This is a genomic window from Flavobacterium tructae, from assembly GCF_002217475.1.
GTDB lineage: Bacteria > Bacteroidota > Bacteroidia > Flavobacteriales > Flavobacteriaceae > Flavobacterium > Flavobacterium tructae.
Window position 1 is genome coordinate 1 of sequence record NZ_MUHH01000014.1, and the last position, 40,514, is coordinate 40,514.

Consider the following 40,514-nt stretch of genomic DNA (forward strand, 5'->3'; position numbering starts at 1 on the left):
GTTGTTGTTGAAAATCTTTTAAAAAAGCAACCGATTCTGTGACGGCTACCGTCTTTAGATTGTCTTCATTCTTGTTCTCTGACACCTTTTCAGTGTATACGTTTTCATCATGATTACAGGAGTAAAATAATACTAATGTAAAAAATACGGGCATTAAAAGTAACTTTTTCATAATGGCTTAAATTAAAAGTAAGAATAATACTCTAAATTTAATGAAAATAAATTTTCTAAAAAACATAAAAACTAAGAAAATTCCTAACTTTAACATTTCGCTCCAGATTCATAAAGAACAACTCAGATTAAAATGCTGTTCTTACAAAAAATAACTCAGATTGCTTTAAAAAACGAAACCCGACAGGCTTTAAAAACCTGTCGGGTTTGTCATTCTGAGTATATTGAATTAGTAAGAATTCTGTTTTTAATCCTTCTCGATGATTACATCAAAACCTCCGTTTTTATCAAAAACCACATCATAGAATTTGGCGTTTTTTTGTATTCCGACCTCGTAAGTGGTTTTGTTTTTATCGTCTACCACTACTGCCGATTCTTTAATGGCACTGGCAGGGTAATTTTTCTTCAGATAGGCTTGTGCTTTTTGTGGCAGCTGATTGAATGGAATTTGCAACTCAAAAGCTTTCAGGGTTCCCAAATTATCATAAACCGCCAATGCATTAGTATTTTTATCTGTTTTGAACTTGGCTTCATACCGAATTTCATCGTCGTCATCTCCCACATACTTCAAGGTCCAGACCGGAACTTTACCGGGATATTCTTTCTGAAAAGTAAAAACTACTTTTTCAGGAGGTGTGACAACTTTATCGGGAGAAACTCCACTCTGCCCTATTAAAAAGCTGCTATACAAAAAGGTTATCATCAGGAATATTTTTTTCATGTGCCAAATTTTAAATTAACATCTCTTAAATAACGTATTAAAATTACTACTTTATTCCGAAGAAAAAATGATATTATAAAAAAATGTTAAAATAAACGGTAACAATGTTCTGTGTCAGACGTCTTACGAAAAACCAAAACCTAAAAAATGAAATCTAACCTGAAAAATTTTGAATCTTCACCGCAGCTTTATGCACGCATAGCCGGGATATTATATTTGGTCATTATCGTCATGGGATTCTTCGCAGAAACATTTGTCAGAAACAAATTGTTTGTGTCCGGAGATGCCACTGCCACCGCTCAAAATATTATGCATTCGCAGTTTTTATGGAAAATTGGCATTACAGCGGATCTTATTATGCAAATTTGCGATCTGCCGGTCATGATTATTCTCTATTATCTTTTAAAACCGGTAAATCGAAAGCTTGCTCTTTTAAATTTATCGTTTAATTTGATCCAGACTGCCGTATTAGTAGCCAATAAACTGAATCTTTTAGCAGCATTGTTCTTTCTGGGTGATGCCGAATATTTAAAATCTTTCAGCCCCGATCAGTTGCACACTTTGTCTTATCTTTCGATTAAATTGCATGATTTTGGTTTCGGAATCGGATTGATCTTTTTTGGATTTGTTTGTTTACTCGAAGGCTATCTGATCTTTAAATCAGGCTATTTACCTAAAGCAATTGGAATTTTAATGAGCCTGGCGGGAGTTTGTTATCTTACCAATAGTTTCTTCTTAATTCTGATCCCGAAACTTTCAAGTATAATTCTATTGATGCCTTGTTTGATTGCCGAATTGTCTCTTAGTTTATGGCTTGTTTTTAAAGGGGTAAAACTGCCTGTCTGGAAGGAGCGGTTGGTATAATCAACCTTAATAATGCAATTAATTTAAACACAAAGATTCTAAGTGTTGAAAAAATAATAGCCACAGATTTAAAGGATTAAATCGATTAAAAAATCTGCCAGATCTGCGGGAATTTGTTTTTTTTCACACGCAGATCTGGCAGATTTTGCAGATTTTTTTTAATCCTTTTTAGTAGAAGCTATTACTTTGAAAATCATTCAACCTGTGTAATTACCAAAACTGAAATACAATCAAAAAAGCCTGCGGGAAATTACTCCTGAGCAGGCTTTTTCTTTGAAATAATTGAATTAGTAAGCTTCCTTCATTTCTGTTTTTATATCAATTTTACTTCTATTTCAGTCCAATTTTACATCTGTATTATTTCTTCAGTCGATCTGATAATTCTCTTTTATAGGTAATACCAATCGGCAATTTTTCGTTTTTAATGACCACAAAATCTTTGTCGGTGGCTTCAATTTTATCAAGAGCCACGATGTAGGACTTGTGAATGCGCATGAAATTCTTCTCGGGCAAACATTTCTCCAATTCACTGGTGGTGATAGAGGCCAGATACGTTCTTTTTATGGTATGTAACTTCACATAATTACCAAAACTCTGTGCAAACAAAAGCTGATCTAATTCTATCTCAATAAAGTAACCGTCAACCTTCACTGTAACGGAATTAATTACTGCTTCTTCAGTTTTCGCTTTACCATTTTCCGTGGCAAAAAAACGATCGATGGCTTTGAGGAATCTTGGAAAATAAATAGGCTTGAGAAGATAATCTATAACACCGTAATCGTAACTTTCAAGGGCATACTCAGAATAAGCGGTGGTTAATATTGTACTGGGATGCGTTGGAATAATCTTCAGTAATTCCATCCCTGATATCTCCGGCATATTGATATCCAAAAACATCAAATCAACGGGATGTTCTCTTAAATAATCCATTGCTTCAATACCGTTAAAGCCCTGAAAAACCAATTCTAATTGTGGATTTTGCTTGATATAATTCGCCAGCACATAATGCGCTGCCGGTTCATCATCGACAATTATACATTTTTTAGGTTCTCTCATTCAACAAACTTTTTCAATTGCACTTTCAAATCTACAATATAGGTATTTTTATCGTCCTGAATGTCCAATTTATAGGCTTTCCCATAAATCAGATTCAATCGCTCTATGGTATTTTTTAAACCAATCTTAGTCGAAATAACATCCGTTTTTTTCTTTGGAATGGAGTTTACCACATGCAAATGAAGCAACCCGTTCTCGACCGTAATAATGATTCTCACAAAACATTTTTCTATCGCACAGGTTCCGTGTTTAAACGCATTTTCGATAAATGCAATCAATAGCATTGGCGATACTTTATAGGCATTTTCATTGTCGATTTTACAGTCGTACGTAATCTCACAGCGATACCCTACCCTTTCTTTTTCCAACTGAACATAACTGTTTATAAACTCGAGTTCGTCTTCCAAAGACACGCATTGTTTGTTATTGCTTTCGAGCTGATAACGCATCAGCTGTGATACTTTCATGATTAAATCAGATGTCCGGTCCGGAAACTCGAGACTAATTCCGTAAAGCGTATTAAAGGTATTAAATAAAAAGTGCGGATTCAATTGTCCTTTTAATGAATTCAATTGCATCTGATTGAACAAAAGAGTCTCATCCGTCTGTCTCTTGTGGATTCTGTAAAACTTAAAAACAATTATCGGGCTCAATATACAAACCAAAGTCCCTAAAACGCTGGCCAGTTGATACACATAACTACGCTGATGAGAGTTTTGGTACAAACGGCAGTTACTAAACATTTCCAGACTGGTAACCTCATATAAAACAACCGAAAAGAGTAATACTCCCGCCAGTGTCAGAAAAATATAAGTCACGGGGCGCTGTTTTTTAAAAAGTATGGGAAGCAAAAAGAAACGGTTGAACTGGGCGTGCAGGTATAAAATTAAATAGAAAAAAATGCCCATCAATATGGAGGTAAACGAACTGAACAACATCCAGTCGTTTTTTAAGGTATAAATAGTAAATGAAAAAGCAACAACGGCAATTTCCTGCCACCATTTGTGATCCAATATGTTTTCCAGTTCTTTATTCATTCTTAAAACTTAAATAGTTTACAAATTAACCACATTTTTTTAGTTTTTATTTCCAATAAATGACCAATTCAATTGGTCATTTATAATCGCATTACATCATTTAAGAAAGCTTTTATCCGTGCAAGTGAAATAATTTTGAGAGATCAAATTCACACCACTAATTTATATGTACTTCAAAAAAATTACTTTATTAGTTTTCTTGATTTTTGCCTGTGGTAGCTATGCTCAAACCCTGTCTTTAAAAGAAGCCATAAAAACAGGTTTGGAAAACTACGGTTCCATCAAGGCAAAAAACAATTACACCAATGCATCACGCGAAAGTCTTAAGCAGTCTAAACGTGATTACCTGCCCAACCTAAACTTATCGGCGCAACAGGATTACGGAACTGTAAACGGTCAGAATGGTCCTCTTTATGGTTTTGGGGGTCTTGGAGTAGCTTCGTCCGGACTTCCTTTACCGGAACAAAACTGGAATTCGGCATTTGGCGCACTTTATCTGGTCAACATGAACTGGGATTTTTTCACTTTCGGAAAAACACAGGAAAAAATCAATTTATCTAAAATTGATGTTCAAGCCAAAGAAAAGGATCTGAAACAGGAAAAATTCCAACAGGAAATCAAAATTTCTGCTGCTTATCTGAATTTACTCGCAAGTCAGAGATTGTTAATTTCACAGCAAAAAAATCTGGATCGCGCTCAGATTTTCAAAAAAACAGCCGTAGCAAGAGTTAAAAACGGATTATTAGCCGGAGTCGATTCTACTTTAGCCACTGCCGAAGTATCAAAAGCTAAAATTGCGCTGAATCTGGCCAAAAACTTTGTCAAAGAACAAAACAACAAATTGGTCGATCTAATGGGCGTTGCTCCTCAGGATTTTGTAACCGATTCACTTTTTGTCACTCAAATTCCAAAAGAACTTCTTAAGGAAAATACTGCAACAGACAGTCTTCATCCTTTATTACAATTGTATAAAACAAAAATCGATTACAGCAATCAGCAGGTCAAATTGTACAAAAGATTCTATTATCCAACCATGACTGCTTTTGGTGTTTTGCAAACCAGAGCTTCAGGATTTGACAGTAGTTATGCCACGAATCAACATGCCTTTACCCGAAATTACTGGGATGGTGTCAATCCGGATCGTACCAATTATTTAGTTGGAATTGGAATTACATGGAATTTAACGACTCCTTTTCGTTCAAACAAGCAAGTCACTGCTCAGAAATTTATTTCTCAAGGACTACAGGAAGAATACAACCAAGCCGACCGTGAGCTGAAATCGCAGTTGAATTTTGCCGAAGATAAAATCAAAATCACTTTAGAGAATTATGCCGAAGCACCCATTCAGGTAGATGCTGCCAAAAGAGCCTATCTTCAGAAATCGACTTTATACAAAAACGGCTTAACCGATCTGACTGATTTAACACAGACGATGTACGTTTTAAATCGTGCCGAAATCGATCGTGATATTGTCAATAATAATGTATGGCAGTCGTACTTACTAAAAGTCGCTGCAACAGGAAATTTTGACCTATTTATAAATGAATTTTAATTATAAAGCCCAATGAATTTAATACGTTTTGCACTCCGCAAGCCCATCTCCATTCTCGTATTGGTTGCGGGTCTCTTTTTCTTCGGAATTGGTGCCATCAGAGACATTAAGGTAGATATTTTACCGAAAATGAATTTGCCGGTTATCTATATTGCGCATCCGTTTGGAGGTTATACACCCGACCAGATGGAAGCTTATTTTGCCAAAAACTACGTAAACGTTTTACCTTTTTCGAATGGTATCAAATCGGTAGAAACCAAAAATATTCAGGGGTTAATGATTATGAAATTAACCTATTATGAAGGAACCAATATGGCACAGGCCGCTGCCGAATTGAGCGCACTATCCAACAGAATCCAGGCGGTTTTTCCTCCGGGAACACAACCTCCTTTTATCATACGTTTTGATGCTTCATCATTGCCAATCGGACAGTTGGTTTTGAGTTCAAAAATCAGATCCAACAACGAATTACAGGATTTAGCCAACGTTTATGTTCGTGCTTCTTTTACTTCGATTCCCGGTTTATTGTCTCCGGCTCCTTTTGGCGGAAGCCCAAGAACTATCGAGGTTAACGTAGACCCGGATCTATTGCGTTCGCACAATATGACACCCGATCAAATTGTCGAAGCCATCCGTTTAAACAATCAGACGGCCCCTTCCGGAAACGTGAGAATGGGCGACAAAAATTATATTACGCCTACCAATAATACCATTAAAGAAGTTAAAGATTTTGAACAGATTCCGTTATTCAAAGGCGGTGTTCAAAACTTAAAATTAGGCGATGTGGCGAGCGTAAAAGACGGTGCCGATATTACAGCGGGTTACGCTTTGGTAAACGGAAAACGATCGGTTTATATCAGTATTGCAAAAGCGGGAGATGCTTCGACCTGGGATGTGGTTCAGAAATTAAAAAAAGAGCTTCCTAAAATTCAGAGTACACTTCCCGAAGACGTTAATTTATCTTACGAATTTGACCAGTCGGTTTATGTAATCAACTCCGTTAAAAGTTTGATTACCGAAGGAATTATCGGTGCGGTTTTAACCGGATTAATGGTAATGCTTTTCCTGGGCGACCGTCGTGCTGCTTTAATCGTAATTATGACCATTCCTATTTCGATTATTTCCGGAGTTTTATTCCTGAAATTATTCGGACAAACGATCAACTTAATGTCTTTGAGCGGACTAGCGCTTGCCATTGGAATTCTGGTAGACGAAAGTACGGTAACCATCGAAAACATTCACCAGCATCTCGACATGGGAAAACCCAAGGCACTCGCCATTTGGGATGCCTGTCAGGAAATTGCTTTGCCTAAATTACTGATCTTACTGTGTATTTTGGCCGTATTTGCGCCCGCATTTACCATGGTGGGGATTCCCGGAGCATTATTTCTTCCTTTAGCCTTAGCAATTGGTTTCTCGATGGTCATTTCGTTTTTATTGTCTCAAACCTTTGTGCCGGTAATGGCGAACTGGATGATGAAAGGACACGAAAAACATCCGCATGGCCCTGAAATTACCGACGACGAAGCCGAATTTAATGACTGCGGTTTAACTCCCGAATCTGAACAAAATCTGATCACTCAGAAAAAAAGTTATGTAGAAAGAGAAGACACCAATAACAACGGAAAAATAAGTCCTTTTGAGCGTTTCAGAATTCGTTTCATGCGAACTTTAGACCGTTTGTTTGTTCACAAAAAAATAACGACCGTTGTTTATTTAGTTTCAGCTACTGTTTTGGCCATTGTTTTAATTGGTTTTATCGGAAAAGATGTTTTTCCAAAAACAAATTCAAGTCAGTTTCAATTAAGAATGCGTGCTGTTGACGGAACACGATTGGAAAGAACCGAAGAACAAGCCCGAATTGTACTGAAAGAATTGGAAAAAATGGTCGGCAAAGAGCATATCGGAATTTCTTCTGTTTATGTGGGGCAACACCCTTCCCTGTTCTCGATCAACCCCATTTATCTCTTTATGGCGGGTTCGCATGAAGCTGTGTTTCAGGTAAGTTTAAAAGAGTATCATGTGGATATGGATGAGTTTAAAGATGAGTTAAGAGCAAGACTGAAAAAAGTTTTACCGGACACTAAACTTTCTTTTGAACCTATCGAATTGACCGATAAAGTATTGAGTCAGGGGTCTCCTACTCCAATTGAAATTCGAATTGCCGGAAAAGACAAAAAACGAAATGAATTATATGCCACTCAGATTGTAAACAAATTAAACGCGATCTCTTATTTCAGAGACGTACAAATTGGTCAGCCGATACACTATCCGGCGATGAACATTAATATTGACAGAACACGTGCCGCCGAATTGGGCGTTGACATGAATGATATTTCACGTTCTCTTATCGCATCGACTTCATCGTCACGTTATACTGAAAAAAACAACTGGGTCGACGAAAAAGCAGGATTATCCTATTCTGTACAAGTTCAGGTTCCGTTGAATAAAATGAAAAGCAAAACCGATATTGGAGAGATTCCGGTATTGAAAAACTCGCTTCGTCCGGTTTTAAGTGACGTTGCCAAAATTACACCCGGCTTTGTAAGTGGTGAAAATGACAATTTAGGGGCCATGCCATACATTACCGTTACGGCCAACATCAACCAGACCGATTTGGGGACGGCCACAAAAGATGTTGCATCGACCATTAGTTCACTAGGCGAATTGCCTCGTGGTTTATTTATTACTCCAATTGGACTAAGCACGGTATTGAGCGAGACATTAAGCAGTTTACAGACCGGATTATTGGTTGCCGTTTTTGTAATCTTCTTAATGTTGGCCGCTAATTTTCAGTCGTTCAAAGTTTCGCTGGTGATCTTAACCACAGTTCCGGCGGTTGTTTTAGGCGCTTTATTAATGCTGACCTTTACAGGTTCAACGCTTAATTTACAATCTTATATGGGAATCATCATGTCTGTCGGAGTTTCTATTGCCAATGCTGTTTTATTGGTGACCAATGCCGAACAGCTTCGAAAAATAAACGGTAATGCCTTAGAATCTGCGAGGGAAGCCGCTGCATTACGTCTTCGTCCGATTATCATGACTTCTGTTGCGATGATTGCGGGAATGCTCCCAATGGCGATTGGTCACGGCGAAGGAGGCGATCAGGTTTCTCCGTTAGGAAGAGCGGTTATTGGCGGATTATTATTTTCTACTTTTGCCGTATTGTTGATCCTTCCGCAGATATTTGCATGGGCACAGGAGAAAACATCGACACAATCAGTTTCTTTAGATCCCGAAGACGAAGAAAGTATCCATTATATCTCATCCTTAAGTAAGTCTAAAGTTAGAAAGTCATAAAGTCATAAAGTCATAAAGTCGAAAGTTACAATCGTCGCGAAAACACTTCGATAAACTTTTATACTTTCTGAATACTTATAAAAACATATATAAAACCAAAAAATGAAAAATAACATTATAAAATCTACAGCGATACTATTTACAGCTTTAGTTGTACTAAGCTGTGAAAAGAAAAAAGAAGAAACTGCGAAAGCGGAAATCGAACCTAAAGTTGAAACTTTTCTTTTGGCCAAAGAAAAACTGACTACAGAATTGCGTTTACCGGCAGAATTAACCGGTTTTCAACAAGTCGATTTGTATGCCAAAGTGAGCAGTTTTGTAAAATTGCTGAAAGTAGATATTGGCTCGAAAGTAAAAAAAGGACAATTGTTAATTGTTCTCGAAGCACCGGAGATCAGTTCGCAATTGGCTGCTGCCGAATCCAGATTAAAATCGATGGAAGCCATATATGCCACCAGCAAAAGTACCTACAACCGTTTGTACGAAACGAGCAAAGTCGAAGGAACCATTTCTAAAAACGACTTAGAAATGGCCAGCGGAAAGAAAAACTCCGACTACGCACAATATCAGGCAGCCATCGCGGCACACAAAGAAATCTCGATTATGAGAGGGTACTTAGAAATCCGTGCCCCATTTGACGGAGTGGTAGCTGCCAGAAATGTCAATTTAGGAACCTTTGTAGGTCCTGCAGGAAAAGGTTCCGATTTGCCTTTGTTGACCATTCAGCAACAGGACAAATTGCGTTTAGCCGTTTCGGTACCGGAATTGTACACCGGATACTTGCACAATGGCGACGAAATGAGTTTTAATGTAAAATCGCTTCCGGACACTTTTACCGCTAAAATTACCCGAATGTCCGGCGCATTAGATTTAAAACTGCGTTCTGAAAGAGTTGAAATGGACGTTCACAACACCCAAACCAATCTATTACCCGGAATGGTAGCCGAAGTTTTATTACCGCTTAACGCGAAAGACAGCACGTTTGTAATTCCGAAATCGGCATTGGTAAATTCAGCCGAAGGTTTGTTTGTCATCAAAGTCCTGAACCACAAAGCCACCCGCGTTGACGTTAAAAAAGGTAGAGAAATCGACGACAAAGTGGAAGTTTTCGGAGATTTAAACCTAAAAGATAAACTGGTAAAAATCGCCAGCGAAGAAACTAAGGATGGGGATGTTATAAACGAGTAACCTGCGTTTTGTCTTCTTTTTAGTGGATTACCAATTACTGTACGCATTTTTAGGAATGCAAAATTAAAATTTGCATTAGGACAGCTCTCATTGATTTGGGGGCTGTTTTTTTTTATTCCTATTAATCTCTCTTTATAATTACAATATTTTTCTCAAAAAATAAATCAGGTATTAATACTCGCTTTTTTCGTTCAATTAATTATTAAACTTGTTCCGAATGAATTATAGACTAAATATGGTTTTCCGTAAAAAGTATATATCTGGAGTATTTACATTTGTATCAATCATTACATAAACACTTAAAAATCATTGAATTATTGACAAATATGAAAAAAGTAACAATAAAAGAACTAATTGAGTTTCGAGAAAAAAATGATAGAACCAAAATCACTTTTGTTAAAAATCTTCATAAAGAGAAAATAAAATCTGAAGGAAATTCTGGCGGTGATTACTGGATAAGTTGCCTAAGTGCCATTAGAAATACTTTTAAGAGTGATAATATAGATTTACTAGACGAAAAAATCAAACTATTACAAGACAAAATTAGAATAGAAGAACATGATAAGAATAAAAATCAGTTTCAAAAAAATCTTGATATTGTAAATAATTTTAAAGACTATGATTTTCAACACTTAAAGCCTAATGTTGATTTGAATTATTTAACTCAACCAAAAGATCAAGCAATAATCACTATTAAAAAATTTCCGATTGAAGCTAAACCTTGTCATATTTATACATTTTCAAACAATGGTAGTGAGGAAATTGCAGGGATTTGGTTCATAGCCCAAAAAGAAGGATTCAAAAAAAGTGAATTAGGAATGTTTACTGACATGATTTATCGATATCTTGATAAGTATTATTCAAAGGAATTTTATATAAATCCTGATTATTGCATTGCGGTCGACTTATTTAATGGACATGAAGTAAACTATTCTCAAATAAAAAGTGGTAAAATTCCAATTTTGATTGAATCGACATTGGATGATTTGAAGAAATTTGATAATTGATCTTGAGAACTAATATTATACCTGAGTTAATATAAATTCAATGCGGATAACAAAAAAAATAATTCAAAAAAAAGTAATTTACTTATTTCTAATATTTTCTCTTCTCCAAAGTAATTCAATATTTGCTGGACGATGCTCAGGCTCCTCAAATTGCAACGCGTGTTCAAGCTGTAATTATTGTGGTCATTGTAATAGTGGAGGCAGTTGTGGAGTCTGTGGCGGAGGTAGTTCTTCAAGTTTTGGAAAATGGATGTTAATAGGATTCGGAATTTTTATAGCAATTGGATTTTTTAGTGATAATAATAAAAAGAAATAAATGATTAAAGAAATAGATTCAGAAATAACAAAACAACTTTATTTAATTAAGGCATTTAGCAATGAACTTCATTTTAAAGAGATATGTCAATTTGAATTAAATGAAAAATTAGACAATATTCCATGGGATATTCTAAATCATCCCGGTATTTATCTAATAGAAGTAAGAAATAATGAAAAATTTAAAATATATGAAGAATGGGTTAATGATTTTAAATTTAGATGGGAAAACGAAGATTATGTCAAAAAGTTTACTCCAAATTTTAAATTGAAAAGAATCAAAGCTCACAATGAATTAAAAGAATGGATTCCATTGTATATTGGGAAGTCTAAAAACATTAAATCGAGATTGCATGGTCATATTTATAAGGAACTGAGCAAAACAACTTTTGCTATGAAACTTTTAGCAAGAGAAAATATGAAAAAAGAAATTTTTAGAATTAGTATAATAAATCTTGAGTTAACAAATTATGACGCTATAGTTCCAGTTATCGAAAATCAATTAAGAAATAGAATAAATCCACTAATTGGTAAACAATAAATACAAAACCTCGACCTTAAAAAGCCGAGGTTTTTCATTTTATAAACTCTACTCCTCACACAAATAAGGATTCAAAATCTCCGCCAGTTCATTGAGCCAGTAAAAGCTGTTTTCCAGACTGGTTCTTTCTTTTTCAAGAATTTCCTGTTCTCTGATGACTCCTAAAGCAAGTATGTGATTGGCTTGTCTTATGGCTTTTGCCATTTCGGTGGGATCGATGGTGTGATTAAAAAAATCAATAAGCCTTGTTTCGGCTTCTTTGGAAAAGGTGTTTGTTTTCATAATTTGAAGAATTTAAGAAAAAACCCTCATGCCTTAGTAGTCTTACGCTTCTTCACGGCGTCAAAGCTCTTTCGAAACTTTACTACATAGCACAAGGGCAAATTTTATTTTATCTTAATTGTGAAGATTTAAGAGCTTCAAATATAAGAAAAATCATCTAAAAAAGAAAGATTTTTCTTTCAATAAATTACATTCTTTTATCAAATATAAGAAATCTATATTTCGGTAAGCATTTATCGCATTTTTGTCATTTGTCAGGTCCTGAAAAAAATTACATCTATTTCTCATGAAGTCCCAACGGGGCGAAATATTTATAAAAAAAAATCACCCCATTTCAAAAAAAAACTGCGGGGTGAAATCTTATTTAGCAAATGTCGCTCCGCCGGAGCTTTTGGTACGGCACGTTTTATGAATCTAGAAATATTTCATTCCTACGGAATTTTTTCGCAATGTTGTCATTTCGGAAACTTGAAACCTGAAACCTGAAACTTGAAACTTGAAACATTAAAACAAACACCTAAAACACTACGATTCTGCCACTTAAAGAACCATTTCTTTAAAATTTCTCAAAAATAATTCACTAGAAAATTGCGAAACCGAATAGTTGCACGTATATTTGCAACCAATTGGTTTCTTAATTAAAATCAGAATAGTATGAGACGCGACATTTTCCAAGCCATAGCCGACCCGACAAGAAGGTCAATTCTAACGCTGATCGCTGTACAGGCAATGACACCAAATGCCATTGCGGAGAACTTCAACGCCTCCCGACAATCGGTATCGAAGCACCTTCGCATACTGGTAGAATGTGATTTGCTTAAACAGGAACAACAAGGCCGGGAAATTTATTATTCACTTGAAATTGAAAAAATGAAAGAGATTGATCAATGGTTAGAGCAATTCAGAGCCATTTGGGAAACCAAATTCAATCAGCTTGACGAACTATTAGTAACGCTTAAAAAACAGAACAAATGAAAAACGATTTGCAATTTGATTTTACCGTAGACAAAGCCACCAAAACGGTAATCATAAACCGAGAATTTAATGCAGAACTTCCACTGGTTTGGGATGCTTTTACAAAACCGGAACTTCTCGATCAATGGGTAGCTCCAAAACCCTGGTCGTCTAAAACCAAACACATGACATTTGAAGTTGGCGGACGCAGATTTTATGCTATGGTAAGCCCAGAAGGTCTGGAACGCTGGGCGGTTCAGGAATACACTTCGATTACTCCAAAGACCAATTTTAAGATGTTCAATACTTTTGCAGACCAAAATGAAAATCGCGAACTGCCGGGCTCCAACTGGGATCATAGCTTCAGTGAGCAAAACGGCATTACCAAAGTGAGTATCAACATTTTCAATGAATCTTTGGAACGTCTGGAAAAAATGATCGAAATGGGCTTCGAACAAGGTTTCAAAATGAGTATCGACAACCTGGAACAATTGCTGAAAACTTTATCAGAATAATAATAAAGAGACGCTGATTGCACGGATTCGTTTCACGAAAACGCGGATCAACGCGGATTTTTACGGTAGTAATATTTTGAAGACATCAATTAACTTCTACCTAATAATATAAAAAAATCTGTGTTGATCCGCGTTTTCGCAGAGCGAATCAGTACCATCCGTGTGCTTTGTGCGTTCCAACTACACAGAACAAAAATTCACGCACAGTACCCCAAAATGTAATAACAGAACAAATCTGTATAGCCTCTCTGATCAACTTCATGAAATAAATCTTACTTTTGATCCAACACTATCCTCAATATGGTTTCGATAAAAACATTTGATCAGGCAACAGATTTAGAACAGCCCAGACGCGTTTTAAAATATATACTTGTGTATTGCACTTCGGGTTCGACTGTTATTTCTGTAGATGAAAATGAATTTACCTTAACCCAAAATGCTGTAATCACCATTACTTCCGGTCAGATTCATTATTTTAAAAACATCGGGAATGCAACGGGATTTGTTTTAGAATTTACCTATAATTTTTTCTGCAAAGACGATACGGATATGGAATTGATTTTCCATAACGGACTGTTTTGCCACTTTGCTATGAATGAAATGATTGTGGTGGACAATGGCCCGTTTGTTGTTCAGGAATTAGAAACGATAGGCAAAGAATTACTACAAATGCCTTATCAATACCTCACCTCTATTCACAGCCGAATTGAATTGATATTGATCGAAATCAACCGAACCAAAATTAATCGCGGGGATGAAATCTACAAACCCGATGCACTGTTTCTTCATTTTCTGGAAGCGATTTTACAAAACTTCGACAAAAACCTTTCTGTAAACGAAATCGCTGTTCTGATAGGTACAACAGAATCGAAACTAAACGAACTTTCGAAACTGCATACTAATAAAACGGCTCAAAATGTAATTTTTGGATTGATCATTTCCGAAGCCAAACGCCTTTTTACCTATGAGAAACTATCGGTAAAAGAAGTCGCTTATGCTTTAGGATTTAATGATCCATTTTACTTCTCTAATTTCTTCAAAAAACACACCAACACTTCCCCAAAAGCCTATAAAGAAAATACTGCGCATTCTTAATTTCCCCAATTCATCGTTTTTAATGTTTGCTTTTTCAATTGATTACATGCTTTTTCGAGGATTCTCTATTCTTTAGCAATACTGCCTTCCGCATCTTTGTATTGTAATAATTAAGCAATCAAAAAGATGAAAAAAAATCAGAAATATGCCGTTTTGCTTTTGCGAGTTGCCTTAGCAGCAGGTTTTTTATCCGCCGTTTCAAGTCGGTTAGGATTGTGGGGCACACAATCTTCGGGTTGGGAAAACTTTCTGGTTTATACGGAACAAGTAAATTCTTTTCTTCCTAAAAACTACATTCCCACAATTGCCATTACATCGACTATTTTGGAAACACTATTGGCTCTACTCCTGCTCATTGGCTATCAAACTAAATTTGCGGCTGTTGGCGCTGCCTTATTAACTTTTGGCTTTGCACTTGCCATGACTTATTCTTTTGGAGTAAAAGAGCCTTTAGATTATTCTGTATTTACCTTTTCTATGGCAGCTTTTCTTTTGTCAACTGTAGAAAAATACCACTGGAGTTTAGACAAAATCCTTTCAAAAAATCAAACAAACTAAAAAATTACTATAATGGAGAAACAAATCACAAGAAGCAGCGAAAAAGACTGGAAAGTTCTAATTGAAGAAGGTGTAAAAACGGATGGTATTTTTGCCAAGTCTTTATACTTTGACCCCACTACAAACAGACCCACTGTTTTTTTACTAAAATTTGAAGCGGGTGCTTCGTATCCTAACCATGTTCATCCTGCCGGAGAAGAAATTTATGTTCTTGAAGGCGAAGTCCGCTCCGGAAAAGACGAACTAAAAACAGGAGATTATATGTACATGCCACCTGGAAGCAGTCACTCTGTGTTTTCTAAAACCGGTTGTGTCTTACTGTTCAAAGTCCCCGAGGAAGTTGTAATACTTAAATAAACAGATCTCACATCTCACATTTTCACATCTTACATAAAAAACCTTCTTGCAGGATCAGATTTTAATTCGGTCCTGCAAATTGCTTTTAGCCAATAACAAAAGTCAAAAAAGACAAATAAATCTTAAAATTTACTTTTCCTTTTTGAATATATGTAGTCAACTACGTAAATTTGCATATAAATTATTTTTTATGGTATTAGAGCAATCAAAGTCGTTGGTATTGGGGAATCTTTTGCAGCGTTTGAATGAGAACCTGAGGAAAGAAGCACAGTTATTCTACAAAAGTCAAAACATCGATTTTGAACCCAAATGGTTTCCGGTGGTGTATGTGCTTTCGCAGAAAAAAGCCATTAGTGTTGTCGAACTCTCACAGGAAATTGGCTACTCCCATCCTACTACTATTTCGTTACTTAAAGAACTAGAGAAAAAAGAACTGATTGGTTCTGCCAAAGACGCCAAAGATGAAAGAAAACGCCTGATCACGCTCACAGACAAAGCCAACGAGATGATCCATCAATTACAGCCTTTATGGCAAATCATGACCGAAGCACTGATTGAACTTACTGATACCGAAAACAATTTATTTAAAGCCATACACGAAGTAACCCAGAATTTAAAAACTAAAAATCTTTTTGACCGAATGACCACAATTAAAGAAATGAAGAGCGAATCTGCTCAAAAATCAACAGGAAATACTGTAAAAGTCGAAAAGATTGAGGACAGCAAATTAATAGAAATTGCTTTTGCTATTCGTCGTCAAGTATTTGTTGAAGAACAAAATGTATCGCAGGAACGCGAATCTATGGATGATGAAGAGGCTGTTCACTATCTCGCTACTGTTAATGGTTTACCAGCCGGAGCGGCTCGCTACCGCCAAATGGAAAAGGGTTTTAAAATTGAAAGAATTGCCGTTTTGAATACTTATCGCGGGAAACGAATTGGAGAGGCGATTCTGCAAAAAATCTTAGCGGATTTAAAAGATGAGGAAAAGATCTATTTGTACGCACAAGTCAATGCAAGTCGTTTTTACATCAAAAATGGATTTAAACAAACCGATAATTTTTTCCTGGATGCAGGAATCGAGCATGTCGAAATGGATTATGTGAAAAAGTGAGATGTGAAGATGTGAGATGTAAAAATGTGAAATGACAACGAGTCCTTATTAATAGTTTTACAACTCCGTCTTTCTATTCTAAAAAATCTATACAGCTGCCGCTCGTGAATAAAAAATGGCAAATTTTAAATCATACTCACGAGCGAAATGCAGGAGCAAAAAGCAATCTTTCTTTTTCTTTTCCAAAAACGAAATAATATGGGGCTTATAATTCTAAAGCCAAAAGCTCTTTTCCTAAATTATGGAGTGCCGTTTCTATTTTGATTCGTTGCGCTAATCTTGGATTTCGATGACCGGACGTATAATGCTGAATCTGTTTTTGATTTATACCTGTAATTCTTTCCAGAGCTGAATTTGTAAAAATTCCTTTGTAATAATTCAGTAAACTGGCAGTGTCAAATTTATAAACTAATTCATACTCCTTTTCAAGAAAAGAGGGTTGGTTATTGGCATCCAAATCTTTTAAAGTTGCTATACAATCGAGTATATCCTGTTTGCATTTCTGAACAGTATCACCGCCACCAACAATTGCTTTTTCATTCTCTGCATATCCCCAAAAACCGTCTTCGTTTCTTTCGATAATAATTCTAATCGTTTTCATAGTTTTCAATCCTTTTTTGAAAAAGTTAAAGTCCCATTTCCTTATGGTCGTTTTGACTTCACAACAAAGATAAAAATCTAATTAAAAAATTAAGACAAAACCTACATAAATAATCGAGCTATTAAATTATCAGAACTCAGTTCATCTTATAAAAATAATAGCTCCTTTCATAGCCCTGATTGCAGCGATATCCTTTTTCTGGTCTCGTTTCTTTAACGAGACCAGAAAAAGATTTAGCGAAAAGCAGGACAAATGGTTTTAAAAGCGCCAAAATGTTCTGCTTCTAAAAAAAACTACACTTCAAAATATTCAATAAAATAAAGGCTTCACAAGGTTTTTATTGATTACCTATGACACGATAAGAAAATATTATGATAAAATTATTTCATAATCAGAAAAACCGTCCTACATTTGCCTAACGGTGTTAAACAATTTAATACTCAAATAAAATGGCTAGTAAAGATCGAATTTTAAGACAAAAAGAAGAGACAAGAAATAACATTCTTGGGGCTGCTTATGATATCGTAAAAGAAGAAGGCTGGAATGGTTTGAGTATGCGTAAAATTGCCGACAGAATTGAGTATACTGCTCCAATTATTTACGAATACTTTTCGAATAAAGAAGCGATACTTGAAGAACTAACCGGCAAAGGTTTTTTGAAACTGGCCAAAGAGTTGCAAACTGCAAAAGATAAGTTTGAAAAACCCGAAGATCAGTTAGAAGCCATGTGGATGACCTACTGGGATTTCGCTTTTAGTAATACTGAAATGTACCAATTAATGTTTGGTGTTCAAATGACCTGCTGTGCACAACGATGTTCGGCTCAGGAAGCACCTTACAAATTGTTTACCTCAGTAATTGCTGAAGTTATGAAGGACAGTAATCCAAGTGAAGATATTATCAAACAAAAATATTTTACTTTCTTTTCTGTTATTCATGGTCTGATCGCCATTAACATCATTAACAAAAGTGACATCCTGGAAACCATTAACGCTCAAATCCTGAAAGATGCGATTGGTGGTATCATAAAATCAATACAATAAAAAAATTTAATTTTCACTTAACAGTGGTAAATGATTTAATAGAGTAATTTTGATTCTCTTTTACCCATTACTTAACAGTGATAAATAATTTAACCAAGTAATAAGTAGCTTATTTTGCTGCTTTACTTAACACTGATAAATAATTTAATACCCATTATGAAATAGAGTTGGAAGCGGAATTCTATGACCTTTTAGGTTTTACAACTTAACGATGTTAGATAATTTAATATAATTAAACATGAATGCCAGAATACCACATCAATTAATCCAAAAGAATGTTCAACAATTTAAAACCAATAATAAAATGAAAAATGTTATCATAACCAGTTTTATTCTGGCACTCGTACTAAGCAGTTGTGCAGATAAATCGCAAGCCCCGGCAGCTCCTGCTGCACCATTATTACCTGTTGCTGCTATTACAAGCGAAAACACTACTACCGATGCCGAATATCCTGCCTCTATACAAGGTACTGTTGATGTTGAAATTCGTCCTCAGGTAAGCGGAAACCTGGAAAGAGTTTTTGTAGACGAAGGTGCTTATGTCAATAAAGGTCAGACTTTATTCAAAATAAACGAACGTCCATTCCGTGAACAATTAAACAATGCGCTGGCAAACCTTCACGCTGCTGAAGCGGCTTTAATCAACGCGCAATTGGAAGTAGATAAATTGACTCCATTAGTTCAAAACAAAGTAGTTTCGGATTATCAGTTAAAAACGGCTAAAGCTTCTCAAAAAATTGCTGCTGCCAATATCGAACAGGCCAAAGCAATGGTAGGATCGGCCAAAATTAATCTTGGATATACTAATGTTACAGCTCCTGTAAGCGGCTATATTGGAAGATTACCTAAAAAACAAGGAAGTTTAGTTTCGGCAACGGATGTTGAACCTTTAACCAACTTATCTGATGTGCATGAAGTTTTTGCTTATTTCTCGTTGGGAGAAACCGATTTTATCAACTTTAAAGCACAATATGCCGGCAGCAGCCTAGGCGATAAAATCAAAAAGTTGCCTCCTGTAACTTTAATTTTAGCCGATAATAATGCGTATCCTCAAACTGGAAAAATCGATATGGTAGACGGTCAGTTTGATAAAACCACCGGAGCTATTACGTTAAGAGCTACTTTTCCAAATGCTGGCGGGACTTTACGTTCAGGAAACACCGGGAAAATTCGATTAGGACTTCACCATGACGATGCTCTTTTGGTACCACAATCGGCTACTGTTGAAATGCAGGACAAAGTTTTTGTTTTCACCGTTAATAAAGAAAATAAGGTCAACAAAATGCCGATCACGGTTATTGGTAAAAGCGGTACAAACTATTTGATTAAAGATGGTATCAAATCAGGTGATCAGATTGTACTAAGCGGTATCGATAAACTTCAGGAAGGTCAAGTCATTCAGCCTGAAAAACCGGCTACAAAAGTTGCCCAAGTAATCACTAAAAAATAATTTACACGCAAATGTTCAAAATATTTATACAAAGACCTGTACTGGCAACCGTAATCTCCATTTTATTGGTGATTCTGGGGGTACTTGGACTTACGAAATTGCCTTTACAACAGTTTCCTGATATTGCACCGCCATCGGTTTTGGTAACGGCGGTTTATCCGGGAGCTAATGCCGAAACGGTTTTACGTTCGGTAGCGCCCTCTTTAGAAGAATCTATCAACGGAGTGGAAAACATGACTTACATGAGTTCTACCGCCAGTAACGACGGATCGTTAGCCATTACTGTTTTCTTTAAATTAGGTACCGATGCCGATCAGGCAGCCGTAAACGTACAAAACAGGGTGGCTCAGGCGACCAGTCAATTGCCTGCCGAAGTAGTACAGCAAGGGGTAATCACTGCGAAACAACAAAACAGTTTCATTATGGCCATCGGTATGTACACCGAGGATGAATCGAAATACGATCAGACGTTTGTAGCCAATTATGCCCAAATCAATATTATTCCTGAAATCAAACGTATTCCGGGAGTAGGATCGGCCAGTATTTTTGGAGGTGTAAAAGATTACTCGATGCGTGTTTGGCTGAATCCGACACAAATGTCAACTTACAAAGTGACGCCAAACGAAATCATGAGTGCCATTCAGGACAAAAGTTTGGAAGCTGCTCCAGGTAAATTTGGGGAAAGAAGTACAGAAGTTTTCGAATACGTAATCAAATACAAAGGAAAACTAACCAAACCGGAAGAATATGAAAATATTGCTATCCGCTCTAATGCAGACGGTTCGGTACTTCGCTTAAAAGACGTTGCCCGAGTTGAACTTGGTGCTTATTCGTACAACAGTTTAACGCGTTTGAATGGTAAAAAAGGAGTTGTAATCGGTATTATTCAATTGGCAGGTTCAAACTCCAATGATATTCAGATCGCGATTAACAAACTGATGGAAAAAGCATCGAAAGATTTTCCAAAAGGGATCAAACAAAATATTTTCTATAGTACCAAAGTATCATTGGATCAATCTATTGAACAGGTAGAACATACTTTAATCGAAGCATTTATATTAGTATTCATTGTAGTATTTATATTCCTGCAAGATTTTAGATCAACATTAATCCCGGCTATTGCTGTACCTGTAGCAATTTTAGGAACGTTCTTCTTCATGCAGTTATTCGGATTTTCGATCAATCTTCTAACACTTTTCGCTTTAATTCTGGCGATTGGTATTGTGGTAGATGATGCAATTGTAGTCGTCGAAGCCGTGCATGCCAAAATGGAGCACAAACATTTGTCTCCAAAAGTAGCCACACATGAAGCAATGCACGAAATAACGGGTGCTATTATCTCGATTACGCTGGTAATGGCTGCTGTATTCCTGCCGGTTGGTTTTATGGAAGGCTCTACGGGAGTTTTCTATCGTCAGTTTGCTTTTACTATGGCGATTGCAATTGTAATTTCGGCTGTGAATGCTTTGACTTTAAGTCCTGCGCTTGCTGCATTGTTCCTGAAAGACAATCACGGTGCACAAGGAAACGAAAATGAAGTTTTTGCTAAAAAAGGATTTAAAGAAAAATTCTTTACGGCATTCAACAGCAGCTTCGAATCTTTGACGAATCGTTACGTGGGCGGAATTAAATTTTTAATTCGCCGCAAATGGTTAAGCTTAGGTGGTCTGGCCTTAATTACAGCAGCAACCATTCTGTTAGTAAAAACGACTCCAACAGGATTTATTCCAACAGAAGATCAGGGATTTATTGCCATTGCGGTAAATACTCCTTCAGGAACTTCTCTTGACGGAACACAAAAAGTAATGACTCAGGCAGAAAATTTACTAAGAGCCGACGAATCATCACGATTTGTAACAGCGATTTCAGGATTCAATTTATTAACGAATTCTACGAGTCCATCAGCAGCCGTTATTTTTGTCTTGCTTAAACCGGATGAAGAGCGTGGAAAAATCAAAGGAATCGACGAAATAATGGCCGATGTGCAAGGAAAATTAGGGACTATTACAGGCGGAAGTTTCTTCGTCTTTAGTTTCCCAACTGTTCCCGGATTTAGTAATGTTGAAGCTTTAGATTTGGTGCTACAGGATAAAACCGGAGGCAAACTGGATAAGTTTAGCGGTGTCTCTCAAAGCTTTATCGGAGAATTAATGAAACGTCCGGAGATTGCTATGGCATTTACGAGTTTCAAAGCCGATTATCCACAGTTGCAACTGGATATTAATGACGAAAAAGCCAATCAGCTGGGGGTAAATGTAAAAGACATTTTACAAACGATGCAGACTTATTTTGGTAGCGCACAAGCTTCTGACTTTAACCGATTTGGTAAATATTACAGAGTAGTTGTTCAGGCCGATATTGCCGACAGAGCTGATCCATCTTCTATTGACCGTGTTTTTGTAAAAAACAAAACCGGAGAAATGGTTCCTATAAATACTTTGGTGAAACTAAGCCGTATTTATGGTTCTGAAACGGCCTCTAGATATAATTTGTTTAATTCGATTTCGATAAATGCCATTCCGAAACCTGGATTTAGTTCGGGAGATGCCATTAAAGCCATAGAAGAAGTTGCTGCACAACATTTACCTGCAGGTTATAGTTTTGAATTTTCGGGACAAACCCGTGAAGAGATTTCTTCGGGAGGACAATCCGCAACGATATTCTTACTGTGTTTGATATTCATCTATTTCTTACTTGCTGCACAGTATGAAAGTTACATTTTGCCTTTGGCGGTAATCTTTTCTATCCCTGCAGGTATTTTTGGAGTATTTGTGGCTATTGGTTTCACCGGAATTCAAAACAACATTTATGTACAGGTTGCTCTGGTAATGTTAATCGGACTGCTCGCTAAAAATGCCATTCTGATTGTGGAGTTTGCGGTTCAGAAAAGAAAATCCGGTCAGGCATTGGTGATGGCCTCAATCGATGCGGCAAAACTGCGTTTACGACCAATTATCATGACATCGCTTGCTTTTGTTGTGGGATTAATTCCAATGATGAGTGCCAAAGGACCATCAGCACAAGGTAACCATTCGATTAGTATTGGTGCCGCAGGAGGTATGATTTCAGGGGTAATTCTAGGATTGTTTATCATCCCGGTATTATTCATCATCTTCCAATATTTACAAGAAAAGGTTTCCGGAAAACCGGTAGCCGTAATTCATAACGAAGAAAAATAAAAATGGAAAACTATATCACAACCGTACTCGTAGCCATTATCATTGGCATCGGATACATCTCTTATAAAATTTCAAGGGATCTTGAAAGCAGAAAAGATACTTGTACAGAAATTTAATGACAGCACCTAAAATGAAAAATTATATAACCAAAATTGTGATGATCGCTATTTTGATCACCACAGTAATATCCTGTAAGGTTTCGAAGGATATTGAAACTCCAAAAGATGCATTTCCTGAAAATTTCAGGAGTGCATCGGTTTCAAAAGATACGACCAGTATTGGTGATACGGAGTGGAAAAATTTCTTTACCGAAAAAGATGTTATTCAGTTAATAGACAGTGCGGTTGCCCGAAACAACGACCTGCAAATTGCTACTAAAAATATCGAGATTGCACATTACAGATTCACACAGTCCAAATGGGGAAATGTCCCTGAAGTCAATTTATCGGTAGCGGCAAGCACCAGCAATCCGTCAGACAATAGTTTTACCGGAAAGAATTTAGGTCAGGCACTGGGTCAGAATCATATTAATGACTTCACAGCCGGAGCGACACTTTCATGGGAAGCCGATATTTGGGGGAAAATAAAGAACCAGAAAAAAGAAGCTTTTGCGGGTTATCTGCAATCAGAAGAAGTTAAAAAAGCTTTGCAGACTACTATCGTTGCCAATGTTTCTAAGGGGTATTACAATCTTTTAATGCTGGACGCACAGTTGGATATTGCCCGACAAAATCTAAAATTAAATGATAGTACCACCACTATTATCAAATTAAAATACAATGCGGGTCAGGTCACTTCATTGGCGATTCAACAATCGGAAGCACAAAAATTAAACGCCGCGCAATTGATTCCGTTATTGGAACAAAACATTGCGATTCAGGAAAATGCTTTGAGTGTTTTAACAGGATCTTTTCCGGATTCCAAACAAAGAAGTATTCGTTTGAGTGCTTTAGAAGTTAAAAACAATACCGCCATCGGAATTCCGTCTTCGTTAGTAAGCCGCAGACCGGATGTAAAAAGTGCCGAACTTGCTCTTAAAGCCGCAAATGCAAGTGTAGGAATTACAAAAGCCAATTTGTATCCGGCACTCAGAATTACAGCTCAGGGTGGTGTAAACTCCTTCGAAGCCAGCAATTGGTTCAATATTCCGGCCTCTTTGTTCGGAACTCTTGCAGGAGGATTGACACAGCCTTTGCTGAACAATAAAAAAGTAAAAACACAATACCATATCGCCGTTGCCGAAAGGGAAAAAGCGGTTCTGAATTTCAGACAATCGGTTTTAGTAGCGGTTAGTGAGGTTTCTGATGCTTTGGTAAAAGTAGAGAAATTGCAGCAACAGGAATCCTTTTTACAACAACGTGTAAAAACGCTGCAGCAAGCCATAAAAAATGCCAATTTGTTATTCAAAAATGGTATGGCGGAATATCTTGAAGTGCTTACTGCGCAATCTAATTTATTACAAAGTGAGCTAGAATTGGCTAACATAAAAAGAGAACAGTTATCTGCCAATACCGAGTTGTATCGCGCTTTAGGTGGTGGCTGGAAATAATACCCGTTAATTATTTATTTTTTTGAGAGGAGAACGCTGTGAGACTTATAGTTTCATGGCGTTTTTTTTATGGCACGCGGATGAGGCGGATCCGCTTTGCGGAGGCGCGGATTGGTACGGATTTTTTTTTTCTCATTTTTGTCATTTCGACCGAAGGGAGACTTGAGCGATAACGAATAGGCGAAGCAAATCACACGTGGGATTCGACAAAGATTGACGATATTCTGTACGGAGTTACTTGTGTGATCCTTCCTTCGTCAGGACGACAAGATTGCGCATAAAAAATGGCGAGAATAAAAAAAACCGTGTCAATCCGTGTCTTCGCGATAGCGAATCCGTATCATCCGGGTACCCTATAATCCACAATGTTTTCTTACTTTTGATATTGTCAAGCCTTCGAAAAATGACTCCAAAGAATGAATATCGTATCGAATATTAATAAAACAATCCTCTTAATCAATACATTAAATCCCATGAAAAGAATCGCATGCATTGCAATTTTAGCATTACTATTTACAAACTGTAAAGAAAACAATTCAGAAAAAGAAGTAAAAGCGGTAAAAGAACCAGTAAAAACAAGCCCTGCTGTAAAAAAAGAGGCAGAGAAAAAAGAAGATTGTAAGGATGTTGAAGTAGAAATGGGTTCCGGAAGAGAATGTATCTTAAAAGGCACTGATCTTGCCCAGGTCTATCAAAATATTATCCAAAATAAAGAGGTTGAAGAATCCGAATACTATTTAAGTGCAATTCCAAACGAAAGTAAATCTGTACCCGTAAATAAAAACGGATTGATCTCAATTGATTACGAAATCATCAAAGATAAAGTCCTTATTAGTATGAATTATGAAGGCGGTGTGACTGAAGTAACACTTGAAAAAATAAAAGATACCATTAAAAAAAGCATTTATCATTACGCCGATTAAATTCTAAAATAAAGGGATTTACATCAAACCAGTAAAAAAATTTCCCAAATAAACCGCTAAATAACTTTTACGTTTTTAGCGGTTTTTTTTCTCGTTCTCCAAAATGACAAAATGAGAGAAAAAAATCAGCGTCAATCCCTGTCGCGTCATCCGCGTATCCTAAAATCCACAATATTTCCTTATTTTTGATAGGTAAAACTTCAATCAAAATGTCGATCAATCACAATAAGTACCTCAACGATTTAAAGATAAAATTCGAAAGCTACGCTCCTATTTCAGAATCTTCCTGGGAATTAATTGAAGGTATTGCTGAAATTCAATCTATTAAAAAAGGAGATATTTTACTTCAGAACGGACAAATTGCAAAGGAAATATATTTTATAATCAAAGGCGCTTTACGAGCTTATATCACCGATGCGGCAGGTAACCTCTATAATAAAAACATTTTTCTTGAAGGCGATTTTGCCGGTTCAAAGGCTTCTTTACTGCAGCAAACCGCTTCTCACTTCACCATAGAAGCACTCGAGGATTCTACCTTGATTCAACTTAACTACAAAAAATACAGAGCGCTCATTGATCAGAACAACGATCTCAAAAATTATTACATCGCCTATTTGGAAAAAAACTGGGTAATCGAAAAAGAACAACGCGAAATTGCTTTAGTCATGCAAAATGCTACCGAGAGATACCTACAACTTTTATCCAAACATCAGGATATTGCAGACCGTATTCCGTTACTTCACATCGCCTCCCATTTAGGAATTACCCCTACCCAGCTAAGCCGTATCCGAAAAAATCTCGAAAAAGATTTGTAAATCAACATATGTAAAGGTTTCTCCTAAAAGCCCGGGGTATCTTTGTCTTGTATTCTTATAATCACTATTCAAATGAAAAATATAAACTTAATCGAAGACAACTTAAATAATCTTACCGGAATGTGGAAAACGGTTAGTTCCTCTTTCCTATCCTACCATACAACTCCTCTTTTTGAATATAGCAAAGTCGAAAATTCAGGCTGGCCTAATAAATTGTGGTTTCGAAAAGATATCACTAAAAATGACATCGGCGAAATTACTAAAACCATGCAGGCCAATTCAGAATTAGCTTTCGCTTATTGGGATATCTACGAAACAAAATCGTACGAAATACTGGATGCCTATAGTTTCTCATTAAAAAGTGAACAGGTGGCGATGGCTTTAAAATTAGATCAGAAATTTGCACTTCAAAATAATCTGAGTTTTAAAAGAGTTTCCACTGAACAGGACGCTAAAATATGGGCCGATCTGTATCCTCATGCTTTTGGTTATGTGATTAGCAAAGAAATCCTGATTCAGAATTACGACAACGTTCATTTCTATTTGGTTTCCTTAGACGCTCAGCCCATCGGAACATTTATGCTGTTTCAAACTCAAAATACAATTGGAATTCATGGTTTGGGAGTAATTCCGGAAATGCGCAGAAAAGGTTTTGCTGAGGAAATCATGAAATATGCTTTAAATCTATCCATCGATTTAAATGCGGATTACGCGCAGTTACAAGCTTCTGCCATGGGAAAAGACATCTACACCCGATTGGGTTTTGAAGATTTGTTTGTGATTAAGAATTATGTTCTGGGAGCAAATTCCAAATCTTAAATTCCAAACTTCAGGTTTCAGGTTTCAAGTTTCAGGTTTCAAGTTTCAAGTTTCAAGAAGAAAGAGCCAAGAGTCAAGAGCCAAGAGTCAAGAGTCAAGTTTCAAAATCTATTCTCTTTATTCTATATTCTATATTCTATATTCTTGACTCTTGACTCTAAAATCTAAAATCTTCCACTCTGTCCCAAATGCCCCTAAAATAGTCGTAAATGTGTAGTCCGTTCAAAAGATAAGAATTGTAAGTTTGTAATGAATTAATTAACAACCTTTTAAAAACTATCCCATGAAAAAAGCAAAAATTATCTTTTGGATCACTACTACTATTATCTTTTTATTCGAAGGTGTAATGCCGGCCTTAACTTCTCAGACAGAATTAGCAAAAGAAGGAATCAGACATTTGGGCTATCCTGAGTATTTCGGAAATGCCTTAGTCGTTTTTAAAATTCTTGGTGTTTTAGCTCTGGTGATTCCTTCCATTCCAAAAAACATAAAAGAATGGGCGTATGCCGGATTTGGTTTCGACTTTATTTTTGCTTCCATCAGTCACGCTGCAGTAGACGGCATCAATTTCCAGGCCTTCTTTCCTTTAATCTTTTTAGTAATTCTGGTGATCTCTTACGTTTATTATCATAAAATAGAGCGTTATAAAAACATCGCTTTATAACCTCATGAAATGATGATAGAAGTTTATAAAACAAATGTTCAGGAAGTCGAGCAATCTCTACTGATTGTGGGGAAACTTCTTGAACATTTTCCAAACAGTCATATTAATTTTGATTTAGAAGACTGTGATAGAATTTTACGCGTCCATGCATCGTCAATTTCAAATCAAAGAATAATAGAACTTCTTGATTCCTATGGCTATCATTGTGAAGTTCTTTTGTGAGTCAAAAAAAACAACAAAGATCTGATTTATAAAGTTTTATTGATAAAATTTGTAAATTTGAAACACTATCAACCTTCAAATCTAACCAAATGAACTTACCCTCCGGACATCAGACCATAATGCCCTATTTGATTTTAAATGGTGCGTCACAATTTATAGCATTTACTCAAAAAGTGTTCGACGCAAACAATTCTCCCAGCGATAATGTACTGCGCGAAGACGAAACGGTTATGCACGCCGAAATTACCATAACCGGAAGTACTATCATGGTTACAGACGTGATTGAAGACTGGTCAAGACAAACCGCTAACCTATTTGTATATGTACCAAATGTGGACGAAACCTATAAAAAAGCATTAGAAAATGGTGCTACGAGTATAATGGGAGTCAGCGATAAAGAGTATGGCAGGACTTGCGGCGTTACCGATCCGTTTGGGAATGTCTGGTGGATCACTTCTATAATAGAGTAAAAACAAAAAATTATGAAAACAGAATTAAAACAAGATATCGAGACTACTTTCGGACAATTTTCCAGCACTGTTTCTCTTTTTACGCAAAGCGAAGTCAATCAAATACCGTTTGAAGGTAGCTGGACAGCCGGACAGGTTGCCCGTCATATTATAAAAGCGACATCAGGACTGCGTCAGGTTTGCGAGGCTAATACCCAAAAACTAGCGGCAAACTATGATGAAAAAATTCCTGCGCTTCAAGGGATATTCCTCGATTTCAGTACCAAATACGACTCTCCTGATTTTATATATCCCGAGGACCGCGAATATGATAAAACCGAGTTGCTTTCGAGTCTTCAAAGAATTGAAAAGGAAATGCAGGATATTGCTGAAAATTATGATTTAACACTCACCTGTATGGATTTTGAAATACCGGGTATTGGAAATTTAACAATCTACGAATTATTATTTTTTTGTAACGTGCACGCCAAAAGACATTTAAATCAATTGAAGAACATTTATAATGTTGTAAAAAACTAAATATGAGATCCAAAACCAAAACCATTTTAACCGCCTGGCTCGTTGCCGGGACATTAGACCTGACGGCAGCCATTACAGTTTATGCTTTTATACTCCAAAAAACCACTGCCATAAAATTGCTGCAATCCATTGCAAGCGGCGTTTTTAAAAAGGAAGCCTACACTGGAGGCTCGCTAATGGCACTCTTCGGTATTGGATTCCATTACTTAATTGCACTAAGTTTCGCCTGGTTTTATTTTATCATTTATCCTTATCTGCCTTTTCTCAAAAAAAGCGCAGTTGTTTCCGGATTCCTCTATGGAATTTTCGTCTGGATCATTATGAATTTAATTGTACTGCCTATTACCTTTCCTGTGCTTCCCGAAAAACACTTAGATTTCCCGTTATTCCTTTCCATGTTGATTCTGATGTTCTGCATCGGACTTCCTATTGCACTTATAACGCGAAAATATTATAGTTTTCAGACGCAATCCTAATGGTAAACCTGAAATACAAAACGTCAAAAATCCCTTTTCACACAAAGGGATTTTTTATTTTATCCCCCTAACGTAACTTTTCTGTTTTTATTTCCCTCATACTATGTTAATTATATAAACATCCAAAAAAGTTATGTAAGATTTATACCTCAGTAATCTGCTAACTTTAATCTTTGATCTTAAAAAGGAAATCAACCTTTTAAAATTCGCATCAGCTAATTTTTTGATTTAATTCTTAAAACACAAGATTTTGATTCTCTCTCTAAAAAATACTTTCACCGAAATAGGAAATGCAACTTTGTTTGCAAAGCAGTTTTTTAAGGAAGTTTTTGTTCCTCCTTATGAGGCCAAAGAGTTTATAAAACAATGTTATGTAATTGGATATAAATCATTGCCTTTAGTAGCCATAACCGGTTTTATTATGGGATTGGTACTCACCCTTCAATCTCGTCCTACACTGGTCAATTTTGGAGCGGAATCCTGGTTGCCCGGAATGGTCGCCCTTTCCTTAATAAGAGAAATTGCTCCCGTAATTACGGCTTTAATTTGTGCCGGAAAAATCTCCTCGGGAATTGGTGCCGAATTGGGATCGATGAAAGTAACCGAACAAATTGACGCGATGGAAGTTTCGGCAATTAATCCTTACAACTATTTGGTCGTAACCAGAATTTTAGCCTGTACTTTAATGGTTCCCATTTTAGTCATTTTTGCAGATGCTGTGGGCATTATTGGTGGTTTCGTTGGAATTAATATCCACGGTGATGTTAATTTCTATCGCTATCTGACTCAAATTTTACAATCGCTGGAATATCTGGATCTGATTCCTGCAACCATTAAAACGTTCTTCTTCGGATTCTCTATCGGAATGATTGGATGTTTTAAAGGATTTAATGCCTCTAATGGAACTGAAAGTGTGGGAAAAGCAGCAAATTCAGCAGTTGTAACGGCTTCACTTACCATTTTTATTCTCGATATGATTGCCGTTCAAATAACCGATTTATTCTTTTAAAGATGATTAAGGAAAAAGAAAATACAGCACTTAAAACTAAAGCAAAAAGCAAAACTCCAATCATTGAGATCAGGGATTTGCACAAGACTTTTGGTACAAACAATACTGTTCTGCAAGGTGTAAATCTAACGGTGAATAAAGGAGAAGATTTAGTAATTCTTGGACGTTCCGGTTCGGGAAAATCGGTCACCATAAAATGTATTGTGGGTTTAATAACTCCCGATCAGGGCGAAATAAAAGTGTTTAACGAAAATGTATTAAACCTGAAGAAATCTGAGCTAAATCAGATTAGGGTTCGAATTGGATTTTTATTTCAAAGTGGTGCGCTGTATGACTCCATGTCGGTACGCGAAAATCTGGCTTTCACTTTACAAAAACACAAACAGAACTTAACGCCGGAAGAAGTTGAAACTGAAGTCATGGAAGCTTTAGATAATGTTGGTTTGGCGGATGCCATCGATAAAATGCCGTCTGAACTATCAGGCGGAATGCAAAAAAGAATTGGTCTGGCCAGAACATTAATCTTAAAACCGGAGATTATATTATACGATGAACCCACAACAGGTTTAGACACCATAACCTCGCGTGAGATCAGCGAATTAATTCTCGATATCAAACACAAGCGTAAAACAACTTCAATCATTATTACTCACGATATGGCTTGCGCAAAACTCACAGCCGATCGAATTATGGTTTTAAAAGATGGAGTAATACATGCCGAAGGGACATATGAAGAACTGGAAAAAAACGAAGACGAATGGGTGCGCTCATTCTTTGAATAACGCAAAATAAATAGTAGAAATCATGGATAAACAATCTGGATATACCTGGAAATTAGGAATGTTTGTAGCAATTGGATTGTTACTTTTTATAATGGCCATTTATTTTATAGGGAAACAAAAAAACCTCTTTGGTTCCACCTTTCACATTAGCTCCCGATTTAAAACTGTGAGCGGTTTGGAAGTGGGCAACAATGTACGCTTTTCGGGAATTAATATTGGTACTGTCGAAGAAATCAGATTGATAAATGACTCTTCTGTCGTAGTTTTAATGGTGATTAAAGACGATGTTAGAAAATTCATCAAAACAGACGCTCGCGCCAGCATTGGTTCTGACGGATTGATGGGTGACAAGGTTCTCACTATTTCTCCCGGTATAAAATCACAAAAAATAATCGAAAACAACGGTGCCATTGCTTCGATTGACGGAATAGAAATGCAGGACATCATGAAAAGTGTCAAAAAAAGCGTTGATAATGTTGGAGTCATTTCTGATGAACTTGCCACTTTTAGTCATAGTATGAATAACGGAAACGGAGCTTTGGCCAGACTGGTTCGCGATGATAAAATGGCCAATAGCGTTTCGAATACCCTTTCAAATCTGGAAAGCGGTACCAAAGGTTTTAGTGATAATATGGAAGCTGCCAAAAATAACTTTCTGTTGAGAGGGTACTTTAGAAAAAAAGAGAAAGAAAAGGAAAAACAGAAAGAGGAAGCTAAAGAGAAAAAAGAAGAACAACAGGAAAAAATCAATAAAGAAAAAGAGGAAAAAGCCAAAGAAGAGAAACAAAAACAGGAGAAACAAAAAGAAGAAGACGCTAAAAAGACACCTTCCGGAAAAGAAAAATCATAGATAAAACTCCAATGAAAACGAAAAAACAAAATAAAAGCAGTGCCTTTGAAAAATTTGCTACCTATGTTTCTAAAGCTTCAGGAAGTACTCCTGCCTTTATAGGTGCTTTTTTAATTGTAGTAGTCTGGGCAATTTCAGGACCTTTTTTTGATTATTCCGAGACCTGGCAATTGGTCATTAATACCGGAACGACCATTATTACTTTTTTAATGGTTTTTTTAATTCAGAAGGCACAAAATAAAGATTCGCTGGCCATTCAGCTAAAACTAAACGAGCTAGTCGCTTCCAATGAATATTCAAGCAACAGCCTGGTAGACATTGAAAGTATGACCGAAGAGGAAATGATTATTGTTCAAAAATATTATCAACATCTTAGCGAACTCTCCAAAAAAGACGAAAGCATCAGAATCTCGCATTCGATTGCAGAAGCGCACGAACAACACCAACGCAAAGGCAAGACCAGAACAAAAACCCGTACATCAAATAGTGCTAAAAAATGAAACTACGATCGACCGAAACTTTCTGGCTTCTAAGGAATGCCATGAAAAAAAGCTACCCTTCTATCGATTCCGATAAAAACACAGCCATTTTGATTATTGGTGGCGGAATAACAGGTGCTTTGATCGCTTACAAGTTAATTACTGAAGGCAAAAAAATAATATTGGTCGACCGTCGTGATATTTGCAACGGAAGCACCGCTGCGAGTACCGCTTTACTACAATATGAAATTGACATTTCATTACACGAACTAATCAAAATGAGAGGATTAAACTGTGCCCTTGACAGTTACAGGAACGGTAAAAAAGCAATTTTTGACCTCCGAAACATCATCGATACTATAAAAAGCGATTGTCAGTTCGAATTCAAAAAAAGTATTTATTTCTGTTCTTTAATAAAAGATCTCCAATTCCTGAAAGACGAATTTAAAATCCGAAAGGAAAATGGCTTTGACGTGAACTGGCTGGAAAAATGGGATCTTGAAAAATTGGGGCTCAATGCTCTGGCGGCAATCGAATCAAAAACTGCAGCAGTTATGGATCCTTTTAAGTTAGCCAATGATTTACTGATCTATTGCCAAAAAAAAGGAATGGAAATTCTGGACCGAACCAACATTACCTCTATTCAAAATCAAAAAGATAAACTAATTGCCGTTACTGAAAATAAATGTAGTATTACCGCAGATCACATTATACATTGCAGCGGTTACGAAAGTACCGAAACGCTAAAAGAAAAGGTTGTAGATTTGAAAAGCACCTATGTCATTGCTTCTGAAAGTCTCCCTACTCTTCCTGTGGCTTTCAGAAATGCAATTTTTTGGGATACCTCCTCTCCTTATCTCTATTTTAGAGCTACTTCAGACAATCGTGTTATTATGGGCGGTGGAGATGTAGCCTTTAAAGATCCTGTAAAACGCGATAAATTATTACCCAAAAAAGAGCAATTCTTATTGAAGAAGTTCCAACGAAAATTTCCGGATATTGATTTCAAAATTGATTATTCCTGGGCGGGAACTTTTGGAGAAACAAAAGATGGATTGCCCTATTTTGGAAAACCTGATCCCAATAAAAACGAACATTATGTCCTGGGTTTTGGTGGAAACGGAATTACTTTTAGTGTCATAGGCATGAACTCAATTTTGGACTCTCTTAATAATAAAAAAAATCCGGATTTAGACTATTACAGGTTTGGGAGATAACTTTTATAGAAGTGCAGAGAAGCAAAGGTGCAAAGTTTTTTGTTGCATTCTGAAAGCTGGTTATTGAAGTTGAACTGCAAATAAAGCAAATGTTATTTTCTTCTCAAAGTTTTAATGAAACTCTTTAAAAGTAACTTTTAAAATCTTTACCTTACTGCTTTACAAAAACAGTGCTTCATGAAAAGTTTTTCTTTCCCGCCCATATCCAACAAAGATGCTGTTATTCTGATTTTGGGCACCATGCCCGGAACCAAATCATTGGAACTGAATCAATATTACGGTCACAATCAGAATAATTTCTGGAAATTTATGTTTGTTATTTTGAAAGAGGATCTCTCTACTGATTATGAAACCCGAAAAACTTTGCTGCAAAAAAACAACATTGCGGTGTGGGATGTGTTACAGCATTGTGACAGAATAGGGAGTTTGGACAGTGCTATTAAAAATGAAACACCTAACGATTTTGAAACCTTTTTAGAACAACATCCCAATATCACAACCATTCTTTTTAACGGACAAAAAGCAGCAGCGTTCTTTAAAAAATATGTCCAGCTGAAGAAAAACTATCACTTGATCACACTACCCTCGACAAGTCCTGCAAATGCAGGTAAAAGTTATGAATCTAAACTTCAGGAGTGGAAAATTTCTGTTGATCCACATCATAATAATGCATCGACACCTCACACAGATTAATTTTTTTTAATACATTTAAGTTGTAAAAAACATTGATTGCGTTATTTTTTCTTTGAATAAGCTATTCTCTTCCGGAGTAGCCTTGTTACTTAATCGGAAACCAAAACGATATCATTATGAAAATTCAAACTTACTACAATCATGTTCGGTTTTATACCCCGCATCATTTTGTTTATTATCCGGTTTTAGCACTATTCTTAGGCTGCAGTATTTACTTCGCCTGTACGACCGAAAACACACTTATTTGGTCCTTTATAAGTGTTTGTTTTCTATTGCTGTTTTTTCTTGCCTATATGCTGCGCCAACATTACGCCCTGACGCTTCAGAACCGAATCGTGAGGCTGGAACTTCGTTATCGCTATTTGAGCCTTACCGGAAAAAGGCTTGAAGAATTCGAGTACAAACTAACCGACGATCAGATTTTTGCTTTGAGATTTGCTCCTGACAACGAAATCCTGCCGCTTTTGGAAGATGCTCTTAAAAATAACCTCACCGGAGATGCTATAAAAAAAGCCATCGTGCACTGGAGAGCAGATTACAACAGGGTGTAAAACCAATGGAAAGGATAAACTTTCCCTAACCTCTGCTTCTGCGATTAAACAAAACATATACTAAAAAAAGAATCAGCCAAACGGTTACAATCACGCCAAAATACATCCCAATAATTGAAGGATGCAAATAATTAGGTTCGTAAAAAAGCTTATCAAAAGTGGTAAATTTCTCCATTAGTGCTTTTCGGTCAAAGCTGTTTCGAATTGTATTGAGTACTTCATCACGATGTTCTCTAAAATAAAATGCATCTGCGGCCAGTTCTTTAGGAACAATATTACTTTCAATTTTATACTTTTTTAAAAGAGTATCCAGCTTCTGAAAATTCAACTGCAACGAGTCTTTTCTGTATTTGTACAGCAGTTTATATCGCTGTACTGCGGCATCGTACTGTTGTTTTTCTCCTGCAATTCCTTCTACAGCCTTAAACAATGATTTATTCTCGAGAAAAATACAAATGCTATCGTCGTATTGAGGCTGTACCTCAACACCTCTGAATAGGATCTCTGTACTGTCTTTAATTACTTTTTTGGTTATAATTCTCTTCGAAAGTTCCTTTTGATCTAAACCAATTTCGTCCAAAACCTTACCAGTTACGGTCGAGACTTTATCTAAATCGGTTGTGAGTACTTTCAAAGTATCTATGCTGTAATACGTGCTCTCTGTGTTGTAATAACCATTTGATATTAAAACGCTATCCACTACCTCCGTGACAGGATAGGGTTTTGGATATAAGATATTAACCGGATTAAACAATTTTTCAGAACTGTAAGAAGTGTAATTGTATAAAAACGGATTTAAAACATTCAGTAAAGTTTTATCTCTATTGAAATCAACTTCCGGAAGTTCGCTCCTTAATTTGGCATTCAATCCAAAACTATAACTGATAAAAAAGGAAAAACTCAGAAAACAAATCAGCAGTAATACCAAACCGGTTTTAAGCAGATTGGTCAAAGAATAAGGATATCGGGAATGATTTCTAATCAGAAATATCAGAAAGAAAAATAAAAACAAACCGCTGATGAAAAAATGGGAAATGGAAACATCATCATAAAATTTAAATCTGTAAAATTCAAAATAGGAATTGATATTGGCAATGCCTTTAAAGGTAAAAAAACCATATAAAAAATACCCTAAATGAATGAACAGCAGTACCAAAAAAGACTTTACAAAGAATTGCTTTAATTTTTTTTCCATTTTTTATTTTGAGAATTTACTCTCAAATATAGCCAATCTGATTTAAAAATGAAATTTTAAAACCCTCTTGAAGAAAATTCTCCAAATCAGAATGAGTCCTTTTTTCAGATTCCAATACAAATGAAATTGACACAAATCCAATGCAAAAAACAACATACACAATTGATAGTCAAATACATTAATACAAAGTAAAATTAAACAAAACAGAATTGTGCTATTATTTTTCGTTAACTTTAAAAGTCAAAAATTTATCCCTAAAATGATAAATACTTGAGTTTTTTCGCCACGAATGCACGAATTATTTGAAATACAAATTCGTCAATTCATGGCGATTAGTTATACTATTCTGAAGTTTCCAATTGCAGTACAACTTCCTGATAATGTTTACTAAGTGAGAATAATTGCTCGGCAAAAATCATAATGGCAAGCGGGATGAAGAAAAAGGATAGCAGATTTTCTTCGTATAAAAAATAAGTGGTTACCATAAAAATTCTTAGGTATTCCAGATAATAAATCCATCTTCTTTGTTCTAATAATGCCCCACAATTTACTAATGTTACCAGAATAATTAACAGGACAAAAATTTTGTCTGAGACATTTAGTCCTTCAAAACAATACGTAAAAACCGTCAAAAGCAGCGTGGAAGCTCCAAGCTGGATATAGAGATAATTCTTAAATCGAAGCCTTTGATGCGGATTCGCTTTGTCCTGTAAAAAGCGTTTCTCTAAGGTTGGCCGAATATCCTGATCCATATGGGCAGGACTGCCAAATACCGCTTTCCATTTTTCTTTAAATCCTGTTGCGCGCTTCCACAGCTCATAAATCTCAAAATAGTAATGAAAATGCTGCCACAAGAAACTATAACTTTTGAGCGGATGTGTTAAACCGTATTTTGGTTTTTCTTCTTCTTCCTGAAAAGTTCCGAAAAGACGATCCCAAAAGGTAAACATATCTCCATAATTTTTATCAAGATATTTTTCATCAGATGCGTGATGTACGCCATGTACAGAAGGCGTAACAAAAACATACTCCAGCCATTTTATTCTGCCAACAAGCTGCGTATGCGTAAAAAAAGAATAAGCTCCGTGCACAATCAGCATGGTAATAACCATAGAGGGGTGAAAACCGATAAGCGGCAGTACACACCAAAATCCTGTTCTAATCACAGCCTGAAAAGTTGTAATTCTGGCAGCCGCAGTAAAATTAAATTCTTCGCTATGATGATGTACGATGTGTGCTGCCCAGAAAAAATTGACTTCATGCCCCAATCGGTGGTACCAATACCAGACAAAATCGGTGGCAAGAATTAAGGCAATCCACACAAAAACACTATTCGAAATGTCAAAAAATCGATAATTATCATAAATCAAATAATACAACTGGTAAAAACTGGCTGCCACAAACAAGTTAATCAAACGCTCTGCGATACCAATGCTAATATTTGAAACTGAACTTTCATAATTAAAAATTTCCGGTCTCTTTCGTCGTTGTGCAAGCTTGTATTCTAAAAAGAGAAAGAGAAAAAAAGCAGGCATCGCGAAAGCTAGAAAATTAATATGTTCCATTTTAAAAAATACTTATTTAATTCATAAAAAAACACAAAGCAGTAGTACTTCTATATCCTTATAAAAACAAAGACATTTTCATCAATCAACAAGTTCTTTTCGGCTGAAAATCTTCTTATTAATTGATGAAAACAATCTTTACTATTAAAAATCTAATTTTTAATTCTGTTTAAATTTCGGAGTGTCCAGCGCTACTTCTTTTACAGATTGAGTATCGGCTACCTTTTTCAACGCAATAATATAAGCTGCAATACGCGGTGTTACATTATATTTGGCAGCAATTCTGAAAACCGTCTCAAATCCTTTTTGTAAGATGTCCTCTAAACGTGTATTAATCTGATGAATTCTCCAGGACTCCAGAAGCGAATTCTGAAGCCATTCAAAATACGAAACCGTAACTCCACCCGCATTGGCCAGAATATCCGGAACCACTAAAACATTGTTATCGTGTAGTATTTTATCCGCATCGGAAGAAATCGGTCCGTTGGCACCTTCCACAATAATTTTAGCACGAATATCATTAGCGTTCTTTTGTGTAATCACATCTTCTGTGGCAGCAGGAATCAGTACATCCACTTCTAACAGCAATAAATCCTCATGTTTAATAGCAACTGAATTCGGATATCCTTTAATACTTTTATTGTTCAAATTGTAGTACAAAATCAATTCCGGAATATTAAGTCCTTCAGGATTGTAAAACGCTTCGGAAACATCACTAACCGCTACCACTTTTAGTCCTTTTTCAAATAAAAACAAGGCCGAATGCAATCCAACATTTCCAAAACCCTGAATGGCTACTGTAGATTTTGCAGGTCTGAGTTTTAATTTTTCAAGGGCCAATAAAGTGATGATACTAACCCCTCTTCCTGTTGCTTCTACCCTGCCTAATGAACCGCCGGAATGCAAATGTTTTCCGGTTACTACCGCGTGAATTGTTTTGCCATGAAGTATAGAAAACTCATCCATTAACCATCCCATCTCATCGGGACCCGTTCCCATGTCGGGAGCCGGAACATCTTTTTCAGGCCCGAAAATATCGATTAAAGCTTTGGTATAAGCTCTTGTAATTTTCTCTAATTCATTCTTAGAAAGTGTCGTGGGATCACAAATAATTCCACCTTTTGCTCCTCCAAACGGAATCCCGGTCACAGCTGATTTCCAGGTCATCCAGGCAGCCAGCGCTTTTACTTCGTCAAGGTTCACTCCCTTATCATATCGGATTCCGCCTTTTGACGGCCCTAAAGCGGTATTGTGTATAATTCGGTAACCTTCAAAGTTCTTTTCAGAACCGTTGTCCAGGGTAATTGAAAAATTAACGACAATTTGCTTTTCCGGACGCTGGAGTTTTTGCCTGATCGATTCGTCTAATCTAAGGATGTCGGCGGCAATGTTAAAACGATCAATCATGGATTGAAAGGGGTTCTGTTTTATTAATTCTGCACTCATATTATATCGTTTAATTGGGGTTATTATTTTTATCTTTTACAAAAGTCTTTTCTAAGGTTTATGGATACTTGCTCTAACATGGGATTTTCCTAAAACAGCGTCGCATCATAACACTGGTATTTCTATTGGTTCTCATTTTGTTTCTTTTTTTTCAGTTCTAAAAAAAGCCTTTCATTGGTGCATGAAAGGCTAAAAAAAAAAATAACAAGTAAATTTCTCTATCAACGCCATTTCATCACATAGTCCTGCATGCGACACATCGTGAAGCCACATAAAGATGAGATGATATTTTGACTATAGTTCTTCATTGTTATTGCAAATCTATAAAATATATTTCATAAATTCTATAGAATTAGTAGAGTTTATTTTTGAAAAATGAAAAAATTAACAAATAACACCTGTTAATCAACACAATACATTCTGTAAAATTTTATTTAAACTGAGAAACAACAATAAAAATGATCGCTATTAAAGCTAAAAAGATACCAATAAAGTTAATTTTAGATAATTTTTCTTTGAAAAAAAGCAAGCCAACAAAACTTCCTAAAACAATAACTCCCATGTTCATTCCTGCAAAAACTGTCGATGGGTTTTCAGCAAATGCTTTATGTGCCTTTAAATAGAACAGGATATTTCCGAAATTGAAGATCCCCACCAGGGCACCAAAAAGAATATTTTTGGAGTCCAATTTCCTCTTTTTTATGCCTATTTCATAAATCGAAATTAAAAACGCTACTGCTAAGGCGATACAGAACACCACAAACAAAGAGGTTGGATAAGGCAAAGTAGTATAAAGAGCGATTTGTTTGAAGAGAATATCAATAATGCCAAAACCTACCAGAACCACTGCGGGATAAATCCATTTATTCTCTGTGGTATCCGGTTGCTTTTTTAAGATAAGTAAAAGCGCCAGAAAGCCAATTAGCAACCCAATAATTTTATAGGTATTAAATTCTTCTTTAAAGATGAACCAGGCCGCCAGAATTGGGATGAATAACGATAATCGCTGGGCTGTATCTGTTTTCACAATCCCAACATTTTTTATGGAAGCTACCAGAAACAAAAAGACTACCGGCAATAATATCCCAATCGCAATGTAAATATTCCAGGGAGCGTTTGCATCAACTTCCTTTAAATTTGGACTAAAAGTAAAATAACAAAGTGCTAAAGCAACAATATAATTGAACGCAATAATCTGAGTGGGATGTGTATTGTATTTTCGGGTTATTTTAAAGATCACACCAACAATTACACTGCACAAAATACTGAGGATAAGAAACAACATAGGATTATATTTTGAATGCAAAAATAGTACTTAAACTTCTTTTGTTTTGCCTTTTATAAAAAATTCAAACCCGACAGGTTTT

General features: G+C 36.2%; 39 protein-coding genes. 30 read left to right on the plus strand and 9 right to left on the minus strand.

Features of this window, described 5'->3' with window-relative positions; genetic code table 11:
- Positions 1-418 precede the first annotated feature (418 nt).
- On the minus strand, positions 419-892 hold the full coding sequence (locus tag B0A80_RS03735; RefSeq protein WP_089076458.1) for a PepSY-like domain-containing protein: 474 nt from the start codon (positions 890-892) through the stop codon (positions 419-421).
- A 147-nt stretch (positions 893-1,039) separates the two neighbouring features.
- Between B0A80_RS03735 and B0A80_RS03740 the strand changes: the two genes are divergently transcribed.
- The gene (locus B0A80_RS03740) at positions 1,040-1,756 is read left to right on the plus strand and encodes a DUF4386 domain-containing protein (RefSeq protein WP_089076459.1); all 717 of its coding nucleotides are present in this window, start codon (positions 1,040-1,042) and stop codon (positions 1,754-1,756) included.
- Positions 1,757-2,113: 357 nt separating this feature from the next.
- Here B0A80_RS03740 and B0A80_RS03745 read toward each other — a convergent pair whose 3' ends face one another.
- The gene (locus B0A80_RS03745; protein ID WP_089076460.1) at positions 2,114-2,812 is read right to left on the minus strand and encodes a LytR/AlgR family response regulator transcription factor; all 699 of its coding nucleotides are present in this window, start codon (positions 2,810-2,812) and stop codon (positions 2,114-2,116) included.
- Positions 2,809-3,849: a sensor histidine kinase gene (locus tag B0A80_RS03750; protein ID WP_017495598.1), complete on the minus strand. Its 1,041-nt coding sequence runs from the start codon at positions 3,847-3,849 to the stop codon at positions 2,809-2,811. The genes B0A80_RS03745 and B0A80_RS03750 overlap by 4 nt, the downstream gene beginning before the upstream one ends.
- Before the next feature lie 166 nt (positions 3,850-4,015).
- On the opposite strand from B0A80_RS03750, the gene B0A80_RS03755 reads away from it, so the two are divergent.
- From B0A80_RS03755 to B0A80_RS03775, 5 genes are all read left to right on the plus strand, one after another.
- Positions 4,016-5,401: a TolC family protein gene (locus tag B0A80_RS03755; protein ID WP_089076461.1), complete on the plus strand. Its 1,386-nt coding sequence runs from the start codon at positions 4,016-4,018 to the stop codon at positions 5,399-5,401.
- A 12-nt stretch (positions 5,402-5,413) separates the two neighbouring features.
- A complete protein-coding gene (locus B0A80_RS03760; RefSeq protein ID WP_089076462.1) occupies positions 5,414-8,704 on the plus strand; it encodes an efflux RND transporter permease subunit in 3,291 nt (1,096 codons plus the stop codon).
- A 102-nt stretch (positions 8,705-8,806) separates the two neighbouring features.
- On the plus strand, positions 8,807-9,892 hold the full coding sequence (locus B0A80_RS03765) for an efflux RND transporter periplasmic adaptor subunit (protein ID WP_089076463.1): 1,086 nt from the start codon (positions 8,807-8,809) through the stop codon (positions 9,890-9,892).
- Positions 9,893-10,218: 326 nt separating this feature from the next.
- Entirely contained in the window at positions 10,219-10,899 is a 681-nt protein-coding gene (locus tag B0A80_RS03770) for a hypothetical protein (protein WP_089076464.1), read from the plus strand.
- 316 nt (positions 10,900-11,215) lie between these two features.
- Positions 11,216-11,755 (plus strand): hypothetical protein, encoded by a 540-nt coding sequence (locus tag B0A80_RS03775; protein WP_089076465.1) that lies wholly within the window; start codon positions 11,216-11,218, stop codon positions 11,753-11,755.
- 48 nt (positions 11,756-11,803) lie between these two features.
- Here B0A80_RS03775 and B0A80_RS03780 read toward each other — a convergent pair whose 3' ends face one another.
- Entirely contained in the window at positions 11,804-12,037 is a 234-nt protein-coding gene (locus B0A80_RS03780; RefSeq protein ID WP_089076466.1) for a hypothetical protein, read from the minus strand.
- A 654-nt stretch (positions 12,038-12,691) separates the two neighbouring features.
- Between B0A80_RS03780 and B0A80_RS03785 the strand changes: the two genes are divergently transcribed.
- The 6 genes from B0A80_RS03785 (at position 12,692) to B0A80_RS03810 (ending at position 16,630) form a co-directional block, all read left to right on the plus strand.
- Entirely contained in the window at positions 12,692-13,012 is a 321-nt protein-coding gene (locus B0A80_RS03785; RefSeq protein ID WP_089076467.1) for an ArsR/SmtB family transcription factor, read from the plus strand.
- Positions 13,009-13,506 (plus strand): SRPBCC family protein, encoded by a 498-nt coding sequence (locus B0A80_RS03790; RefSeq protein ID WP_089076468.1) that lies wholly within the window; start codon positions 13,009-13,011, stop codon positions 13,504-13,506. The genes B0A80_RS03785 and B0A80_RS03790 overlap by 4 nt, the downstream gene beginning before the upstream one ends.
- A gap of 300 nt (positions 13,507-13,806) precedes the next feature.
- A complete protein-coding gene (locus B0A80_RS03795; protein ID WP_089076469.1) occupies positions 13,807-14,601 on the plus strand; it encodes a helix-turn-helix domain-containing protein in 795 nt (264 codons plus the stop codon).
- Positions 14,602-14,727: 126 nt separating this feature from the next.
- Positions 14,728-15,159 carry a MauE/DoxX family redox-associated membrane protein gene (locus B0A80_RS03800; protein ID WP_089076470.1) on the plus strand — a complete coding sequence of 144 codons (432 nt, stop codon included), beginning with the start codon at positions 14,728-14,730 and terminating at the stop codon, positions 15,157-15,159.
- 12 nt (positions 15,160-15,171) lie between these two features.
- A complete protein-coding gene (locus B0A80_RS03805) occupies positions 15,172-15,516 on the plus strand; it encodes a cupin domain-containing protein (RefSeq protein WP_089076471.1) in 345 nt (114 codons plus the stop codon).
- A gap of 190 nt (positions 15,517-15,706) precedes the next feature.
- On the plus strand, positions 15,707-16,630 hold the full coding sequence (locus tag B0A80_RS03810; RefSeq protein WP_089076472.1) for a bifunctional helix-turn-helix transcriptional regulator/GNAT family N-acetyltransferase: 924 nt from the start codon (positions 15,707-15,709) through the stop codon (positions 16,628-16,630).
- A gap of 205 nt (positions 16,631-16,835) precedes the next feature.
- On the opposite strand, the gene B0A80_RS03815 is transcribed toward B0A80_RS03810, so the two are convergent.
- On the minus strand, positions 16,836-17,231 hold the full coding sequence (locus tag B0A80_RS03815; RefSeq protein ID WP_089076473.1) for a HicB family protein: 396 nt from the start codon (positions 17,229-17,231) through the stop codon (positions 16,836-16,838).
- Positions 17,232-17,680: 449 nt separating this feature from the next.
- Between B0A80_RS03815 and B0A80_RS03820 the strand changes: the two genes are divergently transcribed.
- The 18 genes from B0A80_RS03820 (at position 17,681) to B0A80_RS03910 (ending at position 34,941) form a co-directional block, all read left to right on the plus strand.
- Complete coding sequence (locus B0A80_RS03820; RefSeq protein WP_017495582.1) at positions 17,681-18,274, plus strand: TetR/AcrR family transcriptional regulator; 594 nt, start codon at positions 17,681-17,683, stop codon at positions 18,272-18,274.
- 238 nt (positions 18,275-18,512) lie between these two features.
- On the plus strand, positions 18,513-19,724 hold the full coding sequence (locus B0A80_RS03825) for an efflux RND transporter periplasmic adaptor subunit (protein WP_089076474.1): 1,212 nt from the start codon (positions 18,513-18,515) through the stop codon (positions 19,722-19,724).
- Between the two features lie 11 nt (positions 19,725-19,735).
- Positions 19,736-22,903 (plus strand): efflux RND transporter permease subunit, encoded by a 3,168-nt coding sequence (locus B0A80_RS03830; RefSeq protein WP_089076475.1) that lies wholly within the window; start codon positions 19,736-19,738, stop codon positions 22,901-22,903.
- Between the two features lie 130 nt (positions 22,904-23,033).
- Positions 23,034-24,452 carry a TolC family protein gene (locus B0A80_RS03835; protein WP_089076491.1) on the plus strand — a complete coding sequence of 473 codons (1,419 nt, stop codon included), beginning with the start codon at positions 23,034-23,036 and terminating at the stop codon, positions 24,450-24,452.
- Positions 24,453-24,868: 416 nt separating this feature from the next.
- A complete protein-coding gene (locus B0A80_RS03840) occupies positions 24,869-25,375 on the plus strand; it encodes a hypothetical protein (protein WP_233430705.1) in 507 nt (168 codons plus the stop codon).
- Between the two features lie 209 nt (positions 25,376-25,584).
- Entirely contained in the window at positions 25,585-26,190 is a 606-nt protein-coding gene (locus tag B0A80_RS03845; RefSeq protein WP_089076476.1) for a Crp/Fnr family transcriptional regulator, read from the plus strand.
- Positions 26,191-26,262: 72 nt separating this feature from the next.
- Positions 26,263-27,009 carry a GNAT family N-acetyltransferase gene (locus B0A80_RS03850; RefSeq protein WP_089076477.1) on the plus strand — a complete coding sequence of 249 codons (747 nt, stop codon included), beginning with the start codon at positions 26,263-26,265 and terminating at the stop codon, positions 27,007-27,009.
- A gap of 283 nt (positions 27,010-27,292) precedes the next feature.
- Entirely contained in the window at positions 27,293-27,673 is a 381-nt protein-coding gene (locus B0A80_RS03855; RefSeq protein ID WP_089076478.1) for a DoxX family protein, read from the plus strand.
- Positions 27,674-27,984: 311 nt separating this feature from the next.
- Positions 27,985-28,365, plus strand: coding sequence for a VOC family protein (locus B0A80_RS03865; RefSeq protein WP_089076480.1), 381 nt, complete (start codon positions 27,985-27,987; stop codon positions 28,363-28,365).
- A 12-nt stretch (positions 28,366-28,377) separates the two neighbouring features.
- Positions 28,378-28,884, plus strand: a complete 507-nt coding sequence (locus tag B0A80_RS03870; RefSeq protein ID WP_089076481.1) for a DinB family protein — start codon at positions 28,378-28,380, stop codon at positions 28,882-28,884.
- A 2-nt stretch (positions 28,885-28,886) separates the two neighbouring features.
- A complete protein-coding gene (locus B0A80_RS03875; protein WP_089076482.1) occupies positions 28,887-29,360 on the plus strand; it encodes a DUF1440 domain-containing protein in 474 nt (157 codons plus the stop codon).
- A 250-nt stretch (positions 29,361-29,610) separates the two neighbouring features.
- Complete coding sequence (locus B0A80_RS03880; protein ID WP_089076483.1) at positions 29,611-30,369, plus strand: MlaE family ABC transporter permease; 759 nt, start codon at positions 29,611-29,613, stop codon at positions 30,367-30,369.
- Positions 30,370-30,371: 2 nt separating this feature from the next.
- A complete protein-coding gene (locus tag B0A80_RS03885) occupies positions 30,372-31,151 on the plus strand; it encodes an ABC transporter ATP-binding protein (RefSeq protein ID WP_089076484.1) in 780 nt (259 codons plus the stop codon).
- A gap of 22 nt (positions 31,152-31,173) precedes the next feature.
- Positions 31,174-32,001, plus strand: coding sequence for an MlaD family protein (locus tag B0A80_RS03890; RefSeq protein WP_089076485.1), 828 nt, complete (start codon positions 31,174-31,176; stop codon positions 31,999-32,001).
- An 11-nt stretch (positions 32,002-32,012) separates the two neighbouring features.
- The gene (locus tag B0A80_RS03895; protein WP_017495567.1) at positions 32,013-32,501 is read left to right on the plus strand and encodes a low affinity iron permease family protein; all 489 of its coding nucleotides are present in this window, start codon (positions 32,013-32,015) and stop codon (positions 32,499-32,501) included.
- Positions 32,498-33,697: an NAD(P)/FAD-dependent oxidoreductase gene (locus B0A80_RS03900; protein WP_089076486.1), complete on the plus strand. Its 1,200-nt coding sequence runs from the start codon at positions 32,498-32,500 to the stop codon at positions 33,695-33,697. The genes B0A80_RS03895 and B0A80_RS03900 overlap by 4 nt, the downstream gene beginning before the upstream one ends.
- Before the next feature lie 177 nt (positions 33,698-33,874).
- On the plus strand, positions 33,875-34,390 hold the full coding sequence (locus B0A80_RS03905; protein ID WP_089076487.1) for a DNA-deoxyinosine glycosylase: 516 nt from the start codon (positions 33,875-33,877) through the stop codon (positions 34,388-34,390).
- A gap of 116 nt (positions 34,391-34,506) precedes the next feature.
- Positions 34,507-34,941 carry a DUF6526 family protein gene (locus B0A80_RS03910; RefSeq protein ID WP_070908230.1) on the plus strand — a complete coding sequence of 145 codons (435 nt, stop codon included), beginning with the start codon at positions 34,507-34,509 and terminating at the stop codon, positions 34,939-34,941.
- Positions 34,942-34,966: 25 nt separating this feature from the next.
- On the opposite strand, the gene B0A80_RS03915 is transcribed toward B0A80_RS03910, so the two are convergent.
- From B0A80_RS03915 to B0A80_RS03930, 4 genes are all read right to left on the minus strand, one after another.
- The gene (locus B0A80_RS03915; protein WP_070908229.1) at positions 34,967-36,136 is read right to left on the minus strand and encodes a hypothetical protein; all 1,170 of its coding nucleotides are present in this window, start codon (positions 36,134-36,136) and stop codon (positions 34,967-34,969) included.
- 341 nt (positions 36,137-36,477) lie between these two features.
- Entirely contained in the window at positions 36,478-37,701 is a 1,224-nt protein-coding gene (locus tag B0A80_RS03920) for a sterol desaturase family protein (protein ID WP_089076488.1), read from the minus strand.
- Positions 37,702-37,860: 159 nt separating this feature from the next.
- Complete coding sequence (locus B0A80_RS03925; RefSeq protein WP_233430706.1) at positions 37,861-39,147, minus strand: Glu/Leu/Phe/Val family dehydrogenase; 1,287 nt, start codon at positions 39,145-39,147, stop codon at positions 37,861-37,863.
- 430 nt (positions 39,148-39,577) lie between these two features.
- Positions 39,578-40,432 (minus strand): EamA family transporter, encoded by an 855-nt coding sequence (locus B0A80_RS03930; protein WP_089076490.1) that lies wholly within the window; start codon positions 40,430-40,432, stop codon positions 39,578-39,580.
- Between the last annotated feature and the right edge of the window lie 82 nt (positions 40,433-40,514).

Excerpts from the sequence above, each read along its gene's own strand:
- B0A80_RS03855 (WP_089076478.1), top strand. The coding sequence starts at position 27,293 with ATGAAAAAAGCAAAAATTATCTTTTGGATCACTACTACTATTATCTTT.
- B0A80_RS03820 (WP_017495582.1), top strand. The coding sequence starts at position 17,681 with ATGGCTAGTAAAGATCGAATTTTAAGACAAAAAGAAGAGACAAGAAAT.
- B0A80_RS03810 (WP_089076472.1), top strand. The coding sequence starts at position 15,707 with ATGGTATTAGAGCAATCAAAGTCGTTGGTATTGGGGAATCTTTTGCAG.
- B0A80_RS03790 (WP_089076468.1), top strand. The coding sequence starts at position 13,009 with ATGAAAAACGATTTGCAATTTGATTTTACCGTAGACAAAGCCACCAAA.
- B0A80_RS03910 (WP_070908230.1), top strand. The coding sequence starts at position 34,507 with ATGAAAATTCAAACTTACTACAATCATGTTCGGTTTTATACCCCGCAT.
- B0A80_RS03815 (WP_089076473.1), bottom strand. The coding sequence starts at position 17,231 with ATGAAAACGATTAGAATTATTATCGAAAGAAACGAAGACGGTTTTTGG.
- B0A80_RS03890 (WP_089076485.1), top strand. The coding sequence starts at position 31,174 with ATGGATAAACAATCTGGATATACCTGGAAATTAGGAATGTTTGTAGCA.
- B0A80_RS03825 (WP_089076474.1), top strand. The coding sequence starts at position 18,513 with ATGAATGCCAGAATACCACATCAATTAATCCAAAAGAATGTTCAACAA.
- B0A80_RS03755 (WP_089076461.1), top strand. The coding sequence starts at position 4,016 with ATGTACTTCAAAAAAATTACTTTATTAGTTTTCTTGATTTTTGCCTGT.
- B0A80_RS03800 (WP_089076470.1), top strand. The coding sequence starts at position 14,728 with ATGAAAAAAAATCAGAAATATGCCGTTTTGCTTTTGCGAGTTGCCTTA.
- B0A80_RS03870 (WP_089076481.1), top strand. The coding sequence starts at position 28,378 with ATGAAAACAGAATTAAAACAAGATATCGAGACTACTTTCGGACAATTT.
- B0A80_RS03875 (WP_089076482.1), top strand. The coding sequence starts at position 28,887 with ATGAGATCCAAAACCAAAACCATTTTAACCGCCTGGCTCGTTGCCGGG.
- B0A80_RS03750 (WP_017495598.1), bottom strand. The coding sequence starts at position 3,849 with ATGAATAAAGAACTGGAAAACATATTGGATCACAAATGGTGGCAGGAA.
- B0A80_RS03845 (WP_089076476.1), top strand. The coding sequence starts at position 25,585 with ATGTCGATCAATCACAATAAGTACCTCAACGATTTAAAGATAAAATTC.
- B0A80_RS03760 (WP_089076462.1), top strand. The coding sequence starts at position 5,414 with ATGAATTTAATACGTTTTGCACTCCGCAAGCCCATCTCCATTCTCGTA.
- B0A80_RS03765 (WP_089076463.1), top strand. The coding sequence starts at position 8,807 with ATGAAAAATAACATTATAAAATCTACAGCGATACTATTTACAGCTTTA.
- B0A80_RS03835 (WP_089076491.1), top strand. The coding sequence starts at position 23,034 with ATGAAAAATTATATAACCAAAATTGTGATGATCGCTATTTTGATCACC.
- B0A80_RS03885 (WP_089076484.1), top strand. The coding sequence starts at position 30,372 with ATGATTAAGGAAAAAGAAAATACAGCACTTAAAACTAAAGCAAAAAGC.
- B0A80_RS03930 (WP_089076490.1), bottom strand. The coding sequence starts at position 40,432 with ATGTTGTTTCTTATCCTCAGTATTTTGTGCAGTGTAATTGTTGGTGTG.
- B0A80_RS03735 (WP_089076458.1), bottom strand. The coding sequence starts at position 892 with ATGAAAAAAATATTCCTGATGATAACCTTTTTGTATAGCAGCTTTTTA.
- B0A80_RS03830 (WP_089076475.1), top strand. The coding sequence starts at position 19,736 with ATGTTCAAAATATTTATACAAAGACCTGTACTGGCAACCGTAATCTCC.
- B0A80_RS03840 (WP_233430705.1), top strand. The coding sequence starts at position 24,869 with ATGAATATCGTATCGAATATTAATAAAACAATCCTCTTAATCAATACA.
- B0A80_RS03895 (WP_017495567.1), top strand. The coding sequence starts at position 32,013 with ATGAAAACGAAAAAACAAAATAAAAGCAGTGCCTTTGAAAAATTTGCT.
- B0A80_RS03785 (WP_089076467.1), top strand. The coding sequence starts at position 12,692 with ATGAGACGCGACATTTTCCAAGCCATAGCCGACCCGACAAGAAGGTCA.
- B0A80_RS03795 (WP_089076469.1), top strand. The coding sequence starts at position 13,807 with ATGGTTTCGATAAAAACATTTGATCAGGCAACAGATTTAGAACAGCCC.
- B0A80_RS03865 (WP_089076480.1), top strand. The coding sequence starts at position 27,985 with ATGAACTTACCCTCCGGACATCAGACCATAATGCCCTATTTGATTTTA.
- B0A80_RS03775 (WP_089076465.1), top strand. The coding sequence starts at position 11,216 with ATGATTAAAGAAATAGATTCAGAAATAACAAAACAACTTTATTTAATT.
- B0A80_RS03850 (WP_089076477.1), top strand. The coding sequence starts at position 26,263 with ATGAAAAATATAAACTTAATCGAAGACAACTTAAATAATCTTACCGGA.
- B0A80_RS03915 (WP_070908229.1), bottom strand. The coding sequence starts at position 36,136 with ATGGAAAAAAAATTAAAGCAATTCTTTGTAAAGTCTTTTTTGGTACTG.
- B0A80_RS03905 (WP_089076487.1), top strand. The coding sequence starts at position 33,875 with ATGAAAAGTTTTTCTTTCCCGCCCATATCCAACAAAGATGCTGTTATT.
- B0A80_RS03745 (WP_089076460.1), bottom strand. The coding sequence starts at position 2,812 with ATGAGAGAACCTAAAAAATGTATAATTGTCGATGATGAACCGGCAGCG.
- B0A80_RS03740 (WP_089076459.1), top strand. The coding sequence starts at position 1,040 with ATGAAATCTAACCTGAAAAATTTTGAATCTTCACCGCAGCTTTATGCA.
- B0A80_RS03925 (WP_233430706.1), bottom strand. The coding sequence starts at position 39,147 with ATGAGTGCAGAATTAATAAAACAGAACCCCTTTCAATCCATGATTGAT.
- B0A80_RS03770 (WP_089076464.1), top strand. The coding sequence starts at position 10,219 with ATGAAAAAAGTAACAATAAAAGAACTAATTGAGTTTCGAGAAAAAAAT.
- B0A80_RS03920 (WP_089076488.1), bottom strand. The coding sequence starts at position 37,701 with ATGGAACATATTAATTTTCTAGCTTTCGCGATGCCTGCTTTTTTTCTC.
- B0A80_RS03900 (WP_089076486.1), top strand. The coding sequence starts at position 32,498 with ATGAAACTACGATCGACCGAAACTTTCTGGCTTCTAAGGAATGCCATG.
- B0A80_RS03780 (WP_089076466.1), bottom strand. The coding sequence starts at position 12,037 with ATGAAAACAAACACCTTTTCCAAAGAAGCCGAAACAAGGCTTATTGAT.
- B0A80_RS03805 (WP_089076471.1), top strand. The coding sequence starts at position 15,172 with ATGGAGAAACAAATCACAAGAAGCAGCGAAAAAGACTGGAAAGTTCTA.